Consider the following 56,038-nt stretch of genomic DNA (forward strand, 5'->3'; position numbering starts at 1 on the left):
AGCGGCGGACCGCGTTCAACTCAAGCTCGTCACCGAGCGGGGTCGAGGTGCCGTGCGCGTTGATGTAATCGATGTCGGACAGCTGCAGCCCCGACTTGCGCATCGCCATCTCCATCGAGCGGAACGCGCCCGAGCCTTCGGGATGCGGCGCCGTCACATGGTACGCGTCGCCCGACAGGCCATAGCCGATCACTTCGGCATAGATCTTCGCGCCACGCGCCTTGGCATGCTCATATTCCTCGAGGCAGACGACGCCTGCGCCCTCGCCCATCACGAAGCCGCCGCGATCCTTGTCGTACGGGCGGCTGCCCTTTTCAGGCGTCGCGTTGAAATTGGTCGACAGCGCGCGCGCCTGCGAGAAGCCGGCGATGCCCAGCGGGCAGATCGCGCCCTCGGCGCCGCCTGCCAGCATCACGTCGGCATCGTCCATCGCGATCATCCGCGCGGCGTCGCCGATCGAATGCGCCCCGGTCGAGCAGGCGGTGACGACGGCGTGGTTGGGGCCCATCAGGCCGTATTTGATCTGCACCTGGCCGGTGATGAGGTTGATCAGGCGACCATGGACGAAGTGCGGGCTGACGCGACGCGGGCCCTTTTCGTGCAACACGATCGATTCGCTGGCGATTCCCGGCAGGCCGCCGATCCCCGCGCCGATCGAGCAGCCGGCGCGGTATTTCTGCTCGAGCGTCATGTCGAGCAGCCCGGCATCCTCGAGCGCCTGGCCGGCGGCATCGATGCCGTAGATGATGAAGGGGTCGACCTGGCGCTGGACCTTGTGGTCGACGCGCTTGTTGGGGTCGAAGCCATAGGGATGGTCAGCGGGCTTGACCTCGCACGCGATGGTGCAGGCATAATCGGTCGCGTCGAAGCGCGTGATCGTCCCCGCGCCCGATTTCGCCGCGAGGATATTCGCCCAGGCGGTTTCGACATCGGCGCCAAGCGGCGTCACGAGCCCCAATCCGGTTACGACAACACGCCGCATGGCCATCTCCGTATAAAATCTGGTCTTCGTAAATGGGAACGGCCCCCCACCCCCGGTCATTGCCCTGGGACGGGGAGCCGTTCCTGTAAATCAGCCGTGCGGCCGCGCTAAAAGCGCTGGGCTCAGCTCTTGTGCTCGTCGATGAAGGTGATCGCGTCCTTGACGGTCGTGATCTTCTCGGCGGCATCGTCAGGAATTTCGACTTCGAATTCCTCTTCGAACGCCATCACGAGCTCGACGATGTCGAGGCTGTCCGCGCCCAGATCGTCGATGAAGCTCGCGTCTTCGGTCACCTTGTCGGCTTCGACGCCGAGATGCTCGACGACGATTTTCTTAACGCGGTCTGCGGTCTCGCTCATGTGTATCGTCCCTCTATCGATGGGGGTGTTGGAATTCCTGAACGCACGTAGAACGCGCGTCCCAGGCTTGCAAGTAGGGACGTCAGATCCCCTTTAGATCATGGCCATGCCACCGTTGACGTGCAGCGTCTGCCCCGTAACGTACCCAGCCTCACGACTGGCGAGATAGACGACCGCGGCGCCAATGTCTGCCCCCGCGCCCATTTTTCCCATCGGAATGCGCGCGTTGAGAGCCTCCTTCTGCGCATCGGGCAGCGTTTCGGTCATCGGCGAGGCAATGAATCCGGGCGCGACGCAATTGACGGTGATCCCGCGGCTGGCGAGCTCCTGTGCGAGCGCCTTGGACATCGCGGTCAGCGCGCCCTTCGAGGCGGCATAGTTCGCTTGACCCGGATTTCCGGTCGTCCCGACGACCGACGTGATCGACACGATCCGCCCGAAGCGCGCCTTCATCATCGGCCGAGCCGAGGCACGCGCGAGCCGAAACGCGGCCTCGAGGTTGACGCGGATCACCTGGTCCCACTCGTCGTCCTTCATCCGCATCACGAGATTGTCGCGCGTGATGCCGCCATTGTTGACGAGGATGTCGAGCTTGCCGCCAAGCGCCTCGACTGCGGCCGGCACGAGCGCATCGACCGCGGCACCGTCAGACAGGTCGCACGGCAGCGCGACGTGATCGCCGCCGAGGCTGTCACGAAACGCCTCGAGCTTGGTCACGTTGGACCCCGAAACCGCCAGTCGCGCCCCCTGCGCCGCGAGCGCTTGCGCGATCGCAGAGCCGATACCGCCGGAGGCGCCGGTGACGAGGGCGGTCATGCCTGTAAGGTCGAACATCTCTTAATCTCCAGGTTTGATGGGTTCGCGCAGAGGCGCAGAGGACGCAGAGATGTGGTTGTTCACCAATCTGCGTATTCCCTCCTTGAGCGTATCTCCGCCGAAATTGATAAGCAGCCCAACGGGCTGCTTTGTAAGTCTCAGATAGGTCAGCAGTTGCTTCGCGTGGACAGGCAGCAATCGCTCGATCGATTTGATTTCGACGACCAATCGCTGATCGACCATCAAGTCGATCTTGAAAGCGCCTTCGAACCGCATGCCGTCGAAATCAATGTCGATCGGCTGCTGTCGCGCGACGGCGTATCCCATCTTGGCCAGCCGCCCTGCCATCAACGCCTCGTAGACGCTTTCCATAAGCCCGGGACCGAGATCGCGATGCAAGCGCACCGCAACATCGAGCACATCACCGCTGATCTCGTCGATGTCCCTCACTTCTTCTCCGCGTCCTCCGCGCCTCTGCGCGAACAAACCTTCTCCTAAAGCACCTTAGCCAAAGCCTCGACATCGTCCATCGTCACCACGCTCACCGCCTCGACATCGCCCGCAATACGCTTGACCATCGGCGTCAGCACCTTGCCGCCGAATTCGACGAAGCGTTCGACCCCCGCCGCCTGCAGCGCCAGCACCGATTCGCGCCAGCGCACCATGCCGGTGACCTGCTCTACCAACAGCCGGCGGATCGTGTCGGCATCGCCGACCGCCGCCGCCGTCACATTGGCGAACAGCGGCACCAGCGGCGCGTCGATCCGTGCCTCGGCGAGCGCCTTTTCCATCGCATCGGCGGCAGGCTGCATCAGCGGACAGTGGAATGGCGCGGACACCGGCAGCAGCACCGCGCGCTTGGCGCCCATGTCCTTGGCGACCGCGACCGCACGCTCGATTGCGCCGCGGTGACCCGAGATCACGACTTGCGAAGGATCATTGTCATTGGCGACGGTGCAGATTTCCCCATCGGCCGCCGCCTCGGCGATCGCGCGCGCCTTGTCGACATCCGCGCCGAGCAGCGCGGCCATTGCACCGACGCCGACCGGCACCGCCGCCTGCATCGCCTGGCCGCGCAGCTTGAGCAGCTTGGCGGTTGTCGCCAAGTCGATCGCCCCCGCCGCGCACAGCGCGCTATATTCGCCGAGCGAATGCCCCGCGACATAGTCAGCCTTGTCGGCAAGGCGAACACCGCCCTCCTCTTCGAGCACGCGCAGCGTCGCGATGGCGTTGGCCATGATCGCCGGCTGTGCGTTCTCGGTGAGTTGCAGTTCGTCCTCCGGCCCATCGCACATCAAACGGAAAAGATGCTGGCCGAGCGCGTCGTCAACTTCCTGAAATACCGCGCGCGCAACCGCGCTGGCTGCGGCCAACGCCTGACCCATGCCGACCGACTGACTACCCTGCCCGGGGAAAATGAACGCGCGCATGATGCTACTCCTTTGCCCGGGCGGTTAGGCGCTCGGTCAAACCCTCGTCAAGAACCGCGCCGGGAAGGCCAGGAGCCGCTCCAAGCTGAACGAGGCCGGTCCGGCCGGGACACTTTGCGACCGTTTTGTGTTCTGATCGTCACGGATGCGCGACAAACGCTTCCTAGATTGTGTTCGACGCCGGGAGATAAGGCGCCGTCCGAAACAAGGAGTTTCATCATGAACAAGTTCATTCTCGCAGCGCTCGCTGCATCGTCGGTGCTGAGCCCGCTTGCCGCAACCGGCGCATCGGCCCAGCAGCGCGACGAGCGCCGCACCACGGTGATCCGCGAGCAGCCGAATGGGCGCACGGTCGTCACCGAGCGTCGCGTCGTCCGCCCGCTGGCCGGTCGCCGCTGGGCAAAGGGCCAGCGCTTCGACCGGCGCTACGCCAACAATTACCAGGAAGTCCGCGATTGGCGCCAGTATCGCGGCCGTCGCCTCTACGCCCCGCCGCGCGGCTATCATTGGGTGCGCTCGGGTAACGACGCGGTCCTCGTCGCGCTCAGCGGCGGCCTGATCGGCGCGGTGCTCGGCGGCGCGTTCAACTAAGACTCGCGAACCGGCGCGGGAGGCTTGCCTTCCGCGCCGATTTCGCTATGGCACACCGATCGGGGTGGAGAGCACACGCTTTCCGCCCCGGTTGCTATTGAAGACGATAGCCGGAGGGGCGTCTCGCATGGTGCGGGCGTCAGCGATCGGCCAAGAATGAAAGACGAGACACATGGCTCTATACGAGCACGTGTTCCTTGCGCGCCAGGATCTGGCACAGGCGCAGGTGGACGCTCTGGCGGAAATCGCCACCAAGATCGTAAATGACAACGAAGGCCGGGTCATCAAGACCGAGAGCTGGGGTCTGCGTAGCCTCGCGTACAAGATCGCGAAGAATCGCAAGGCGCATTATGTGATGCTCGAGATCGATGCCCCGGGCAACGTGATCGCCGAGCTGGAGCGCCAGACGCAGATCAACGAAGACATCATCCGCTACATGACCGTCAAGATCGATGCGGCCGAGGAAGGCCCCAGCGTCATGATGCGCAAGTCGGACCGCGACCGTGAGCGTCGTGGTGATCGCGAAGGCGGCCGTGAAGGCCGTGGCGATCGCCCGGACCGTGGTGATCGTGAAGATCGCCCCCGCCGCAGCTTCGACGGCGAATAAGGAAGGTATAGACAATGGCACGCCCATTTTTCCGCCGCCGCAAGTCCTGCCCGTTCTCGGCCAAGGATGCCCCCCGGATCGACTATAAGGACGTCCGGTTGCTCCAGGGCTTCGTGTCCGAGCGTGGCAAGATCGTCCCCAGCCGCATCACTTCGGTGAGCGGCAAGAAGCAGCGTGAGCTCGCCCAGGCGATCAAGCGTTCGCGCCATCTGGGCCTGCTGCCCTACATCGTTAAGTAAGGGGCCCAACAGATGGATATCATCCTGCTGGAACGCGTCGAGAAGCTCGGCAACATCGGCGACGTCGTCAAGGTGAAGGACGGGTTCGCCCGCAACTTCCTGCTGCCGAACAAGAAGGCGCTCCGTTCGAACGAAGCCAATCGCAAGGTCTTCGAGAAGAACCGCGAGAAGATCGTGGCGGACAACGCTGTAAAGCGGACCGAGGCCGAGGTCGAAGCCAAGACGATCGACGGCATCACGCTGACGCTCATCCGTCAGTCGTCGAACACCGGCCAGCTCTACGGTTCGGTCGCGGTGCGCGACCTGATCGACGGGCTCGAGGCCGAAGGCCACAAGGTGCCGAAGTCGGCGATCGTGCTCAACAAGCCAATCAAGGCGATCGGCCTCTATGAGGTCAAGGTTTCGCTGCACCCGGAAGTGTCGGTGACGATCAAGGTCAATATCGCACGTTCGCCGGAAGAGGCGAAGATGCAGGCCGATGGCGTCAACGTCATGGAAGCGATGTTCGAAAAGGACGAGGCCGGTTTCGTCGAGGATTACGATCCCAACGCCGAGCCGGGCGCGACCGCCGAAGTGTCGAACACCTCGGACGAGGCGACTGCAGAGGCGTAAGCTTCACAGCGTCTGTCGACAAAAAAGGCCGCCCGGAGCAATCCGGGCGGCCGTTTTTATGTCTGCGCCTGGGGGGAGACAGGGCTGGAACGGAATGCGTTCAGCCTGTCACCGCGCATGCGCCGACCAGCGCTGCGAACGGGATGAGGGCGAGAAAAACCGGGAGAACCTTGGCCATTGGGTCGATCGCTTTGCTGAACGGTGCTGCGGGGGGTTGCCGATAAAATGCGCGGCCCCGCCAAAGGTTCAGCTTTCCGAAAGCTTTTCTTGCGCTGGCCCGGCCTTCGTCAGGGCGACGGGCTCGATTCCCGAAAGAACCCAGCGCAAGCCCTCGTCATACGTCGAGGTGAAGCGGGTGAACGGCTGGGAGAAGATACGCCGCACCTGCAACCGCGCAAGCATCGTCCCGGTGACGATCGCAATAGCGCGGACGCGCTTCATCCGCGTCAGATGCTGCCCCATCGCCGCGATCATATCCTGCGACTGGACCGGACACTCCGCGATGTCGAGGATCAGCGCATAGCTCTCAAACTTGGCCTCGGCGACCTGCGCGATCAGCTCGGAAACGAGCCGCGCGGCGTCGGCAACGTCGAGCATGGCGCGCATTTTCAGCTTGATCAGTGCGTGGCCGCGATCGACGGTGATCTTGTACATTCTCGCCTCCGTGGGGCTTTGTTGCAAAACTGATGGCGGGGATTCACGCAGGGAATCGAGCGGTATAGATAGGCGTAATGCCCAAACCTGCCGCACCTGTGTATCGTACGACGAACTGGCCTGAGTATAATGCGGCGCTGAAGCGGCGTGGGTCGCTGGAAATATGGTTTGATCCGGAGATGCACTGGCTTTCGAAGCCGTGTGGTCGCCCTGGTCGCCCGATGCGGTTTTCAGACAGCGCGATAGAGCTGTGCCTGACGCTGAAGACGCTGTTCAACCTGCCTTTGCGGCAAGTGACGGGGTTGGTTTCGAGCCTGATCAAAATGGCGGGGCTGGATTGGTCGGTGCCGGATTATACGACGCTGTGCCGACGGCAGAAGACGTTGAAGGTCAACCTCGGCGGGCGGATCAGCTCGGGCGGACTGCACCTGCTGGTCGACAGCACCGGGATCAAAATGACGGGAGAAGGCGAGTGGAAGACGCGCAAACACGGACCGTCCTACCGTCGCCAGTGGCGCAAGGTGCATCTCGGGATTGATGCTGGGACGCTGGATATCCGGGCCATTGAGGTCACGACGAATGCCATTGGTGACGCACCGACGCTGCCCGTTCTCCTGGCGCAAATTCCCGGAGACGAGCGGATACTCAGCGTCGGCGGAGATGGCGCTTATGATACCAGGGACTGCCATGCCGCTATTGCCGGGCGCGGTGCCGATGCGGTCATCCCGGTCCGCCGCAACGGGCAACCATGGGCAGAAGGCGGTCCCGGCGTCGATGCACGCAATGGAGCGCTACGCGCGACAAAGCGGCTTGGTCGCGCAATCTGGAAAAAGTGGAGCGGCTATCATCGCCGCAGTCTGGTCGAGACCAAAATGCACTGCTTCAAACTCCTGGGCCAGCGCGTTGTCGCCCGCACCTTCGATCGTCAGATTACCGAGCTCAAAGTCCGTGCTGCAATTCTCAATCGGTTCTCCGAAATAGGAACGCCGGTGACCGTCCGCATCCAATAACATCTTCAAGTAAAACGTCGGTCATGCTCTCGCGTAATTATGCAACAAAGCCCCTCCGTGGCGAAAAAGGTATCTGGCATGCGTTGAAGAGCCGTTGATGCGCGACGCGTAGAAATCCCTATTTGCGGCCGAACAGCTTCTCGATGTCGCCATGCGCCAGCTTTACCCAGGTCGGCCGGCCGTGATTGCATTGCCCTGAATGCGGCGTGATCTCCATTTCGCGGAGCAGCGCGTTCATCTCCGCGACCGACAGGATCCGCCCGGCGCGAACCGAGCCGTGACACGCCATCGTTGCCGCGACATGGTCGAGCCGTTCCTTCAGCGACAGCGCCTCGTCGAATGCGGCGAGTTCGTCGGCGAGATCGGTGACGAGCCCGGTTACGTCGCTTTGCCCGAGCATCGCGGGCACGCCGCGCACGAGCATCGCGTGCGGACCGAAGCGGTCGAGGTCGAGGCCGAATTCGCTGAGCTCGGCGGCGCGTGCCTCGAGCCGGTCGCAGGCGGGTTCGTCGAGTTCGATCACTTCGGGGAGGAGCAATGCCTGCGAGGAGACGCCGCCGCTCGCCATCGCCTTGCGCATCCGTTCAAGCACGAGCCGTTCGTGTGCGGCGTGCTGGTCGACGAGGATCAGGCCGTCGGGGCTCTCGGCGACGATATAGGTCTTCGCGACCTGACCGCGCGCGACGCCCAGCGGAAAGTCGATCGTCTCGGGAGGTGGGGCGTAAGCGGGTTCGGCACGCGCTTGCGGCGGCGGGGTGAAGAAGGTGCGACGGTCGTTTAGCCCGTACGAGCGCTGATCCAGTGAAAGCCCCTCCCCTTCAGGGGAGGGGTTGGGGTGGGGCCGTGCCAAAAACGCTAGCTCCGACTCGCGGATCGGCCCCACCTCCAACCCCTCCCCTGAAGGGGAGGGGCTTTGTTCCTGCGTCCACGCCGCGAGCGACCTTTCGGGTGCCGATTGGCTGCGATGCCCCGCTTCGTCCAGCGCCCGCCGCAGGCCGCTGACGATCAGCCCGCGGACCATCGCCGGATCGCGAAAACGGACCTCGGTCTTGGCGGGGTGGACGTTGACATCGACAGCATCGGGCGGAACGTCGAGGAACAGCGCCACCACGGCATGGCGATCGCGCGGCATCATCTCGGCATAGGCGCCGCGAATCGCGCCGATCAGCAGCCGGTCCTTCACCGGACGCCCGTTGACGAACAGGTATTGATGGTCCGCTACACCGCGGTTGAAGGTCGGCAGGCCCGCGATCCCGCCGAGCCCGATCCCTTCGCGAACGAAGTCGATTCCCACCCCATTGTCGATCAGCCCGCGGTCGGTCAGCGCCGCCACGCGGTCCGGGAGCGTTTCGCCGCCGCTCACCCCGAGCGAGCGCCGTCCGTCATGCTCGACCGAAAAGCCAATGTCTGGCCGCGCCATCGCGAGCCGCTTGACCACGTCGAGACACGCTGCGAACTCGCTGCGGGCTGAGCGCAGGAACTTGCGTCGCGCCGGCACGCGCTCGAACAGCCCCTCGACCCGCACGCGCGTCCCGGGGGGAATTGCCGCCGGACCTTCCGATACGACGACACCGTTATCGACCACGCGCGCCCATCCCTCGCTCCCGCGCACCCGGCTCTCGAGCGTCATCCGCGCAACGCTCGCGATCGAGGGCAACGCCTCGCCGCGAAAGCCGAGCGTGCTGACGTTTTCGATCGCCTCGTCGGGCAGCTTCGAGGTGGCGTGCCGCTCGAGCGCCAAGGCCATGTCTTCTGGCGTCATGCCGCAGCCGTCGTCGGTCACTTCGACCAGGTCGGTACCCCCGCCGGCAAGGCGTACCGCGATGCGCGTCGCACCCGCATCGACCGCGTTTTCGACCAGCTCCTTCAACGCGCTGGCGGGCCTTTCGACCACTTCACCGGCAGCGATACGATTGACGAGATGTTCGGGCAGGCGGCGTATTGACATGGTGCAGGCTCTAGCCCAATCGCAAGCCTCCCGCGACCCGCATTCCACCACGTATCAGAGCGGTTCCACCGCCGCCCTGAACGCCTTGGTTGTAAGCGACGTCACGATATTGTGCGACCTGTCGGCAGTTCACTAAGTCCGGCGTGAAACGGAACGATCCATGGGCTTTTTCTCGAATCTCTTCCGCTTTTCTTCCCATGACATGGCGATCGATCTGGGGACCGCCAATACGGTGGTCTATCTGCGCGGCAAGGGCATCGTGCTCAACGAACCATCAGTCGTCGCGGTCGAGACGCTCAATGGCGTCAAGCGCGTCAAGGCCGTCGGCGACGACGCCAAATTGATGATGGGCAAGACCCCCGACAGCATCCAGGCGATCCGCCCGTTGCGCGACGGCGTCATCGCCGACATCGATGTCGCCGAGCAGATGATCAAGCACTTCATCCACAAGGTGCATGGTGGCCAACGCCGCTTCATGCGCTGGCCGCAGATCGTGATCTGCGTGCCGTCGGGATCGACCTCGGTCGAGCGCCGCGCGATCCGCGATGCCGCGTCGAACGCCGGTGCCAGCCAGGTCTGGCTGATCGAGGAGCCGATGGCCGCGGCGATCGGCGCCGACATGCCCGTCACCGAGCCGATCGGTTCGATGGTGGTCGACATCGGTGGCGGCACTACCGAAGTCGCGGTGCTCTCGCTGCGCGGTCTCGCCTACACCACGTCGGTGCGCGTTGGCGGTGACAAGATGGACGAGGCGATCGTCTCCTACGTCCGCCGCAATCACAACCTCCTGATCGGCGATGCGACCGCCGAGCGGATCAAGCAGGAAGTCGGCGTCGCCAAGCCGCCGGCGGACGGCATCGGCCTGACGATCCACGTCAAGGGTCGCGATCTCGTCAATGGCGTCCCCAAGGAAATCCAGATCAACCAGGGCCAGATCGCCGAAGCGCTCTCCGAGCCGGTCGGCCAGATCGTCGAGGGCGTCCGGATCGCGCTCGAGAACACGGCGCCCGAACTCGCGGCTGACATCGTCGATCAGGGCATCGTCCTCACCGGCGGCGGCGCACTGCTCAAGGGCATCGACGAGGTGCTGCGCGACGAGACCGGCCTGCCCGTCACGATCGCCGACGACCCCCTCACCTGCGTTGCGCTCGGTACCGGCCGCGCGCTCGAGGATCCAATCTATCGCGGCGTTCTGCACAGCGCGTGACGCGATGAAGCGAGCGTTTGCGCGGTCTGGGTCGAGGGATTGACCCTACTCAGGCCCCAGCGCATCGCGTAAGGCAAATCGTGGTTATTACTGGCCCTCGGGCTTTTTGATGGGGGTATGATGGCGCCGCCTCGCAATCGGCGTCCGGGGTTTTCGCGGCGGGCGCAATACAGCCTTTTTGCAGGATATGTCGTCGCCGTAGCGGGATCGCTCGTCGGGGCGGTGCTGCTTGCCTTGTCGACTTTGGACCCTGTCGCCTTTGCCGCGCTGCGCGCGAGCGTCGCGGAGGTGAGCACGCCGCTGTCGTCGGGGCTTGCGGGCATCGGGCGCGGAATCGGTTCGATTCCCGGCGGGATCGGCAGCTATTTCGCGGTGCACAATCAGAACGCCGCGCTGCGCAAGCAGCTTGCCGCGCAACACGCGCTGTTCCTACGCGCACGGTCGCTCTCCTATGAGAACCGCCGGCTGCTCGCCTTGCTCCAGGTCCGCGAGCGAATCTCCGAGCCCGTCGTCACCGCGCGGCTGGTCAGTTCGTCGGCGTCGAGCACCCGCCGCGTCGCCGTGCTCAACGCTGGATCATGGCAGGGCGTCGCGAGCGGCCAGCCGGTGCGTGGCCCCGAGGGGCTGATCGGCCGCGTGCTCGAAACCGGCCCGAACAGCGCGCGCGTCCTGTTGCTGACCGACCCGGAAAGCGTCGTGCCGGTGCGCCGCACGCGCGACGGCATCCCCGCACTCGCGACCGGCCGCGGCGACGGGCTGATCGATGTGAAATCGGTAGCGCTCACCGCGACCGACTTCGGCCCCGGCGACGTTTTCGTGACGTCGGGCATCGGCGGCATCTACCCGCCAGACGTTCCTGTCGCCCGCGTGCTCCATCGGGGCCGCGACGCATCGATCGCGCGGGCGTTCACCCAAGCCGACACGGTCGACTATGCGCTCGTCCAGCGTGCCTTCATGCCCCCTGCCCCGCCGATCCCGGTCCCGACGCCCGCGCCCAAGCCCGTCGCCGCGCCGCGTCCACCCAAGAAGAAGCCGTGATCACGCGATGAGGCAAGCCCGCGGTCCGTTCGACGAGGTCCCCGACCAGAGTTTCCGGCGCTTCGTGCCGGCGATTACGGTGGTGATCGGCTCGGCACTGACGCTGTGGCCGATGATCGCGAGCTTCCCGGTGCTACCGCCGTTCGGGCTGCTGATGCTGCTCGGCTGGCGGCTGACCAAACCCGAGAGCCTGCGGATCTGGGCGCCGCTGCCGCTCGGCTTTTTCGACGATCTGGTCAGCGGGCAACCGCTCGGCAATGCGATGCTGTTCTGGACGCTGTGCCTCTTCATGATCGACCTGATCGACCAGCGCATCGTCTATCGCGATTTCTGGCAGGACTGGCTGATCGCCTCGGGCGCGATCGCCTTCTGCCTGCTGCTCGGACGCTTCGTCGCCTCGCCGATCAGCGCGCATGTCGATACCGCGCTGATGCTGCAGCTCGCGGTGTCGATCCTGCTGTTCCCGCTGGTCGTGCGGATCTGCACGCTGCTGAGCGACGAGGACGACGACACATGAGCGGCGCGGCGTTCCGGCCGAGCGGCCGCGTCGCGACCGAAGCCGCGCAAAGCTACAGCTTCTCGCGCCGCACGGTCATGCTCGGCGCGGCGCAGGGCGTGTTCGGGCTCGCGCTTGCCGGGCGGATGACATGGCTCGCCGTCGTCGAGAACGAACAATATACGGCCAAGTCCGAAAGCAACCGCGTCAACATGACGCTGGTGCCGCCGCGCCGCGGCTGGATCGTCGACCGCCACGGCGCGCCGATCGCCAACAACCGCACCGATTTCCGCGTCGACATCATCCCCGACCGGCTCGAGAACAAGGACCATGTCCTCGCGCTGCTGCGCGACTTGCTCAAGTTGCCGCCCGAGGAGATGGACCGGCTCGTCGCCGATCTCGAACATGCCGCCGGGTTCCAGCCCGTCCAGGTTGCCGAGAACCTCGACTGGGAGCGCTTCGCCGCCGTCAGCGTGCGGCTGCCCGAATTGCCCGGCGTCGCGCCGACTCGCGGTTTCTCGCGGAGCTACCCGGCAGGCGCCGCGGTCGCGCATCTCACCGGCTATGTCGGTGCCGCCTCGGCCGAACAGTATAAGCAGACGCACGACCAGTTGATGGTCACACCCGGTTTCAAGCTCGGCAAGGACGGGCTCGAGAAGACGCTCGAAAAGCAGTTGCGTGGCGTTGCCGGGCAAAAGCGGGTCGAGGTCACCGCGCGCGGCAAGCTCGTCGCAGAACTCGCCACCAAGCCCGACCAGCCCGGCGCGAACACGCGCCTGACGATCGATGCCGGGCTGCAGGACTATGCCGCGCGGCGGCTGGGCACACAGTCGGGCTCGGTCGTGGTGATCGACTGCCTGACCGGCGAGATGCTCGCGATGGTGTCGATGCCGGCATATGACCCGAACACTTTCTCCGACGGGATCAGCCATCTCGAATGGAAGATGCTGTCGGAAAACGATCACGTCCCCTTGATGAACAAGGTGTTGCAGGGGCTTTATCCGCCGGGCTCGACGGTCAAGCCGATGAACGGGCTCGCCTTGCTCGGTGCGGGCGTGCCCGCGTCGGACCGCGTGGTGTGCTCGGGCGCGCTCCGCGTCGGCACCGGTATCTTCCATTGCCACAAGAAAAGCGGGCACGGCGCGCTGGATCTCAAGAACGCGATCATGCAGAGCTGCGACATCTATTTCTACGAGATGGTCCGCCGGCTCGGCTATGATCATGTCGCGCCGGTCGCGCGCGAACTCGGGCTAGGGCAGAAGTTCGTGCTGCCGTTCAACAGTCAGCGCTACGGCACCGTTCCCGACCCGGCATGGAAGCTGCGCCGCTACAAGCAGCCCTGGACCGTCGCCGACTCGCTCAACGCGTCGATCGGCCAGGGCTATGTGCTGTCCAACCCGCTCCAGCTCGCGGTGATGGCGTCCCGCCTCGCCTCGGGACGCGCGCTCCAGCCGAGCATCCTCGCGGCCGACGTCCACCATGGCGCCCCGCCCTTGTCGTTCCAGCCTGAGCACCTCCAGACCGTCCATGAAGCGATGTGGGGCGTGGTCAATGGCGGCGGCACCGGCGGCGCGGCGCGGATGCTGATCCCGGGCGTTGCGCTCGCCGGCAAGACCGGCACCGCGCAGGTCAGGCGCATTACCATGGCCGAGCGCGCAGGCGGCGTGCTCAAGAACGGGTCGCTTCCGTTCAAGATGCGCGATCACGCGCTGTTCCAGGGCTTCGCGCCGCACGACAAGCCGCGCTACGCGATCGCGGTGGTGCTCGAACATGGCGGCCACACCGTCCGCAACCTCGACACGCCGGCGATCGCCCGCGACGTGATGACCTATCTGTTCGACCGCGAGCGCGCGATGGCCTCGCTCGTCGAGGGCGAGGCGACCTGGGGTGGCGATATCCGCACGCGGATGGCGGCCGAGACCGCTACATACCGCGCCGCCGCCAACGCCCCGCCGATCGCGGTCGGCGCGCAGACCGAATTCAACGCCAGCGCGCCGACCGATGCGCCCGCCGTCCGCGCCGCCGCCGCCGCCGACGTCGCCGCGGCCGAGGAGCTCGCCAATACCGCCGCGCACGGCAACACCGTCGCCGAGGACGGCACCACCGAGCGGGATGTGCCATGAGCGGATTGAGCTTCGTTCCCGCGCCGCTGGCACAGCTGCCGTGGAAGATCCTGCTGCTCGTGCTCGCGATCGGTTGCTTCGACTCGCTCGTGCTCTATTCGGCCGCTGGCGGCAGCATCCGGCCGTGGGCGCTGTCGCAGGGAATCCGCTTCTTCGTTTTCCTGAGTGGCGCGATGGTGCTGTCGCGGATCCCCGAGCGGATCTGGAGCAATATGGCGCTGCCGGCCTATGGCGCGCTGTGCGTCATGCTGGTGCTCGTCGAGCTGGTCGGCGCGGTCCGCGGCGGCGGGCAGCGCTGGCTCGATCTCGGGATCGGCTTCCGGCTCCAGCCATCCGAGCTGATGAAGCCGTGCATCGTGCTGACCTGCGCGAAATTCTACGACATGCTGCCGCCCAACGAGACGCGACGGTTCGGCGCGATCTGGCCGGCGGCGTTGCTGATCCTGGTGCCGGCGGCGCTTGTCATGAAGCAGCCCGATCTGGGCACCGCGCTGATGATCATGATCGGCGGAGTGACGGTGATGTTCCTGGCGGGCGTGCCGTTGCGGCTGTTCATTGGCGGTGCGCTCGCAATGAGCGCGGCGGTGCCGATCGCGGTCAATTTCGTGCTCCACGGCTATCAGCGCAACCGTATCCTCGTCTTCCTTGATCCCGAGAGCGACCCGCTCGGCATCGGCTATCACATCAGCCAGTCGAAGATCGCGATCGGCTCGGGCGGGATCTTCGGCAAGGGCTTCCTCAACGGGACACAGAGCCATCTCGACTATCTGCCCGAAGGGCATACCGACTTCGCGCTGGCGACGATGATGGAGGAATGGGGCCTGGTCGGCGGCGTGCTGCTGATCATCGCCTTCCTGGTGATCGTGCAATGGGGCCTGGCGACCGCGCTGCAGGCGCAATCGCGCTTCGCCAAGCTGACCGCGGCGGGGCTGGCCGCAACGATCTTCTATTACGTGTCGATCAACATGGCGATGGTGATGGGGATGGCGCCGGTCGTCGGCGTGCCGCTGCCGCTGATCAGCAATGGCGGGTCGAGCCAGATGACCTTCATGATTTGCCTCGGTATCCTGATGTCGATCGACCGCACCAACCGCCGTTCGCCGGTCCGCTGGTGATTTTTTTGCCGCTACGCACAAAAAGGGTTTGCATCACGCAGCGACGCTGCTAATCGACCGCCTCCCGCAGCGGCGGCGCCACCAAGCGCCCTTGAAATCGCCGGGACTTTGGACGCATAGCTCAGTTGGTAGAGCAGCTGACTCTTAATCAGCGGGTCCTTGGTTCGAGCCCAAGTGCGTCCACCACATTTCTTCAATTATATCAGTTACTTGTGTCCGTTCCGGCGACGAGTTTGAGCCGAAACGGCGACCCACTGTGACCAATATTGTGACCTTGACAGGGGTTTTCCCCCTCGGGCGAAGTGTGACCAGTTTTAGCCTCAAAAGTCAGCTGGTCTGCGAAAGGCTGCAAATGCTTCACCGACATGTGCGCGTACCGACGCACCATCGTCTCTGATTTCCAGCCCCCCAACTCCTGCAGCACCCAAGTGGGCACGTCATTTTGCCGGAGCCAACTCGCCCAGGTATGTCGCAAGTCGTGCCAGCGAAAATCGGCAATTCCCGCTCGCTTGAGCGCATCTCGCCAATGTTTCGTGTTCACCTGACCAATCGGACGACCGGCATAAGTGAACACAAACTCGCACTGCTTGCCCATCTGCCGTTTCAGAACCGAGATAGCGAGATCGTTAAGCGGAACGCCCAGCGCCTCGTTATTCTTGGTGTCGCCGTGCTCAATCGTGATGATACGACGGGGAAGATCAACCTGCTCCCAGGTCAGCCTTTTTATGTTCCCCTGCCGCAACCCCGTAGCGAGCGCGAACAGCATCAGGTCCTGCTGGTGAGAGGGTAGTTCCTCCAAAAGGCGATCGGCCTGCGCGTGGGTTAGCCAACGCACCCGCGGTGTCGCGTTCCTTGTGTAGGTCCTGAACGCCGGAATGTGCTCGACCCATTCCCATTCGCGTTGCGCCATCCGGAAAATGGCGCGGATCAGCGCCACATAGAGATCCTTCGTACGACTGCTCGAACGGGCGTGATGTCGAGAGATAATCCCGTCGATCATATCCCTGCTCACCTGGTCCAATGTCTTGCCACGAAGATACGTGGTGAACCACCGAATCCGCGACACATCGTCCCTGTAGGACTTCTTGTGACGCTTCTCCTGAAGCCACCGCAAAGCCGCTTCGTCCCATGAACGCTTCGGCTTGCGCTTCAACCTGGCAAGATCCCACAGCTCGGCCTTTAGCTTGTCGTGATATTCCTCGGCCTTTTTCCTGTCGGTGGTCCCAGTAGAGCGTCTAATGAGCGTTCCGTCAGGTGCTGTGAGCTTGACGTAGTATGTGCTTTCACGTTTCCAGAGTGCCATATTGCCTCCTCTTGAAAGGCACTCGGCTGCATTCGTGCGGCCGCAGAATAGCCATCGCGAGTCGCGGCGACAAGGTCGGTCTCGATAAAGCGCCAACCGCGTCCGATCCGTGCTCCGGGGATCCGGCCCTCTTTCACCAGCCTGCGCAGTGTGTTGGGATGCACTTTCAGAACTGCGGCGGCTTCGGCGAGCGTGAGCAGTGCCACGGCTTGGTCAACTTCGGTCGGTCGAGAGTGAACGAAGTGATTTTGCGAATTCACGGTCGCTGTCGAGGAATGCGATAAGCATCGCCGGGATCAATTCCGCGATCGGTTCGGCGCTGCCATACGCTGTGGCATAGGCCCGACCGTAAGCATCGAGGCGGGCATGCAGGTCGGGAAAGACCGCGATTGTCAGCTTGACGGGAGTCCGGTCGGGAAGTTTTGCTAGTTTGAGGTCGGGCATAAAGATTTCCTACGAGTGCCAGGGTGCGAGGATAAGGTCGCGGTGAACGACCAGCCGCACCGATGCACCGGGCCGGATCGTAATGGTCGGCTGAACCTGGAGGTTTTTCGACGTCAGCTGATCGCCAGCGCGGGAGACGTTCTGCTGTGTGGATTCTCTGATCGCCTGTACGAGATCGCTCTCCCCCGTGAACGTCAGGCTCGATCCAACGCCGAGCAGCGTCGATAGGGCTACGCCCTTGAGCAGCGCCCACGTATGGAAATCTACGTTGTCGCTAAGGCCAGCATATCCGGCAGGATCTGTTGCAGGGACATTGTCGATTTGCAGCGAACTGCCATTCGGCAGGATGATCCGCTGCCAGACGACAAGTGCGCGGCTCTGCCCGAAAGCGATGACACTATCGTACGTCCCGATAAGCCGCGCGCCTTGCGGAATCAGCTCAATCTGCCCGGTCGCGGAGTCGAACACCCGTTCGGTGACTTGGGCCGTCACCAATCCCGGCAAATCCGAGCGCAGCCCGGTGATGAGGCTCGCCGAGATCACGCTGCCCGCAGCCAGCGTATAAGGTGATCGGAGCGGGGTAAGAACGTGCGAATCAACTGGTCCGTTTTTGTCCACACCCGACGCGAAGTCGGACTTGCGCACCTGAGCGTTCGGGTCGCGCTCGGGATCGAGGGAGGCCCGAGCGGTGTCGTTCGTCGCAATGGGGGTAGCAGTCGACGACACCGCTGGTTCCCCTGCCACTGTGGTCCGGCCAGCGGATGTCACCAGCAGCCCCGACTCTCGAGCGGCCTTCGCCTGCGCTGCCGCCTGTTCACGCTCGGAATTGATTGTGGATTGCGGAGCGACACCCGGCGGTCCGGCTTCGGTAGCCATCACACGCTGGCGATCGAGGATCGGTCGACCAAGGTCGCCGGGAAGCGGTGCCCCGAGTTTCGGTGCGTCACCGTAACTCGTGGGGAGCGCACTCAACGCGTCTCCCGACACTTTCGTCGCGATCGGCTGATCGTCCGTTTGGCTCACGATGCGAAATGTCGTTGGCTTGAGCGCGATCCAGGCTGTGGCCGCCAAGCCGACGGATGCGGTGGCGACAAGACCGACCACCGCACCGCGCCTGAAGCGAATGGCCTTTGCGGGCCGCGCTCGCAGTGTCAGCGTCTCGGGATCGACCTTCGGCGCTGCTGGCGGTCCATCCTGCGCATTGTCTTCGACATCCACGGCGCTCACCTCGCTTTGCGGTTGGGGTTGGCACTGCCGACGACACGACTAATGCGAACGACGTCCTGCCGTTTCGTGCCGAGCCGCAACTCGGCGGTGTCGAACAGCCGATCGACGATGTAGAAGCGGCCGCGTACGCGGTAATTGACCAATTGGGCTTCGCGCTTGGCATCGACGAGGAAAAGCGGCGGCGCCTCGCCAGTGGCAAGCGCTGCCGGGAACTCGATGAAGGTTTGCCGTCCATCGTCGAATGCTCGCAGCGGACGCCACGTCGGATGATCGCCCATGATGGTGTAGTCGAAGCGGAGGTTATCGACCTCGAGGCCGCTGGCGACCGGCGCAGCAGTTGCAGCCTGTTCCTGCTGCCGTTCCAGCGCGATCAACGCGTCCTGCGGATACGTCCACGATATCGCCGACATTGCCGGGCCGGTCGCGCTCGACAGTGTCAAATGGTAGGTCCGGTGATCGGTGGTGATGATGAGGTTGGTCGTCAGCCCGGCGGTGAACGGCTTCACCAAAACGTGGGTGCGTTTCTCCGTCCCGGAGCCGCTGGTCGTATCGCCGATTACCCAGCGAACGGTATCACCACTGGCGACGGCACCGAGTTGTTCGCTGGGCTGGAGGGCGATGTCGGTCACACGTCCGGGTGCTGTGTAGACGCGGTAGATCGTTCCATCGTTGAACGGGTAAAACTGCGTGGCATTGACGAACGCTGAAGCGGATGGCTCGATCGTCGCGCCGGAATTGGCAGCAGCGACTTGGCGCGTCGCTTTGCTCCGGGTCGCACTCGGTTGCACCCCGCGCTTTCGCGAGGCGGCCTCGGCGGGCGTTGCGATTACCGCGAATGCCACAATGAAGGGGAGAACGACGTGGTTCATGGCTGAATCTCCGTTTGAGGTTTTGCGGGCATTGACGAGCCGAGCGACGGATCGAGCGGCGAGCCGACGGGCACGTTCGTTGGAGTTGAGGGCGCCGCGACCATTGCGGCCGCCAGAGTGGGTGGGAGCGCAGGCTCCAGCTCGCGGCTCCAGTCGATGGCATCGACGTACACACCGAGCGGGTTCTTACGCAGCGTGTCGGCAGACGTCGGGGACTTGGTGACGACGGTGAGAATGCCAGTCCAATGCGCCAGACCGACCTGAGTGCCGCGCTCGTAGGCAGTCTCGGTCCATTTGACCTGGAACGACTTGTCTGACGCTCGCACGACGCTGGTGACCTGCACGGCGACCGATCGCTCGCCGATGCCAGCAAACGGGTTCGCACTGCGGGCGTAGTCCCCCAGAAACGCCGCGCCGCGCTGGGTCGCGAAATCATAGGCGGACAACCAGTCTTTGCGCATCAGTACGGCATCGAGCGAGACCGAGCGGACGTTCTCGACGAACTTCGCAAGATGCCATGCAATCTGCGGATCGGTTGGGCGATAGGTCGCCTCCGCCTCGCTCACCGCGCGCGCCTCACCGAGCCGATCGACCGCGACGACATACGGGACGACGCGGCTTTGGAGTGACTGCCAGATCAGCGCCCCGGACATGCCGCCCGATACGACGAGCATGCCGAACGCGATCATCCGCCAATTGCGGGCCTGCACGCGTGCAGAGCCGATGCGGTCGTCCCACAATTGCCCAGCGCGCTGATACGGCGTTTCTGGCTCTGGAGTGCGTCCGTAGCGCTGGACGCCGCGTTTGAAGATCATGGCTCAATCATCCTTTTCTTTAATGTCGGGAGTGGCGGACGCACCGCCGCGATCGCCGTCGCGGATGGCGTGCATCGCGACCTGGCGGTGGTGACGAGAATCCTGGCGACGTTGCAGCGACTGCGCCCAACCCGGCGCGCCGGCATTCTCTCCGGCGGAGCCAAAGCCGCTGCCCTGCTGCCCACCATTCATGCCGGCCCAAGCCGCATCACGGCCGGATTGCACCGCTTGCGATAGGCCGAGCGCACTCGACGCTTTTTGGCGCATCGCGCCCCCGGCTGCCTGCGCGACACCGCCGAGGCCCGCGGCAACGCTCTTCGAGCCTGATGCTTCCTGGCCAAGCTGATAGGAGGCCTGCGCTGCTGATCCCATCGCAGTGCCGGCACGAACCGCGCCGAGTGCCGCGCCGCCAAGTGCGCGTGCACCGGCGACCGCGCCGCCGCCAGCCAAGGCTGCTATGCCCGCAGCACCGACGGTCGTCCCCAGCGCCGCGCCTGCACCGAGTTGGGGCGCGCCGGACACAAGCCCCGATGCGATGCTCGGGCCGAAGATGCCGAGGCCAAACAAGGTGAGCGACGCGAGCACCAGACTGAGCGCCCGCGCGATGTCTGGTTCACCTTGAGCCGCAGTTGCGAATTCGGTGAAGAAATTGGAACTGATGCCGATGATGACGGCGAGCACCATGACCTTGATCCCGGAGCTGACGACGTTCCCAAGCACCCGCTCGGCGAGAAAGCTGGTCCGGTTCCACAGCGCGAACGGCACGAGCACGAAGCCCGCGAGCGCAGTCAGTTTGAATTCGAGGATGGTGACAAACACCTGCACCGCGAGAATGAAGAAGGTGATGATCGTCAGCGCCCATGCGATGAGCAGCACAGCAATCGTCACGAAGTTGGTGAAGAATCCGACCGGGCCGCTGAGATCGGAAATCTGCTGAAGCAACGGCCATGCGGCCGTAAAGCCGGTGCCGGCAAGCCGGCCGGGCTTTAGAAGATCATCGGCGGAGATCCCCCCGCCCCCAGCCGTGATCCCGGCGCTGGCGAACGAGCGGAATACGATGTCGGCGAGTGTCGAGAAACGATTGATGATGAACGCGAATGCGCCGATGTAGAGGATCTTCTTGATGAAGCGACCGATGACATCCTGTTCGCCGCCGAGTGCCCAGAACAGGCCGGCCAGCGTGATGTCGATGCCAATCAATGTCGTGGTCAAAAAGCCGACATCGCCGCCTAGCAAGCCGAAGCCGCTATCGATGTACCGAATAAAATCGGCAAGAAACCGGTCGATGACGTTGAGATCTTTCATGATGCGTCAGATGTCCAAAATATGAGAATGTCGCGGGGCCCGGTCTGGGGAGCGGGACCGGACCCCGCGACGGCGGCGATGAGCTTGGGGGATGTCACCGCCGCCCGCGCACCGGTTCGTGCCTATTGGCCAGAGGGTGCTGGCGTGTAGGCCGAACCGGAACCGAGAAACTTTTGCGTGGCCGCGCGCGCGTCGGATTCAACTTGAACCCGCCGCGCCTGTTCGAGCGCTTCGGCACGGTATTGCGCCGCCATCATGCTTTGCGTTTGGAATTGCTGTTTTGCGGCCAGCGCGAGCAGCTGGTTGGTCGCCTGCCCAACCGCCAGAGCTCCCTCGGAACTCTGACTGCGCGACACGATGTCGTTGAGCGTGGCCGCGTCGGTCGAGACATTCTCGGCGATTTGCGACTGGACTGACATGGTCTGGCCGAATGCGGCGAGCGACGCATCCAGTCGCGCACGCGCCGCCGCGACCAGCGCGTTCCCGGTCAATGCCGGATTGAAGGTTGACGGGAACATTTGGCTGTATTGCCGGGCGGTCGTGGTCACGTGGAACTGAATGCCGCGTGCCTGGCTCATCAATTGATCAATCTGCTGCAGGCGCTGTGTGATCGCCTGGACTTCAGGAAAATTGATCGTCGTAAGGTTCTTGGCCTGGTTGAGCAGCATCGAGGCTTCGTGCTGAAGCGACTGAATCTGATTGTTGATCTGCTGCAGCGACCGCGCTGCAGTCAGCAGATTCTGCGAATAATTCGTCGGATCGAAGACCGTGAATTGGGCCTGTGCCGGTGAGGTTGCCAGCACAGATCCGAGCGCACCGGTGGCCGCAACTGCGAGCGCCATTGACGTAAATTTGCGTCCGATCGCGGACCGGGCGGCGCGGGATGGTGCAATCATGGCAGTACTCCTTGTTCGGGGGATGGCGTTTCGGGTGGTATGAAATCGGCGAGCAGCGCCGCAGCCCAGTCGAGGCCGGCGTAGTCAAGGAAGCGCTTGGCGAACTCGGGTTCGCCGTGCTCGTGCAACAACCGGTCGATCGCCGCCTGCGACGCCGGATCGGACGTGCCGCACAGCGCGAGTGCGATCGGTCCCAGCCCGAGTTCGAACAGCCGATTTCCTCGGGTCGACTGGAGGTAGTAATGGCGTTTCGGCGTGGCGCGGCTGATCAGTTCGACCTGTCGGTCGTTGAGGCCGAAGCGTTCATAGGCGGCGCGAGATTGCGGCTCGATCGCGCGATCGTTGGGTAACAAAATACGCTGCGGGCAGCTCTCGATGATGGCGGGTGCAATGCTGCTATCAGCGATGTCCGCCAGACTCTGCGTCGCGAACAGCACCGCAACGTTCTTCTTCCGGAGCGTCTTGAGCCACTCGCGGATGCGCGCCGCGAACAGCGGATGATCGAGGAAGATCCAGGCTTCGTCGAGAATGAGCAGCGTCGGTCGACCGTCGAACCGATCTTCCAATCGGTGAAAGAGATAGGTGAGCACTGGCGCAACCACCCCCGCCTGCCCCATCAACGCCTCAGTTTCGAAGCATTGGACGTCGGCGAGTGCGAAGCTTTGTTCGGCTGCATCGAGCAGCCGGCCATACGGGCCTTCGAGCGTATAAGCGGTGAGCGCAGTGCGCAGTGCGTTTGACTGAAGCAACAGCGCCAAACCGGTGAGCGTGCGTTCTTCGGTTGGCGCCGATGCGAGGCTGCCAAGTGCCGACCACACCGATTCCTTGATCTCCGGCGTGACGACGACCTTTTCATGCACGAGCAAAGCGGCGATCCAGTCGAGCGCCCAGGCGCGTTCGGCGGGAATGTCGATGTCGCGCAGCGGCTGGAAGGCCAGCGCTTGGCTCCCGCTCGAGACTGTATCGACGGCGATACCCAGTGCGTGATGTGCGCCGCCCATTGCGAGCACTGCCGCGCGCGCGGAAAAACCCTTGTCGAAGATATAGAGTTGAGAGTTCGGGTAGCGTCGGAATTGCAACGCGATCAGCGCGAGCAGCACCGATTTACCGGCGCCGGTTGGGCCGACCACCAACATGTGGCCGACATCGCCAACATGGGTCGACAATCGGAACGGCGTCGATCCGGCGGTCTGAGCATAGAATAAAGGCGGACCGCCGAGATGCTGGTTGGCGATCGGCCCTGCCCACACCGATGGCAGGGGCATCAGATGTGCAAGGTTCAGCGTGTGGACTAGAGGCTGGCGCACATTGGCATAGGCTTGGCCAGGCAGCGACGAAAGCCAGGCCTCAACCGCATTCACGCCTTCGCGCTTCACCGTGAACCCGAGGCCGTTGACGATCCGCTCGATGGCTCGAACTTTTACTTCGGCGCGGTTGCGATCCGCGTCCGCTACCGTGATCGTCGTCGTCAGATAGCCGAATGCGACATGATCGCCGCCGAGCGCTTGCAGCGCGAGATCGGCGTCCACGACCTTATTGTCAGCATCGCTATCGAGCAGTTGCGTGGGCTGGTTGTAGATCACCTCGCGAAGAAGGGCTGCGACCGACTTGCGCTTGTTAAACCATTGCCGCCGTAAGCTAGTCAACACTTTGGTCGCGTCGGTCTTGTCGAGCGCGATGAAACGCGTCACCCAGCGATACCCGAAATCCTGATGGTTGAGCGCGTCGAGCAGCCCCGGGCGGCTCATGTTGGGGAAGCCGAGCACGGTCAGCGTCCGAAGATGCTGCTCGCCGAGCCGGGGCTCGAGCCCGCCGATCAGCGGCGTGTCGGCGAGTACGCCATCGAGGTACATAGGCGTTTCGGGCACGGTGACCGGATGACGGCGGCTCGAAACGGTGCCGTGCAAATAGGTAAGCGTCTCGGCATCGTCGAGCGCACGGACCTCGGGCATGAACCCGGCGAAGAGATCGAGCACCCGGTTGGTTTCTGCAATGAAGCCCGCCAACGCTGTGCGCCAGTCGCGCCCCTTGGCGTCGTCAGGCCGATCGACCAATGAACGTCCGGCCGCATCGCTACTGTCGGCCGGCGGCAACCATGTCAGCGTGAGATGGAAACGGCTCTCGAAATGCTGGCCTTCGGCTTCGAAGCCTGCGCGACGTTCCTCGTCGACCAGCCAGGACGCTGCCTCGGGAAACGCGCTGACGGGATAGCCCAACGCCTCGCGGCGCTCGGCGTCGAAGAATAGAGCCCAGCCGCTACCGAAGCGGCGCAGCACGTTGTTGGCCCGCGCACAGGTGGAAACGAGCACGGCTTCCGTCGCGCTCTCGAGATCGGGACCGCGAAACCGCAGCGTCCGCTGGAAGCTGCCGTCCTTGTTGAGCACGACCCCGGGCGCGACGAGTGCCGCCCACGGCAGATGGTCGGCGAGGCGGTCCGCGCGGTGTCGGTATTCCGCGAGATTCAGCATCCCAAATATCCTTTTTGCCGCAGGTGTCGGACAAGGACGTTGGCAAAGTCTGGATCGCGGCGCGCGGCAAACACCGCGATGCTGTGACCGACTGCCCAGACAATGAGCCCGATCAGCCACTGTTGGAGCCCGAGACCGATCGCTGCGGCGATCGTCCCGTTGACGATTGCGATGATGCGCGGGGCGCCGCCGAGCAGGATCGGGGATCCGAGGCTGCCATGGATCGGCGCCTCAAATCCGTCGATGTGCCGGCCGGAACCGGAATGGGCCGGCGTCATGCGATCAGTGCCCCGCCGCCAAAGCTGAAGAAGGACAGGAAGAAGGACGAAGCAGCGAACGCGATCGACAAGCCGAAGATGATCTGAATGAGTTTGCGAAAACCGCCTGCGGTCTCGCCGAACGCCAAGGTCAGGCCGGTGGTGATGATGATGATCACCGCGACGATCTTGGCGACAGGGCCCTGAACGGATTCGAGCACTTGCTGGAGCGGCTGCTCCCACGGCATTCCCGACCCGGCCGCCCAAGCTTGCGCCGAGATGGTTGCAGAAAGTCCCAGCGCGAGCGTGACGAAGGCGGGCGAAGTCGAACGAGAAATGTGATGCAGGCGCATGGGGTCAGTCTCCTTGGGGGGTGAAGTGTTGGTCGGGGGTGAGGTCGATGACCGCGTAACCGCCGTCCGGATCGAGACCGGCGACCCGCGCCAAAGTGTCGACACGGCGAGCAAGGCCGCGACCGGAGATGAACACGATCATGTCGATCGCATCCGCGATCAGCCGACGCGGCACGGTGACGACCGCCTCCTGGACAAGCTGCTCGATGCGGTGGAGCGCTGCGACAGCGCCATTGGCATGGACCGTCGCAATCCCGCCGGGATGGCCGGTGTTCCAGGCTTTCAGCATATCGAGCGCTTCGCCGCCGCGAACCTCGCCGACGATGATTCGGTCGGGTCGCAGCCGTAGGGTCGAGCGCACGAGGTCAGCCATGGTGACGGCGTCAGTGCGCGTGCGCAGCGCGACCGTGTCGGCAGCGGGCGATTGCAACTCGCGCGTATCTTCGATCAGGATCACGCGCTCGTTGAGATGCGCCATCTCGGCAAGCAGCGCATTGGCGAGCGTCGTCTTGCCCGAACTGGTCCCGCCAGCGACGAGGATGTTGCGCCGTTCGACGACGGCGAGCGACAGGAGTCGCGCCATGTCGGCGGTCATGATGCCGTCGCTGACGTAATCCATCAGCGTGTAGATCCGCGTGGCGGGCTTGCGGATCGAGAAGCAGGGCGCGAGCGATACGGGAGGCAAGACGCCTTCGAAGCGCTCCCCTGCCCCCTCGCCGTGCGGCGGCAATTCGGCCGAGACGATCGGCGAACCCGCATGGACCTCGGTGTGGGCATGGCTTGCGACGAGTCGGATGATACGTTCGACCTGCGCCAAATCGAACCGCACCAGCGTATCGCTGCGGCCTTCACCCAAACGATCGAGCCGGAGCGCGCCGTCGGGATTGACCATCACCTCGACGACCAGCGGATCGGCAAGCGCGGCGGCGATGGTCGGCCCCATTGCGGTGCGCAGCATAGCACGCCGGCGATCGACCGAGATCGGATCGGTTGCGGTCATGAGGTCTCTCCAGTTTCGCGCCGTTGCCCGAGCGTGCGATCGCCGGACGCGAGCTGGCGCCCGACCTGCGACACGAAAGCTTCGAAGCGTTCGCGCCCGATGGCGCGCGCGGCGGCGTCGGCGTCGGGCAGGGGCGCGGTGACGGTCAGTTGGTAGCGAACGAACAGCGAAAGGCTTTCCAGCACGACCTCGATGTCGCGGCGGATTCGCTCCTGCTCGCGCGACATCCGATCGAGCCGGACCTTGAACAGATCGTCGAGCTTCTTCGAGCCGCGCCGTTCGAGCCAGTCGGCTAACGCATCGTTGACGAGGTGGCTTTTATTGCCACCGGGACGAGAGGCGAGCGCTTCCAGCACATCGCTGATCGCACGATCGATATAGAGGTTCTGCCGGACTTTCATCGCGTCAGATCCCCGGCAGCAGGTCGCGCCCGCTGCTCTGGTTGAGACCATAGCCGCGCGCGGTCGGATTGAGCCCACGCGCCTGGTCCATCGTGCGCTGTTCGGCGGCGAAATCGCCGTCGTCGTCGCCGGCGGTAATCGGCGGAATGTGTTCCAGCTCGACTTGCTTGGTGGGCCGCTCCTCCGGCAATCCCGGATGCCGCTCCTGCTGCATGCCGCCATCCTCGCCTGCGGCAGCCGCATCCACACCGTGCCTGAGGCGGTCGTCGGTGAGCCGCGCGAAGCGGCCCCAGTCGTTCGACCGTGGCTTTGGCCGATCGACGTAGCGTTCCTCGCCAAGCATCGGCGCTGGTGCGACGCGGCTCGCGAAATTGCGGTCCTGGAAATAGCGCAGTTTGGTCGCGCGGATCGGTGCGAGGCCTGAGATTAGCACCAGTTCGTCGGTCGCCGGCAGCTGCATGACCTCGCCTGGCGTGAGCAACGCGCGGGCTGTTTCCTGCCGGCTGACCATGACATGGGCGAGCCAGGGCGCTAGCCGATGACCGGCATAGTTGCGCATCGCGCGCTGCTCGGTTGCAGTGCCGAGCGCATCCGAAATGCGCTTGGCGGTGCGCTCGTCGTTGGTCGCGAACGCGACGCGGACGTGGCAATTGTCTAGGATCGAATTGTGGTCGCCGTATGCCTTTTCGATTTGATTGAGGCTCTGCGCGATGAGGAAGGCGCGGATTCCATAGCCGGCCATGAACGCGAGGCTCGTCTCAAAGAAGTCGAGCCGTCCGAGGCGCCGGGAACTCGTCGAGCATCATCAGCAATTGATGGCGGCGTGGACCATTGGCGGGCTGCTCGAGCCGTTCTGTCAGACGGCGACCGATCTGATTGAGCACGAGGCGGATCAGTGGTTTGGTTCGACTGATGTCCGATGGCGGAATGACGAGGTAGAGCGATAGCGGGCGATCGCCCTCGATCAGGTCAGCGATGCGCCAGTCGCAGCGTGATGTGACCTCGGCGACGGTTGGATCGCGGTACAGACCAAGGAACGACATGGCAGTCGAGAGGACACCAGAGCGCTCATTCTCGCTCTTGTTGAGCAGTTCGCGCGCAGCGGACGCTACAACGGGATGAACACGAGGATGCTCGGTGTCGCCGAGATGATTGGTCGACATCATGTTACTAAGCGTCGAGACGAAGCTGCGCTGCGGGTCGGACAGGAAGGTGGCGACGCGTGAGAGCGTCTTCTCCTCCTCGGCATAAAGGACGTGAAGAATCGCGCCGACGAGCAGAGAATGGCTGGTCTTTTCCCAATGGTTGCGCCGTTCGAGCGCGCCTTCCGGGTCGACCAGGATGTCGGCGATGTTCTGGACGTCGCGTACTTCGTTCGCACCGCGCCGGACTTCGAGCAACGGATTGTATTTCGCCGAGCGCGGGTCGGTCGGATTGAACAGCAGGCAATGCGAGAAGCGCGCGCGCCATCCCGCAGTCAACGTCCAGTTCTCGCCCTTGATGTCGTGAACGACCGTCGAGCCGGTCCACGATAGCAGCGTTGGCACGACGAGGCCGACGCCCTTGCCCGACCGCGTTGGCGCGAACGCCATGACGTGTTCGGGGCCGGAGTGCCGGAGGTAGCGATCGCCGATGCGGCCGAGCAGGACACCGGCGTCGCCGTGCAGCCCCGCCTGATCGATCTCACGGTGCGTCGCCCATCGAGCTGACCCATAAGTCGTGACGTTGTTCGCCTGCCGCGCACGCCATAACGATCCGAAGATCGCGGCGGCGCATCCGACAGAGCCGCTTGCACCAGCGAGCATACCGGCTTTGTCGAAGACCGGCTCGGCATAGGCGCCGAAATGATACCACCATGCGAACAGAGCCCACGGGCGATACAGCGGCACGCCGCCAGCGATTGCCCAGGGGCGGCCTAGCTCAGGCTGATAGGCGAGCATCGCTGCCGCCCACTGCGTCCCACCCCACACGCCTGCGAACACGATCGCGAAGACGATAAGGATCTGACCGATCAGCAATTTGGTGGGCGTCATGTGGTTTCCCCGCCGGACGCGTCGCTTGCTCCGGCTCAGGGAAAATCGCGCAATGACCCTTGGAATCGAAGGGTCCTGTTGGGTGATAAAGCGCTAGGGTGCGCTCGCGGCGTTGTGTCAGCGAAAAATCGGTCAACTATTGCCGTATGAGTAAATCGTTCCTATAATCGTTTTGTAGTGATATCATTCTAGGGAACGGTCATGGCAACGATACTGACGAAAGCTAAGGCGGATGAAAGCCGAGTGATAACGACCGCCGTCGTGAGAGTCGCGACATGTTGGAAGTTGACCAATGAGCAGCTTGGCGCGGTGCTCGGCCTTTCCCCCGCTACGGCCTCACGGTTGCGCACCGGCGGTTTCGAACTCGACCGATCGAGCAAGGCTTTCGAACTCGGCCAGTATCTAGTGCGCCTGTTTCGCAGCCTTGATGCGATGATGGGTAGCGATGACGACGCATCGGTATCATGGCTCCGCACGAGCAACCGTGATCTCGACGGTCGTCCGCTCGATCTGATCCGCTCGATCCGCGGGCTTGGCGCGGTTGCGAACTATGTCGATGATTTCCGCGCCCAGGTCTAAAATGGTCCCGACCACGGCCGACCTCCGACACTATGCTGCGAAAGTGTGGCGCCTTGTAGAGGCACAACACCGCATCTCAACCAACAGACTGGCGGCAAACGTCGACGACCAATCACTGCTCGAGCAACTGATTGACGACGTAAAGCCAGTGATGCCGGTGGCGGCACGCGGGTTGCACTATCTACTCGGGACGCCTTTTCGGTATGGCTATGCCAAGGCATCACGGTTCCGGCGTGCTGGCGAACGTCCTGGTATCTTTTATGCGTCCGAGCATGTCGCCACTGCCGTTGCCGAAACGGCTTATTGGCGGTTGCTCTTTTTCTCGCGATCACCTGGGTTCGTGCCACCGACCACCGTGGTCGAGCATTCGGCGTTCACGGTGCCAGTTGCAGTCGATCGCGCACTGGATCTTTCGGCTCCGCCGCTGAATGCGGAAGCGGACCGATGGACCGATCCGACAGACTATGCGCCCTGCCAGGCGCTCGCTGCGCAGGCTCGCGGGATCGATGCACAGGCTATCCGATATCACTCCGTGCGCGATACCGAGCATCGCACCAATCTGGCATTGCTCGATCCATCCGGTTTCTCGGCATCTGTGCCGACCATCGAGCAGACATGGCATTTCCGATTTGAGGCAGGCAAACTGACGGCGTTCGCACCCTTCCCCTCCAGAGATCTTTATCGGTTCGACTATGCCCTGTTCGGGCTCTCAGCGCCCTAATCAGGACGGTCGGGATGCGCGATCTCTCGCATCTCGTCGAGGCGTTGTTGGCAAACCGCTTCAACCAAATCACGCAACTGCCGGACTGAGCCCAGGATAGCGTCGAGGTCTACGGTGCTGATCGCATACGCCGACGAATAGCGCGCCTCAACGTAAGCGCGTTTGAGCAATTCGAAGCGTCGGCGATCCAAACGCGCATCGCGCGGCCACGCCCCGATCAGCCTAGCTTCACTGTTCTCGGCCAATGACCGCAGAAATTTGATGTTGTGAGAGCGAGGGAAATAGAGCGTTTTCACCAGCAGGAACCAGCAATACGCACGTTCAGTTGCTTGGTGCAGCGTGAAAGCCGCATCTTTCAGCTCACCTTCCGCCATGTAAAAAACAGCTCCCTTGAGAGCGCTCTCGACCTTAGCACGCCAATCCTGATCGTAATCCGACGCCATCTCGTGCCCATCCGCTGCGGTGAGCGGCATGGGCGTCGCAAGCGGATGACATGGTAGGTCGTAAAGCGATATGCCGTCACGGGCGATGTCGACCCAGAAATACTCCCCGCGTTGGAGCGACTGGTTCACCTCATCGAGCGAATGTACGATAATATTCACCGGGCGACCGATCGACGTATCGCGTAGGATTTTATCCTCGGCAACATACCAATAGTGCTCAATATCGGTGAGGTCGCGGTGGCTGACTACGACGAGTATATCAAAATCGGACTGATAACCATTCTCGGGTTCGTCGACCCAGTCGTCACGCGCGTAGCTGCCAAACAGGATAACCTTGTAGATTTTGCCGTTTTTGCGCGGCCCCGAGGTTGCCCGACCGATTGCCTTAGAAAATTCGGCGTGCAGCAACTCGACGACGCGCGCTAGTTCGCCCTGCTGAGTGGCGGGCAGATGATCGACGTTCGTTCTCATAATTTTTGATTCTTCCCGCCAGACGGCGCAATGGCAAGGAGAAAGCCGAATCAAGTCCCTTAGCGCTCATCTTGGCTTGTCGGCGCTCCCGCAACCTGATGGTCGCAAACGTCGATGACAGGCACAAAAAGGCTAAGTTATTTTTAGCCCAAACGGGAGATCAGCGGAGCGATCCAAGCGGCATTAAGGGTGGAAAGCCGCCTGTCCGCTTACGGGCGGCGCTGACGGAAAGCCGCCGTTCATTTAGGAGGCAGACCAGAGAGCTCGAATGCGTGTGAGTGATCGATAGTAGCCTATCCGCTCCTGGACCGCCGAGCGGTAAGCTGTCATTCGTTTCAACCCGAGCCGTTTCGCGTCCAATACGCGTCTGGAATGCGGCAGGTCTTGTAACGCCACGCCGGCGCGGGCATTAATCGCTTCAGGGGAACGAACTGCATGCCCGCCCGAATTCTTGGTTCAACACTGGAAGGAGATCCTGGCGGTCGTCGCTGCGCTCGTTGCGGGCGGCGTGGTCGTCAAGCTGATCTCGATCCGCGTGTCCAGCTCGTCGAACAGGGTCGATCAGCGAGGCGCGATATCGCGCGGCGACATCGTCGGGCGGGACAACAATCGCAACCGCGACCGCCGGGGCTGAGCGCCCTTGGCGGACATGAATGACGTCAATCAGCGGGGTGCGACGGCAGGCGAGAAGATCGTCGGGCGTGACGACAATTCCGTCAACGTCTTACTGCCCGGCGACAGTCAGGTGAGCGTGCTCGTCAAGCAGCTCGATCGCGAGATCCACGCCGACGAGATCCGCGAGCAGTGGATCGATAGCCCCCAGTTTTTCGAGGAGCAGTACGTCCCCGACGGGATCAGGGGATTGGAGGCGAAGCTCGCGAGGTGCGGACGGCCGGACAAGGTGGGGCTGGCGCTTCGACACAAGGAGCTCTTCGTCAAGTTCCTCAACCGCTACTCGCTTTACGGGGCCGCACAGGAGCTGCTCGCCCTCTGCCTTCATCGCATCCACGCGGAGTTTGAGACCCATGTCCATCCCGCGTGCGGCAGCAGCGACGGCGCCGAGATCGACCGGATTGTGTCGGAGAAGGTCGTGCAGGCGGTCGTTACCGAATATGGGCTGGGGACCTTCGCGCTCAACCATGGATTGGTGCTGGGCATGACCTACTGGCTGGCCGATCGCTGTTACGTACGCTGGCACGCGGCATGACGCAGCTCGTCTACCATCCGGCGTTTGACCCGTACAACGCGCTGCTCCGCACATGCCGTCTGCTTGACGAGATGGCGGGCGGGATCGACGTTACCGCCCTGCGCGTGCTCGACTTCCTGCTCCTCTTCCCCGAGCACCTGGCGTCAGTGCGCTTGTCACCGACGCTCAAGTGGGCCGTGCGAAGGCTGAAGGCGCAGCCGCGTTTCCCCTACGACCGCCTGCCGACGCCCCGGGCGTTGTTCAAAAGGATGGCGGCGCCCTACGAGGCCGCCATTCAGACCCTCGTCTCGCGCGGTCTGGTGGACGTCGACGAGACGACGGGGGACATTCGATTGAACGAAGGCGTGGTGCCGCCCTCGCTCATGTCGCTCGCCAAGCTGCGGAACGAGGAAGAGGCCGACCTGATGTCGGTGCTGCAGCAGCTCGGCAGCCAGTATTCGGCCTATGGTTCGGACGGGTTGAAGGACCGCTCCCACCTCGACGAATTTCTGTATGACGCTGTTTAAGCCGACGCTGATCATCCGCGAGGCGGCGGTCTATCGAGGCACGTCCTACGCGTACCGCGAGAGCCTACACGACGGCGTGAACATCATCGCCGGCGAGAACAGTTCCGGCAAGAGCACTATCCTCAGCCTGATCGTCTACGGACTGGGAGCGGACATCTCCAACTGGAGCGAGCAGGCCCAGCTGTGCGACCGGGTCTCGCTGGAGGTGGAGTGCAACGGCAACGTGGCCACCTTCTCGCGTCTGATATCCGCGAAGTCCGGTCAGCCGATGGAGATATTCGCGGGCTCGCTCGAGCAGGCGGAGCAGGCGCCCACGTCCGAATGGATGCGGTTTCCCTATCGAACGTCCGGCGAGCGGGAGAGCTTTTCTCAAGCTGTCTTCAATCTTCTCGACCTGCCAGAATTGCAGACCGACACGTCGGGCAAGCTCACGCTGCATCAGCTGCTGCGCCTCATGTACTCGGATCAGCTGAGCGCGGTGGACCACATCTTCCGTGACGAGAACTTCGACTCACCGCAGCTGCGCGAGGCGATCGGCCGGTTCCTGATGGGTGCCTATGACACCGACATCTATGCGAACCAGTTGCGCATCCGGGAACTCGACAAGGAGCTCGCGGCGGCCGACGCGACCTTGCGGGGGATCTACGCGCTGCTTGCCGACGTCAACCACAGCCTAACCCTGGATTGGGCGGCGGCCGAGCGACGGAACGTCGAGGAGCAGCTGATCCGGCTTGGGGAGGAGGCGTCTCGGTCGGAGGCGGCGCTGTACCAGGACGATGGCGGGGACGTCGTATCGCTGGAACCGCAGCAGCGCGCCTTGGAGGCCGTACGCGCGGCGCAGAAGGAGCTCGCCTCCGTCGATCAGGAGATTGAGGGGCTGCGGCTCGAACGGGCCGATTCTGAAATCTTCCTCGCCACGCTCGGGCGCAAGATTGATGCCCTACGGGACTCGGCGACGGTCGCGGAGGCGATCAGCGAAGTAGAATACAGCTGGTGTCCGGCTTGCTTCGCGACGCTGCCGATACACGACAATCCCCATACCTGCCGCCTGTGCAAGGCGCCGATGGACGAGGAGCGGATGCGCCGCCGGGTCGTTGGACAGCTCAACGAGTTGCTCGTCCAACATAAGCAATCGACGAGCGTGCAGGCGGACCGGGATCACGAGCTGGCGGAGCTGAACGAGCGGCGGGCCGCGACCTTCGCCCGGTGGAAGGACGCCGCGGCGCGGCTGGGCACGGCCACCCGCACGCCGCAAAGCGACGCTAGGCAGAAGCTTGCGTCGCTCAACGAGCAGATGGGCTACCTGCGGCGGGAACTGGAGGAGATCACCAGGCAGGAGCGGCTGATAGCGAGATTGGACGCGCTCTCGACTAGGAAGGCGGACGTCACGGCCGAGCTGACGCGGCTGAAGGATATGAACGAGCGTCTGGCCGCGACCCAGCAGGAGAGGCTTTTGAATGCCTACCGGCGCGTCGAGCGCGAGACGCTTGCCCTGCTGCACCACGACCTGCCTCGGCAGGATTCTTTCGAGAAGGCGGAGAACGTCTCCTTCGACTTCAAGCGGGACGCCATGTCGGTGGATGGCCATACCTATTCGTCGGCATCCTCGACGATCTACCTGAAGAACGCCTTGCTCTCCTCGTTCCTCGCCGCGGCAGCCGAGGATCCTGGCTTCCGGCACTTCCGGCTGCTCATCCTCGACACGATTGAGGACAAGGGGATGGAGCCGGAGCGCAGCCGCAACTTCCAGAGGCTGATCGCCGAGCGGTCGGCCTCGCTGACGGCACGGCACCAGATCATCTTCGCTACGGCGATGATAAGTCCGGAGCTGGATAACACCGATTACGTCATTGGTCGGAAGTCGACGCATGCGGAGCGTACACTCTTGGTCGGCTGAGCCTAGATAACCTTACAGGCCTATATATTGCTTTTTAAGGCGGAGCCGCGTCGTTTCCCGGCAGGCTGATGATCGCTGAATAAACGAACGTCCGCTCCTCGGACGCTTGAACGCGCAGCCGAACCGTCGTTTTTGGGTCGTCGCTGCAGCGGCGGATGTCGACCAGAGCCGGTCATTCAAATCAGCTTCGGTCAACGTCTGGTGCTGACGGAAGCTGCCGATCGGGCTGCGCGGAGCGGCCGGTCGGCAGTCCGCCCGGTAACGCCACTCCCATGTCATATTTGAAGTCCCAGAAGCTGTCGTAGTAAGCGCTCACGGTACTAGCGGATCATCCGCTCAATCAGCTTTGGTCTGTCGCAACCTCGGTCTATGGACGCTGGCGGAGGGCACGCATTTGAGAATTGCGATTGTCGATGAAAGTGCTGCGCGCGCGGCCGTGATCGAGGAAGGTCTGCGCGATGCTGGCCTCAGCGATGTCACGATCTTCGTCGATCGCCGCGGTATAGCCGCACGGCTCGAGTCGTTGTCGCCTGACGTCGTGCTGATCAACCTCGCCAATCCGCACCGCGATGAGCTCGAGGAGCTGTTCGCGTTGTCGAAGGCGATGGCGCGGCCGGTGGCGATGTTCGTCGACCAAAGCGATGTCGCGGGGATCGAGGCGGCGATCGATGCGGGCGTCTCGGCCTATGTCGTCGACGGGCTCAAGAAAGAGCGGATCCGCCCGATCATCGAACTCGCGATCCGCCGCTTCCGCGCCTATTCGCGGCTGCGGACCGAGCTCGACGAAGCACGCGGCGCGCTCGCCGAGCGCAAGGCGATCGACGAGGCCAAGGCGCTGCTGATGAAGAAGCGCGGGATCGACGAGCCTGCGGCCTATGCCGCGCTGCGCAAGGCGGCGATGGATAGCGGGCGGCGGATCGGCGACGTCGCCGACGCGATCGTCACCGCGAACCGGCTGATGGGGGACCTATGACGACCACGCCGTTCCGCATCGGTTTCCTGCCGCTGGTCGACGCCGCCTTGCCGATCCTTGCGCGCGAACTCGGGTTCGCCGAGGCGGAGGGGATCGCGCTCGAGCTCGTGCGCGACATGAGCTGGGCGACCGTCAACGACCGGTTGCTCTATGGCCATAGCGATGCCGCGCACCTGCTCGCGCCGCTGGCGATCGCGACGAGGCTGGGGCTCGGGCGGCCGGCGACGCCGCTATCGGTGCCGTTCGTGCTCGGGCTCAACGGCAATGCGATCACGCTGCGGCCCGATCTCGCAGCGCAGGTCACTGCGGTGGGCGCGCCCGGCGACGTCGCGGCGATCGGGGCACGGCTTGCTATCGTCGCGCAGGCGGCGCGCGCGCGCGGCACGCCGCTGCGTTTCGGCGTGGTGCACCGCTATTCGAGCCACAATTACATGCTGCGCTATTGGCTGATCGGCTGCGGGATCGATCCCGATCGCGACGTATCGATCGTCACGGTCGCGCCGCCCTTCGCCGCCGATGCGCTCGCCGCGGGCGAGATTGACGGGATTTGCGTCGGCGAGCCGTGGAACAGCGTCGCGGTCGACCGCGGCGTCGGCGTGATCGTCGCGGTGACGTCGCAGATCTGGCTGCGCGGGGTCGAGAAGGTGCTGGCTATGCGCACCGCGCGGATGGAGGAGGATCCCGACCTCACGCATCGCCTGCTGCGCGCGCTGTACCGCGCGGGCGTGGCCTTCGTCGATCCGACTCGGCGCGAGGAGATTGCTGCTATCCTCGCGGGGCCGGACTATCTCGATGGGTCGGCTACGCTGATCGGCCACGCCATTTCGGACCGCATCGTGTTTGCGCAAGGCGCCGACCCGATCGACGTCGCCGATTTCATGTTCCAGCATCGCGAGGCGGCCAATTTCCCGTGGGTCAGCCAGGCGGCGTGGCTCTATGCGCAGATGTGCATCGCTGGCCACGCGACACCGAACCCAACCGATTATGACGCGGCGCAACGCGTTTTCCGCCCAGACGTCTATCGCGCCGCGCTGCGACCGCTCGGCGTACCGCTGCCGGGGGCGAGCTCTAAGCTCGAGGGCGGGATCGCCGGATCGCTTGGGGTCGGCACCACACAGGGCCGCTTGATCCTCGGTGCCGACCGATTCTTCGATGCGCGGAGCTTCGATCCGGCCGATCTCACCGGCTATCTTGGCGGATTCGAAGCATAATCGGCCGCGCTGTAGAAAATTGTTGCGTTGCGGCGCGAATCGAGGCAGCTTTAGGTCATCGTCAAGACGCTGCAACGGGGTAGCGTTTTCGGCAACACCAACAATCTGGCAAAGTCGCCGTCGCGTCTCGAATGATCGAGCGCCGCGGCGGCTTTTTTGCGTTTGCTCGAGGGGAATCGGGACGATGACGCAGTTGCAGACAGAGTTTGACGCCGGGCTGGTGGGGACCAGCGCGCGAACCAAAGCGAAACCGAGCGACACCGGCTTCTGGCAGAGCGGGCACCGCCCGACGCTGATCGCCGCCTTCCTCTATTTCGATCTCGCCTTCATGGTGTGGGTGCTGCTCGGTCCGCTCGCGCCGATCATCGCCAAGGAACTGGCGCTGTCGCCCGCCGAGAAGGGCCTGATGGTCGCAGTGCCGACGCTTGCCGGCGCGGTGCTGCGGCTCGTCAACGGCCTGCTGGTAGACAAGATCGGGCCGAAGAAGACCGGTGCGATCGGGCAGATCATCGTCATTGCCGGCCTGTCGATCGGCTGGCTGTTCGGGGTGCACAGCTTCGAGGGCACGCTCGCGCTGGGCGTCGTGCTCGGCTTTGCGGGGGCAAGTTTCGCGGTCGCGCTGCCGTTGGCCTCGCGCTGGTATCCGGCCGAGCATCAGGGCAAGGCGATGGGGATTGCCGGCATGGGCAATTCGGGCACCGTGCTCGCCTCGCTGTTCGCGCCGATGCTCGCCAAGGCGTTCGGGTGGAACGCGGTGCTGGGGCTCGCGGTGATCCCGCTGGCGATCGTGTTCCTGCTCTACATGGCGATGGCGAAGGATTCGCCGAGCCAGCCCGCGCCCAAGCCGTTCGCCGCCTATCTGTCGGTGCTCAAGGAAGCCGACACCTGGTGGTTCATGCTGTTCTACGGCGTTACCTTTGGCGGCTTTGTCGGGCTGGCCGCCAGCCTGCCGGTCTATTTCACTGACCGTTTCGCGCTGACCCCGGTGACGGCGGGCTATTGCACCGCGGCGTGCGTCTTCGCGGGATCGCTGGTGCGGCCGATCGGCGGCGCGGTGGCGGACAGGATCGGCGGGATCAGCACGCTGACCGCGGTCTATCTGCTGGCGGCGCTCGTGCTGGTGGCGATCAGCACCGCGCCTGCCTCGCTGACCGTCTCGCTCGGCCTGTTCCTGCTGGTGATGGCGACGCTCGGTTTCGGCAACGGCGCGGTGTTCCAGCTCGTGCCGCAGCGCTTCCGCAGCGAGATCGGCGTGATGACCGGCCTCGTCGGCTTCGGCGGTGGGATCGGCGGCTTCTACCTCGCCTCCTCACTCGGCTTTGCCAAGCAGTGGACCGGCAGCACTTCGCCCGGCTTCCTGATCTTCGCCGGGCTCGCGGTCGTCGCCTTGCTCGGGATCCTCAAGGTCAAGCGCCACTGGCGCGGCAGCTGGACCGCGGCGAACGGAGCGCGGATCTGATGCGCGCGCTGTCGCTCCTCGCGCTGGGAGGGCTGGTGGCGACACCGGCCCTCGCCGACCCGCTCACCTTCACCCCGTTGATCGATGCGCGGCTGCGCTACGAACATGTCGAGCAGGCGCCGCTTGCGAAGGACGCCGACGCCGTCACGCTCAGGCTCCGCAGCGGGTTCGAGGCGAAGCTCAGCGATTTCAGCTTTCTCGCCGAATCCGAGGCGACGCTCGCGATCAACCCGGCGTACAACAGCGGGGTCAACGGCAAGACGGCGTACCCGATCGTTTCCGATCCGCAGAATATCGAGCTCAACCGGCTGCAGCTGCAATATCGCGGGCTCAAGCAGACCGTCGTCACCATCGGGCGACAGGCGATCAACCTCGACGACCAGCGCTTCGTCGGCGCGGTCGCGTGGCGCGACAATGAACAGACCTTCGATGCGGTGCGCGTCGAATGGTCGGCGATCAAGAACCTCAAAGCCGATGTCACCTACGCGAACACTGTCCGCACGATCTGGGGGATCGACGGTGGCAATCGCTTCGGTCCCGCGCGGCTGGGCGAGATCGGCGGTGACAATGTCTTCGTCAACTTGGCCTACAGGACCAGCCTCGGTACGCTAACGGGCTTTGCCTATCTGGTCGACCAGGACCGGCGGCAAGTGTTCGTCAATTCGAGCCAGAGCTATGGCGGCCGCTTCGCCGGGGCCTATCCGCTCAGCAAGACGCTCAAGGTGGCCTACCTTGCGAGCTTCGCGTCGCAGAGCGACTATCACCGCAACCCCAACCGCTATCACGCGGACTATTATGCGGGCGAACTCGGCATCGCCGTCAGGGCGCTGACGCTGACCGGCGGGTATGAGGTGCTCGGCGCGGACAGGGGTGTCGCGGTCACCAGCTTCCAGACCCCGCTCGCCACGTTGCACAAGTTCAACGGCTGGGCCGACAAGTTTCTCGTCACCCCGCCGAATGGCCTGCGCGATGCCTATGGCTCGGTCGGCTATGGCTGGAAGAAGGTCGCCGGGCTCGATGCGATCGCCCTGGTCGCCGCCTATCACCGCTTCGACAGCGACCGGCTCGGCCAACATTACGGCGATGAGGTCGATGCGCAGCTCAGCGTCAAGCAGGGCCGATACACCGCGCTCCTCAAATATGCCGACTATCGCGCCGATCGCTACGCGACCGACACCAAGAAACTCTGGCTCTCCCTGGATTGGGCTTTCTCATGACCAAACCGCATCTCATCGTCATCGGCAACGGCATGGCGGGCTGCCGCGCGGTCGAGGAAATCCTCGCGCGCGATGCGGAGCGCTATCGCATCACGATCTTCGGCGCCGAGCCGCACGTGAACTACAACCGCATCATGCTCTCGCCGCTGCTCGCCGGCGACAAGGCGTTCGACGACATCGTGATCAACGATCTCGCCTGGTATGCCGACAATGCGATCGAACTGGTGGCGAGCGACCCCGTCGTTGCGATCGACCGCAGGATCCAGACCGTCACGGCGCGTTCGGGCCGGGTCGAGAGCTATGACAAGCTGATCCTCGCGACCGGCTCGGACCCGTTCATCATCCCGGTGCCGGGGCATGATCTGGAGGGTGTCGTCACCTTCCGCGATATGGACGATGTCGGCGCGATGCTGCGCGCGGCCGACGCCGGTGGAGACGCGGTGGTGATCGGCGGTGGGCTGCTCGGGCTCGAAGCCGCGCATGGCCTTTCGCTCCGCGGCATGAAGGTGACCGTGCTCCACATCATGCCGACGCTGATGGAGCGTCAGCTCGACGAAGCGGCGGGCTGGCTGCTGAAGGCAGCGCTCGAGGCGCGCGGCCAGACGATCCTGACTGGCGCCGATACCGCCGAAATCTACGGTCAGGGCAAGGTAGAGGGCGTGCGCCTCAAGACGGGGCACGAGATCCCGGCGTCGCTCGTGGTGATGGCGGTCGGCATCCGCCCCAACGTCAAGCTGGCGCGCGGCGCCGATCTCGCGATCGGGCGCGGCATCCATGTCGACGATCACCTCGTCACCTCGGACGCCAACATCCTCGCGGTCGGCGAATGCGTCGAGCATAATGGCCTGGTTTACGGCCTGGTCGCGCCCTTGTGGGACATGTGCCGCAGCCTCGCCGACGGGCTTGTCGCGACGCCCTCGGGCTATACCGGCTCGGTCACCTCGACCAAGCTGAAGGTCTCAGGGATCGACGTCTTCTCGGCGGGCGATTTCTCGGGCGGCGATGGCTGCGAGGATATCGTCATGCGCGATGCGGCGCGCGGCATCTACAAGCGCGTGGTGGTCAAGGACGACCGCGTGATCGGCGCGGTGCTCTATGGCGATACGCAGGACGGCAATTGGTATTTCGACCTGCTCAGGAAGCAGCAGAACGTCGCCGAAATCCGCGATGCGCTGATCTTCGGCCAGGCCTTCGCCAGTGGAGGAGCGGCATCGGCACACCCTAATGCGGCAGTCGCAGCGATGGCGGACGATGCCGAGATCTGCGGCTGCAACGGCGTCAGCAAGGGCAAGGTGGTCGGCGCGATCACGGACGGTGCGGTGACGCTCGATGCGGTGCGCGCTTGCACCAAGGCATCTGCCTCGTGCGGGTCGTGCACCAATTTGGTCGAAGGCCTGCTCGCGGTCACGCTGGGCGAGGCATTCGACGGCGAGCGCAGCGCGCCGACCGTGTGCAAATGCACCAGCTTCACGCATGAGGACGTCCGCCGATTGATCCTCGAGAAAGAGCTTAAGGCGATCCCGCAGGTGATGCAGGCGCTGCACTGGACGACGCCCGACGGCTGCTCGTCGTGCCGCCCGGCGCTCAATTACTATCTGCTATGTGCATGGCCTGGTGAGTTCATCGACGACAACCAGTCGCGTTTCGTCAACGAGCGAATGCATGCCAATATCCAGAAGGACGGCACATATTCGGTCGTCCCGCGGATGTGGGGCGGGGTCACCAACCCCAAGGAACTGCGCGCAATCGCCGATGTCGCCGAGAAATATGAGGCGCGCATGGTCAAGGTGACCGGCGGCCAGCGGCTCGACATCTTCGGGATCAAGAAGGAGGATTTGCCCGCGGTGTGGGCCGATCTCAACGCCGCCGGCATGGTCAGCGGCCACGCCTATGCGAAGGCGTTGCGCACCGTGAAGACGTGCGTCGGCTCCGAATGGTGCCGCTTCGGCACGCAGGATTCGACCGGGCTCGGAATCAAGACCGAACAGATGACCTGGGGCAGCTTCATGCCGCACAAGTTCAAGATCGCGGTGTCGGGCTGTCCACGCAATTGCGCCGAGGCGACGATCAAGGATTTCGGCGTGATCTGCGTCGACAGCGGGTACGAACTGTCGATTGGCGGCAATGGCGGGATCAAGCTGCGCGGCACCGATTTCCTGTGCAAGGTCGCAACCGAGCAAGAGGCGCTCGATCATTGCGCCGCGTTCATCCAGCTCTACCGAGAGGAAGCGCGCTATCTCGATCGCACCGCGCCGTGGGTCGAGCGCGTCGGGCTCGACTATATCAAGGCGCGGATCGTCGAGGATGTCGAAGGCCGCGTGGCGCTGACTGCCCGCTTCCATTTCTCGCAGCGCTTCATGCAGGACGACCCGTGGGCGAAGCGCGCGGCGGGCGACGACTACAAACTCCACCAGCATCTCGCCGAAATCCGCCCTCTCGCGACGCCTTCGCTGGTGGCCGCGTGAGCGCGGTCGGCGAATGGCTGGACATCGGTCCGGTCGACCAGCTTCCCGCGCTCGGTGCGCGGACGTTGCCGGTACGCGGCGGGCGCGAGATCGCGATCTTCCACACCGCCAATGGCGAGGTCTATGCGCTCGCCAACCAATGCCCGCACAAGCAGGGGCCGCTCAGCCAGGGGATCGTCCACGATACTACGGTGACGTGCCCGCTGCATAACTGGCGGATCTCGCTCGTGACGGGCGAGGCGCTCGGCGAGGACAAGGGGTGCGTGCCGGTGATCCCGGTCAAGATCGATGGTGGCCGCATCCTGATCGGCCGCGCGGCGGCGCTGGAAGGCGTGGCTTGACCACGGTTAAGACCACTTGCGCCTATTGCGGCGTCGGCTGCGGCGTGCTCGCCACGCCCACCGGCGCACGCTCTGCGACGATCGCGGGCGACCCGGCCCATCCGGCGAATTTCGGCAAGCTGTGCTCCAAAGGCACGCATCTCGGCGAGACGATCGGCCTCGAAGGCCGCTTGCTCCACCCGATGATCGGCACCCGCCAGGCCAGCTGGGACGATGCGCTGGACCACGTCGCGCAGAGCTTCGCCGCGACGATCGCCGAATATGGCCCCGATAGCGTCGCGTTCTACGCCTCGGGCCAGATGCTGACCGAGGATTATTACGTCGCCAACAAGCTGATGAAGGGCTTCATCGGTGCCGCCAATATCGACACCAATTCGCGCCTGTGCATGGCGAGCGCGGTGGCGGCGCATGTCCGCGCGTTCGGCGAGGATGTCGTGCCGTGCAGCTATGACGATCTCGATGCCGCCGATCTGATCGTGCTGGTCGGATCGAACACCGCCTGGTGCCATCCCGTGATCTGGCAGCGGATTGAGGCGGCGCGGGCGGCGCGCGGCACCAAACTCGTGGTGATCGACCCGCGCCGCACCGAGACCGCCGAGCGCGCCGACCTCCATCTCGCGATCGCCCCCGATAGCGACGTCGCACTGTTCACCGGACTGCTCGCACACATGCGTTCGACCTGGCGGCTCGACGGCAAGGCGCTGGCGGAGCGCGTGCACGTTCCCGACGGCTTCTGGAAGTCGCTGCCGAAGCCAGATGTCGCGAGAGTCTGCGACATCACCCCCGCCGACCTGCAGGCGTTCTACGATCTGTTCGCGGATCACCCGCGCACGATCACTCTGTTCAGCCAGGGCGTGAACCAGTCGACCAGCGGGACCGACAAGGCGAACGCGATCATCAACCTTCATCTCGCCACCGGCCGTATCGGGAAACCCGGCGCGGGGCCGTTCAGCATCACCGGCCAGCCCAATGCGATGGGCGGTCGCGAGGTCGGCGGACTCGCCTCGACGCTCGCCGCGCATATGGGATTCTCGGATGCCGAGCGCGACCGCGCGCAACGCTTCTGGCACTCGCCGACGATTTGCCCCGGTCCCGGTCTGAAGGCGGTCGACATGTTCGAGGCGATGGCCAAAGGCAAGATCAAGGCGGTGTGGATCATGGCGACCAACCCCGCTGTGTCGATGCCCGATGCGCGCATGGCGCGCGTTGCGCTCGCCAACTGCCCGTTCGTCGTCGTGTCGGACTGCATCACCGAGACCGATACGCTGCGCTTTGCGCAGGTGAAGCTGCCCGCGCTCGGCTGGGGCGAGAAGGACGGTACGGTTACCAATTCCGAGCGCCGCGTGTCGCGCCAGCGCGCGTTCCTGCCCGATCCGGGCGAGGCGCGCGCCGACTGGTGGCAAATCGCCGAGGTTGCGCGGCGCATGGGCTTTGCCGGCTTCGATTTTCCGAGCGCCGCGAGCGTCTTCCGCGAATTTGCCGCGCAGACCGGGTTCGAGAATGATGGCGCGCGGCTGCTCGACATTTCCGGCCAGGCGGCGATCTCCGACGCCGACTATGCCGGCATGGCACCGTTCCAATGGGGCGGCGCCTCGCCTTTCGCCGGGCGCGCTTTCCCGACCCCCGACGGCAAGGCGCGGCTCGTTCCCGTCGTCCACAACCCGCGCGACGATGCCAGCCGCGCCTATCCCTTGCGGCTCAACACCGGCCGCTACCGCGACCAGTGGCATACGATGACGCGCACCGGGCTGTCGCCCAAGCTGTCGCAGCACCGCCGCGAGCCGCTGGTCGAGGTCCATCCCGATACCGCGCAACGTCTCAGCCTTACCGACGGAGCGCTCGCCCGGGTCGAGACGCCGAACGGCGCGAGCATCTTTCGCGTGTCGATCACGCCTGAGCAGCGCCGCCGCGAACTATTCGTGCCGATCCACTGGACCGACCAGACCAGCGCCGGTGGCCGCACCGGATTGCTCCCCGGCAACGATCGCGATCCGATCTCGGGTCAGCCCGGCTTCAAGAACACCCCCGCGCGCGCCGGATCGTACAAGCCCGACTGGACCGGCTTCCTCGTCTCGCGCGAGCGGCCGGGCATCCCGGATTGCACCTATTGGACACGAATCCGCACCGCGAATGGCTGGCTGGTCGAACTGGCGGGCGACGGCGATCCAGCGGCCATGACCGCGTTGATGCCCACGGGCGAGCGCGCCGAGATGATCGATGCGCGCCGCGGCGTAGTGCGCTCGGCGGTGATGGCGGAGGGGCAGTTGCAGGCGGCGTTGTTTGTGTCGCGCAGCGCCGGCCTGCCGCCGCGTGACTGGCTGATCAGGCAGCTCGGCGCGGACGAAGCCTCTTCGTTCGAAGTGCTTGCCGGGCGCCCTGCTACTCCTGCCCCCGATCGCGGCGCGATCGTCTGTGTCTGCTTCGACGTCGGCCTCAATACGCTCTTAGCCGCGATCACCGACCAGCGGCTCGTCAGCGTGGAGGCGGTCGGCACGGCGATCAACGCCGGCACCAATTGCGGCTCGTGCCGCCCCGCCATCGCCAAGCTGCTGCCCGTCCAGGAGAGTGTCCATGTCTGAAGTGATCGCACCCGGCGACGTCTGGCTGGTCGGCGCCGGCCCAGGCGACCCCGATCTGCTCACGCGCAAGGCCGAGCGGCTGATCGGCGCGGCCAGCATCGTCTTCTACGATGCGTTGGTCGGACCGGGAGTACTCGATTTGATCCCTGCGCATGTCACGCGCGTCTCGGTCGGCAAACGCTCGGGCCGCCATTCCAAGACGCAGGGCGCGATCGACGCGCTGTTGGTCGAGGCTGCGCTCGCCGGGGAGCGGGTGGTGCGGCTGAAGGGCGGTGATCCCTCGATCTTCGGCCGCTCGACCGAGGAAATCGACGCGCTTGCCCGCCACGGCCTTCGCGTGCGGATCTGCCCGGGCATCACCGCAGCGAGCGCCGCAGCGGCCGGCGCCGGCGTGTCGCTGACGCTGCGCGGATCGGCGCGTGAACTGCGTTTCGTAACCGCCCACGCGCGTGCTGGCCAGCCGCTGGATCTTGACTGGGCGGCGCTTTCGGATTCCTCCGCTACCCTAGCCTTTTACATGGGCCGCGGTGCGGCGGCAGATATCGCCAGCCAGCTTATTGCAAACGGCCTCGCGCCGGTTACCCCGGTGCTCATCGCGAGCGATGTCAGCCTTCCGTCGGAACGTCTCGTCCATACCCGACTCGATTTGCTGGCGCTGGTGATCGATCGTGCCTCGGGTGCCGGCCCCGCTTTAATCTTGGTCGGCGAAGCAATGCGCGCCCAAACTGCGCCGAAACTTGTCCGGGCTGCGTACGAGGCTAGCGGCAGCGGCACTCTCGCCGTCGGTATGCTCGCGGTGTCGTCAGCAGCGATTTGATCGCTCGATGACTACCGGTCACTCATTTCTTTGCCATGCCGTGGGTTGCATGCAGCTTTGATGTCCGGTGTGGTTTGAAGCTGCCGTTCGCGGAGCAAGCAGGGAATGGCGGCAAAGTCCCAAAGTTCGACATTTCAGCGCCGCTGCAGGGCGATCGCGAACTGATGAATGAGTGTCCGGAGTCGGGAAGCGCAAGGATGGCGCTGAGCGTCCATGATTGTGAAGGAAATCGGATGCCGTGAGGCGTACGATATCCTCCAAAGCAGGAAGCCGCGGGCCACGTGTACTGGCTATGGGGATTTCGAGTTTGGCCCGGCTGTGCGGCGCGTGTGACGGCTGTCGAGGCGCGTATCGGCGGCCGAGATCATGGTCCCGAGGGGCAGTGTCCGGGGTGCATCTTGCCCATGATCGCAGGTTGAAGGTGCCGCTGATGCAGTCGGTGATGTTGCCAGCACGAGCGGCAGCATCGCCGGAACCGCAAGACCTGCGTGGCGGGATGAAGCTGAGCCATGCGGGGTCATGGCGTGGTCGTCCCGGTCGATGCGGTGCTCTGCGGCGGTGCGCGCGGCTGCCGCCAGCGTTCGAAGGTCTCTATGACGACCATGTGCCCGCCGCAGCATGGACATGGCGGTCGAACGTCTTCCGGCCCGGTCGGCGCATCGGTGATGGCCGGCGGTGCAACGCCAAGTAGCTCACGGATCCGCTCGAGCTGCCCCTTGCGGGTGGCACCGGCGAGCAGGCCGTAGTGACGGATGCGGTGGAAGCCTTTTGGCAGGACATGGAGCAGGAAGCGGCGGATGAACTCATCGGCCGCGAGCGTCATGGTCTGCTGGCGGTCGGCTCCGTCTCGGCGGTAATCCTTGTAGCGGAACGTCACGCCGGTCTCGTCGAAGCGCAGCAGCCGGCCGTTCGAGATCGCCACCCGGTGGGTGTAGCGCGACAGATAGGCGAGCACCGCCTCTGGTCCCGCGAACGGTGCTTTGGCGTAGACGACCCAGTTCTTCTTCCGGACCGGCGACAGGTGGCGCAGGAACGCACGCCGGTCGGCGAGATGGCCCATGCTTCCGAAGAAGCCGAGCCGCCCGGTGTCGCGCAGCGCCATCAGTCGGGTGAGGAACAGGCGGCGGAACAGCTTGCCGAGCACGCGCACCGGCAAGAGGAACGCCGGGCGCGACGACACCCAGCGGCTGCCGTCGGGCGACAGCCCGCCGCCCGGCACAATCATGTGGATGTGCGGGTGATGGGTCATCGCCGATCCCCACGTATGAAGGACAGCGGTGATGCCGATGCGTGCGCCAAGATGCTTGGGGTCGGCGGCGATGGTGGTCATCGTCTCGGACGCCGCCTGGAACAGCAGGCCGTATAGCGCGGCCTTGTTCTGGAGGGCGATATCGGCGACCTCGGCCGGCAGCGTGAACACGACATGGAAGTAACCGACCGGGAGCAGGTCGGCCTCACGCTCGGCCAGCCAGGCGCGCGCGGCGGCACCCTGGCACCGCGGGCAGTGTCGGTTGCGGCAGCTGTTATAGGCCACCCGCCAATGCCCGCAGTCGGTGCAGGCTTCGACGTGACCGCCCATGACGGCGGTACGGCAATGTTCGATCGCCGACATGACCTTCAGCTGGTGCAGGCTCAGGTGCCCCGCATGCGCCGTTCGATATGCGGGACCAGCGCCGCGAAAGATGTTGGCGACCTCGAGGGAGGTCCGCACGAGGGCGTCAACCGGGCGGCGTCTTGCCCTCCATGAGCGCCATCAGCCGGTCGAGCGGGCTGGTCACGGCGCGGATCGTGCGCGTTGCGACCTTGGTGTAGAGCGCGGTCGTCTCGAGCTTGCTGTGCCCGAGCAGCACCTGGATCACGCGGATATCGACGTCCTGTTCGAGCAGGTGAGTGGCGAAGCTGTGCCGCAGCGTGTGCGGGCTGACGCGCTTTCGAATCCCCGCCGCCTCGGCCGCCTCGCAGACCGCGCGGTGCAGTTGCCGGGTCGAGATCGGGTCGGTGTAGCTGCGCCCTGGAAAGAGCCAGCCGTGCGGCAGAAGGACACTGCGCCGCTTGCCTTCGCGCCACCACAGCCGCAGCAGCTCGAGCAGCTGCGGCGACAGCATGGCGTTACGATCCTTGCGGCCCTTGCCCTCCTCGATCCGGATCAGCATCCGCTTGCTGTCGATATCGTCGGCCTTGAGGTGCGCGACCTCCGACACGCGCAGGCCAGCGCCATAGGCCACGCCCAGCGCCGCCCGGTACTTGATGCCCGGTGCCGCCTCGAGCAGCCGTCCCACCTCATCGACGCTCAGCACGTCGGGCAGCTTCCTGGGACGACGCGCCAGCACCAGCCGCCGCGACAGGTCGGGTCGCTCGAGCGTCACGTCGAACAGGAAGCGCAGTGCCGATACCGAGCCGTTGATCGTGGACTCTCCGACACCCTGCTCGCGTTGGTGAAGCTGGAAGCGGCGCACATCCTCGGCGGTCGCGGTATCGGGCGAGCGCCCGAGGAAAGCCGCGAAGGCGCGGACGTGGCGGATATAATCATGCTGGGTCCGCGACCGCATCGCGCGCATCGCCATGTCGTCGAGCATCCGCTGACGCAGCGGGGTGACGGGTCGTTCGATCGGTACAATCGCCATGATCAAGTTCCTTTGGTTGAAGGAACTCCATCGTCTGCCGCCGCTGCCGCCGGGCCAAACCTCACCGCAAAGGCGCTACCTCACCACCAACACCAATGCCGCGCAGCGGCTTCGTGCTTTGGGTCCTCGCCCCCAACACGGCTGTTGCAGAAGTCGACCAAAATACGTCGTTCGAAGATTTGGAAGCGGATGGCGGCTCCGCACAAGAGCCGCCGTTCCTTGGCGGGACTGGCCGAACTGACGGCAGGGCTGGCATTTGCGGCGTAACCCTTGTCGGCGAGCAATTCGTCGATGCGCTCATCGAGCATTCGGAACAGCGGACCAAAGCCTTTGACATCGTGCGCCCGTCCCGGTGTTAGGACGAAGCCAAGCGGTCGCCCGTGTCTATCGCAGCGGGCGTGGAGCTTGGTGGTGAAGCCGCCGCGCGACCGGTCAAGCCCCTGGGCCCTTGATCCCCTTTTACCCGACCGCCCAATGATGCACCCGGACCACCGTGCTGTCGATCATGTCGGCGCTGGTGCCGCGCTCCACCATCTCGGCCAGCGTTTCGAGAAGGGCGGCGAATACTCCTATCTCGACCCAGCGCAGATAACGCCGAAACACTCTGTTCGACTTGCCATAGTCGGCAGGCGCCACTGCGCACCTGACCGCGCCATCCACATCATGCCCTCGAAATAACGCCGATTGTAGCCGGCGGGCCGACACCGCGGCCATGTTCGGCCGGCAACAACAGTCCGATCAGCGCTCACGCTTCCTCCGAAACCTCGATGCGCTCCCAAAACCGCCTCAAAAAGCAGGCTTGAATCAACACGAGAGTGTCAGGTCAAGCTTTGTCCACGACGCTTAGCGCGCGCCAGAGGCCGTCATAGCTTCCAGCGCCTTCGCGGAATGGTGTGCGGCCGCGACGTCGCTGCAGATCTTGCGGGCGTGTTCTTCTACCTCGAACAGCGATTGGCTCACGAACCGCTCATCCATTCCCTCCACGATCGCGCCAAAATGCACGTGCCCAGCATCGTGCAACCCGAAAATTCCCATTAAATACCGGTCGAAGGCTTGCCGGATTGAACCGAGCTGGCCTTGTTCGTCGAGCCAGATCGATGTCGTAGCAGAACTCGAGAAGGTCGCGAAAGCCTTGCCGACGAGCACCGAATCAGGCCGGTGATCGCGAATGTCGGCCGGCGTCAGCGCTACGCCCAGCACGCGATCGACATAGCCCTTTATGATCGCCGGCGGCATGCCGAACCAGATCGGATAGACCAGCACGATGACATCGGCTTGCCGCAAGAAACCGAGCTGATGCGCGACATCGGCCGACATGCCGGTGGTGTGGCCGGGCCTGCGTGCGGCGCGCAGGCAGGGGTCGAAGTCGAGCGCATATAGGTCTCGTACGACCGCTTCCTGCCCGTTTTCGCGGACTGTCTGGCAATAGCGTTCGGCGACTTCGTGGTTGAAGCTGCCGGGTGCGGGATGCCCCAGCACGACGACGTGGCGGATCGGCGTGGTCGCCTCAAGAAGTGTGTCGGTCATGCTCGTCCTTTTCGGGAATGCGAACGGAGACCCTAACCTTGGCACGGTGGGGCAGCAGGATCGGGAACTACTTAGCCGACCCCCGGAAGCCCAGATGCCGTGTCGTAATTGCCAAAAGAAGCGATAAGCAGGCGGGCAGCCACAGCGCGGCGATCCCGAACCTCGGATATGCCACCGCGCCGAGGATCGCTCCCGCGACCAGCCCGGTCCATAAAGCGAGGTACGACAGCCACGCGAAGTCGCCACCGCCGAGGAGCAACCCGGCGATTCCCTGCCCGACCTTGGCCAGCGCTCCCGTCATGTAAGTCAGGCCGATGCTTCCCCCGGGCTGTTCGAAGGCGGCATTCTCCGACCCCATGGCAAGCGCGGTCAGCGCGATGGCGACGCCAGGCGCCCCGTTCATGCCGCAAACCGCTGCGCCCGACAGCAGCGCGGCGACCAAGACTAGTACGACCGAGCGTCGGTGGGTGCCCGCCAGCGTTCCGCACAGGGAACCGAGCACGACGCCGGCGACGAATCCACCGATCAGCCCGGCGGCGATCCCGGCACTAGCTGTGCCGTGACTGATCCCAACGGCAAAGCGTGTCGAGTTGCCGCTCATGAACGACACGAAGAATCCGCCGCTCGCGAGAAACCCGACCGCATCGACATAGCCGGCGATCGCCGACAGGCAGGCGGCCAACGCCTGCATCCGTCTATCGAGCCGAGTCAGGCGAGCTCGACCGCGTGCGGCGGATAGGGCGCGCTCGCCCGCTCTTTCGGCAGACCCCCGATCGTGCTCGCGAAACCGTGGTTGACGTCGCGATGATGCGCCTCATCGTCGCGCACGACCAGTACCAGGTCACGCAGCGTCGCATCATCGGCCATCTTCCAGTAATGGCGAGCGATGGCGGGCGCAGGCACGTTGGGCGAGCGGCCTTCGTCGATCTCCTGCAGGTACAGCGTGTAGCTGGTCACTGCCTCCTCCTCGAAATAGCCGACCACGCGGTGCGCGGTCTTCGAAGAGAGCAAGTAGAGCAGCGAAAAGCCGATCAGGAACACGCCCTGAACCAGCAGGATAACGGTGCGCTCGAACCAGGTCGGCTTGGCGATCTCAATGAAGGTCATCAAGTGCATCCGCTCGTTCTCGGCCTCTTCCATCAGGGTACGGATCCAGCCCTCGTCGTCGCGCATCCAGCGCAGGCATTTGAGATGGGTGAACATCGCCCCGACCATGCCGGGCACCGCCGCCACCGTCTCGAGTACGATCGCGCGGTGGCCGTAGCGCTTGGCGAAAAAGGTGTCGGCGCTGAAGCGCAGCAGTTTGGTGAAACCGAGCGCGAAATGGTCGGAAAAGCCGTGCGGTAGGTGGTGCACCACCGGTTGCGCGGCCCGTTCGGTGGCGATCGCGAGCGCGTCGGGCTTGAGGACGGTATTGACCATCGAATGTTCGCTTCCAGCTTGTGTAGCCACCGCTCTAGCGCACAGTTCGAACCCAACGCAGGGTCGGGAACTACGCAAACCCGCGCCTGCGTAGTTCCCGAAGCTGCCCTACGTGCGCTGCGAACTGCATAGCCTTCCGAGCCCAAGCCCCGCCCACAGGATCCCAAAGACCATGTCCATCGTCGTCGTGCTCAGCGATATCGATCGCTACCAGATGGAGTTCAAGCGCTACAGGCTATCCATCGCCGAGCATGGCAACGATACGCCCAAGGTGGCCGACTGGCAGCGGACGCCATGCGCGTCCTGACGCTCAACGGCGGGTCGTCCTCGGTCAAGTTCGGCGTCTATGCGGTCGGCAATACGGTGACGGAGGTCTCGACCGGCGAGGTCGAGCACGCCGATGCCGGCGATGGACTCTTCGATCGGATTGGCCAAGTACGCCCGGACGCGATCGGGCACCGCATCGTTCACGGCGGGATCGATCTTTTCGCGCCGGTGGTGATCGATGACGGCGTGATCGACCGATTACAGTGCGCGACGGCGTTTGCGCCGCTACACGCGCCCGCCGCGCTGGCGATGATCGCGGCAGCGCAAGCGGACTTTCCCGATGTGCCGCAGGTCGCCTGCTTTGACACGGGCTTCCACGCGGACCTGCCCGATCTCGCGGCGGTGCTGCCGATCCCAAGGGCGATGCATGCCGAGGGCGTGCGACGATACGGCTTTCACGGGCTGTCGTGCGAATCGATCCTGACGCAACTGGGCGGCGCCCCGCCCGATCGCCTAATCATCGCGCATCTCGGCAGCGGAGCAAGCGTGACAGCGGTGCGCGCGGGGCGCTCGGTCGATACCAGCATGGGGCTGACGCCGTCGGGCGGGGTGGTGATGGGGACGCGCGCCGGCGATCTCGATCCAGGGCTGTTGCTGTACCTAATACGTGAGCGCGGCATGGATGCCGCGGCGATCGAGGAAATGATCGACCGGCATTCGGGCTTGCTCGGCGTGTCGGGTCTGTCAGCCGATCTGCGGGTGCTGCATGCCAGCGACGACCCAGCCGCCGGTCTTGCGATCCGCAGCTTCTGCCGCTCGGTCGCCAAGCAGATCGCCGGAATGCTCGCGGTGTTGGGTGGTGCTGATCTCATCGTCTTCACTGGCGGCATCGGCGAGCACGACGTGGCGGTGCGCGCGGCAATCTGCGACGATCTCGGCTTTGCCGGGCCGATCGCTGTGCGGACGCTGCCGTCGCAGGAAGGCGCGCAGATCGCGCGGCATGTCGGGCGGCTCTTAGGTTAGCTCAACGCTCGGCGATCGCCGTGCGGATTCCCGCGAGCAATAGGCGGTCGGCTAACCCAGTCGGGACCATCACGGTGAAATGCTGTTCGATTGCTAGCGCCGCCAGCGCGGAAGAAATGACGCCTGCAAGCAGGATCGCAGCGCCATGCCACCCCTTCTCGCGCATCGCCTGCACCAGCGCCACGCCACCCATTCCGGGCATCGTCACCTCCGCTACGATGCAGACACTCGCCAGGGCAAGCGGGTCGGCGAGCAAGGGTGCGGCGCTGGCATAGGCGCGCACGTCGAACCCCTCTCCGCGCAGCATCAACTGGCGCGCGTGGCGTTCCGCCGGCACTCCGCCGATCAAGGCGATGCGTATGCCCGTCACTGCGGAAAACATGTCGTGCGATGTTGATCCATCGGCGCACAATCAACGAATCCAAGGCTGTCGTCTGTACGTAGAAACTGAAGGCCGGCCCGGCGTTTTGGGGTCACACGGCGGGCGAAGCGCCCAGATTGGCGGCGAACGCCAGTCGCAGCACGTCCGAAATCGAACGTACGCCAAGCTTGTGTGTCAAATTGGCGCGGTGCGCCTCGACCGTACGGGTCGAGATGCCGAGCTTGTAGGCTGTTATCTTGTTCGGCTGGCCAGCGACCAATCCTTCGAGCACGTCGCGCTCGCGCGGGGTCAAGGCGGCAAGGCGGATCGTGGCATCGCTCGCGTCGAGCTGCTGCGTCTGCGTCTCGGTCAACCGCTCGAACGCTTCCTCAATCGCGAGCATCAACGTTGCTTTCTCGAAGGGCTTTTCGAGGAAATCGACCGCGCCCGCCTTGATCGCGCGCACCGAAAGTGTGATGTCACCATGCCCAGTCAGCATGATGATCGGAAAGCCGACGCCGCGTTCGCCTAGGGTGCGCTGGACTTCGAGACCGTCAATCCCCTGCATCCGGATGTCGAGCAGGATGCAGCCGGGGGCCGCGAGGCCGACGCTTGCAAGAAACTCGGTGACCGACCCGTAGGTGACAACGTCGAACCCGGACGAGCGCAACAGAAAGCCGGCCGAGCGCCGGATCGCGTCTTCGTCGTCGACCAAATGGACGATCCGCTTATCCGACATCGCCTTGCTCCCGCAGCAACGTGAAGTGGAAGGCAGCCCCACCGCCCGGAGCCGAGTCCGCCCAGATCCGGCCATGATGCGCCTCGACGATCGTGCGGCAAATCGACAGGCCGACGCCCATGCCGTCGGGTTTGGTCGAGGCGAACGCCTGGAACAGGCGATCCGCCGAGTCAGGAGCGACCCCCTCCCCGCTATCGGCGATCGAAACTTGCATGCAATTTTCCGACTCGACCGCCGTCGTGATCGTCAGCACCCGGCGCGGCGACGCCGCCATCGCTTGGAGGGCGTTTCGGATCAAATTGACCAGCACTTGCTGGATCTGGATGCGATCGGCATGAACCAACTCGGCTTCGAGCGCGAAATGCATCACCGTTTCGACGCCCGCCTGCACAGCACCGATCAGGCCAAGGTTCGCTGCCTCGCGAACCAAAGCGTTTAGCGGTTCGGCGCATTGTTCCACATCGCCGCGCGCTACGAACTCGCGCAAGCGTCGGACGATCTGCCCCGCACGGATCGACTGGCCCGCAGCGTCGGCCAATGCCTCGCGCACAAGCGCCACCGTTTCCGCCGACGGATCGACCAGCAAGTCGCGCGTCGTTTCGAGGTAGTTTGCGATCGCGGTCAAGGGTTGATTGAGTTCGTGCGCCATTGTCGAGGCCATCGTTCCCATGGCACTCAACCGCGAGACATGGATCAGCTCCGTTTGAAGCTCGCGCAGTCGAAGTTCGGTCTGCTCGCGTTTGGTGAGGTCGCGAACGAAGCCGGTGAAGATCCGCTGCCCCCCGCTGAGCGTCTCGCCGACCGCCAGCTCGGCAGAAAAGGTTTCGCCGTTCTTGCGCACGCCGGTAACGGCACGGACCGCGCCGATCACCGTGCGCGCACCCCCGGCCAAATAGGCGGCAAGGTAGCCGTCATGCCGCTGCCGGTCGGGCGCGGGCATCAGCAATTCGACGTTGCGGCCAAGCACCTCGTTCTCGGCATAGCCGAAAATGCGTTCCGCCGCCGAGCTGAACGACGCGATCCGCCCGTGTTCGTCGATCACGATCATCGCGTCGGGCACGGTTTCCAGAATCGAGTGCAAATGCTGCTCGCGCCGCATCAGCGCCGTTTCCGCCGCCTTTTGATCTGTAATGTCGCGCACGACCTTGCCGAACCCGCGCAAGGCGCCTGCCTCGTCGTACAAGGCGGTGATCGTCACGCTGGCGAGAAACTCCGACCCGTCCTTGCGCAGCCTCCAGCTGTCCTCCTCCAAGCGACCCTCGGCGCTGGCTCGGGCGAGATCGGCGTGCGGTTTGCCAGCCAGCACATCTTCCGGGATATAGAACATTGCGGAGTCCCGGCCGAGAACTTCGACCTGCGTCCAGCCCTTGATCCGTTCGGCCCCGCGGTTCCAGATCGTCACATGACCTTGTGGATCGAGCATATAGATCGCGTAGTTGGTCGCCCCGTCGATCAGCAGCGCCAACTCTTCGCCGAGCAAACGCGCATCATCTCCGCCCGGTTGCGCGACCGTCATACCAAGTATCGATGCGCGAAGCGGATAGCGACATGTCCCGAGGAAGTTCGAGCCGGCGCTGGACAGGATCGGCCAGCAGACTGGCCCCGATCGTCTATACCTTCGCTACCGTAGGTTTTGCGCAGTGCTTCATGAATTCGTTCGCCGATTACGGCTGCGGAGTTGCACGATCCAGCGCCCTAATGACCCTCCAGGAGCAGTTCACGACATCGCCTCCATCGCCGGACAATCGAGGACGTCCGGCTCGATGCGCATCGAGCTTGGGCTTACAAGCATGCCCTGGACGATACGCTAGACGCGGTGGAGCGCCTCGACTTGCCTGATCCCGTGGCAAATCGCGTGACTACACGGCAGCGGCCTTAACAGACGTAGCTAAACTCATCTTGGCGAGGATTCGGAAAGGGCGGCGCGCCGCTACGGCAGTGACAATGAAACTTCGTCGCGAATGCACCACGCGTGGTGGTGCATCGCGCTCGCTCAGCCGCTCCGCGACTTTCGATCGACCTTTTACCGACCTGCCGGGCCGTCTTTCCGCGTCAGGGCGCTCTCGAAATCGGGACCGCGTCAGCGCGGAATGCCAAGCTTGCCGACAATTCTACGTCCCGGGAGACTTCGCTCAAAGCCGTGTCCCCGGAGTCCAAGCCTAATCCGAGCCCCAAGCCCGCCGTAGTCTCGCCCGTCGATCCGCCGAGGTCGAAGCCCGGCCGATCGAGCGGGCCAGCTGACGAAGACTGGCGGTCGCGCGACGTGCGATCGTTCATCACTCGAACCCGCTGACAAGTCTTGCACAGACTTCACCCGGCGCGCGCCTGTCATCAATTGTCAGGTCGTTCAGCAGGAAAATCACGTCAGGATCGCCGGCTTCCGGTGCGGAGTCGAGCATCGCAGCGTTCAGCCTCGCGAGGTCCGTTCTATACAGATCGGCCAGCCCGAGGTGTGAGGCCCGGGCGCACCCCTCAGTCGCGGCGTCCGCCTGTAACAGCGTCTGGCCGAGACGAGTCTGCGTGTACAGAATTTGGGGTGTCGTGGCGATCATGGGTGTGTCCTACACGGATTGACGCAAGTCTCGACCGCC

General features: G+C 64.3%; 57 protein-coding genes, 1 tRNA gene and 2 pseudogenes (1 of these 60 running past the window's edge). 27 read left to right on the plus strand and 33 right to left on the minus strand.

The annotated features are described in order from the left end of the window. The 5 genes from fabF to fabD form a co-directional block, all read right to left on the minus strand. A protein-coding gene (gene fabF, locus ACVWYO_RS20815; RefSeq protein ID WP_457354097.1) for a beta-ketoacyl-ACP synthase II crosses the window boundary here: on the minus strand, positions 1 to 982 show its 5' portion. The gene continues 278 nt to the left of window position 1, outside the view; only the first 982 of its 1,260 coding nucleotides appear in the window; it begins with the start codon at positions 980 to 982; the stop codon falls past the left edge of the window. Between the two features lie 122 nt (positions 983 to 1,104). Beyond that, positions 1,105 to 1,341 (minus strand): acyl carrier protein, encoded by a 237-nt coding sequence (locus ACVWYO_RS20820; protein ID WP_010186338.1) that lies wholly within the window; start codon positions 1,339 to 1,341, stop codon positions 1,105 to 1,107. A 93-nt stretch (positions 1,342 to 1,434) separates the two neighbouring features. After that, positions 1,435 to 2,175, minus strand: coding sequence for a 3-oxoacyl-[acyl-carrier-protein] reductase (fabG, locus tag ACVWYO_RS20825; RefSeq protein WP_457354100.1), 741 nt, complete (start codon positions 2,173 to 2,175; stop codon positions 1,435 to 1,437). Positions 2,176 to 2,178: 3 nt separating this feature from the next. After that, a complete protein-coding gene (locus ACVWYO_RS20830) occupies positions 2,179 to 2,607 on the minus strand; it encodes a GxxExxY protein (protein WP_457354102.1) in 429 nt (142 codons plus the stop codon). Positions 2,608 to 2,651: 44 nt separating this feature from the next. Continuing rightward, the gene (gene fabD / locus ACVWYO_RS20835; RefSeq protein ID WP_457354104.1) at positions 2,652 to 3,587 is read right to left on the minus strand and encodes an ACP S-malonyltransferase; all 936 of its coding nucleotides are present in this window, start codon (positions 3,585 to 3,587) and stop codon (positions 2,652 to 2,654) included. 219 nt (positions 3,588 to 3,806) lie between these two features. Between fabD and ACVWYO_RS20840 the strand changes: the two genes are divergently transcribed. The 4 genes from ACVWYO_RS20840 to rplI all read left to right on the plus strand — a co-directional run bounded on the left by ACVWYO_RS20840 (position 3,807) and on the right by rplI (position 5,636). After that, positions 3,807 to 4,178 (plus strand): RcnB family protein, encoded by a 372-nt coding sequence (locus tag ACVWYO_RS20840; protein ID WP_457354106.1) that lies wholly within the window; start codon positions 3,807 to 3,809, stop codon positions 4,176 to 4,178. Positions 4,179 to 4,350: 172 nt separating this feature from the next. Beyond that, a complete protein-coding gene (gene rpsF / locus ACVWYO_RS20845; protein WP_010186332.1) occupies positions 4,351 to 4,785 on the plus strand; it encodes a 30S ribosomal protein S6 in 435 nt (144 codons plus the stop codon). 14 nt (positions 4,786 to 4,799) lie between these two features. Then, positions 4,800 to 5,024, plus strand: coding sequence for a 30S ribosomal protein S18 (gene rpsR / locus ACVWYO_RS20850; protein ID WP_010186331.1), 225 nt, complete (start codon positions 4,800 to 4,802; stop codon positions 5,022 to 5,024). A 12-nt stretch (positions 5,025 to 5,036) separates the two neighbouring features. Then, positions 5,037 to 5,636, plus strand: a complete 600-nt coding sequence (gene rplI, locus ACVWYO_RS20855) for a 50S ribosomal protein L9 (protein ID WP_426263768.1) — start codon at positions 5,037 to 5,039, stop codon at positions 5,634 to 5,636. Between the two features lie 246 nt (positions 5,637 to 5,882). Here the strand turns inward: rplI and ACVWYO_RS20860 are convergent, their stop codons facing one another. Beyond that, complete coding sequence (locus tag ACVWYO_RS20860; RefSeq protein WP_457354109.1) at positions 5,883 to 6,290, minus strand: hypothetical protein; 408 nt, start codon at positions 6,288 to 6,290, stop codon at positions 5,883 to 5,885. Between the two features lie 77 nt (positions 6,291 to 6,367). Between ACVWYO_RS20860 and ACVWYO_RS20865 the strand changes: the two genes are divergently transcribed. Beyond that, complete coding sequence (locus ACVWYO_RS20865) at positions 6,368 to 7,300, plus strand: IS5 family transposase (RefSeq protein ID WP_457348219.1); 933 nt, start codon at positions 6,368 to 6,370, stop codon at positions 7,298 to 7,300. A 118-nt stretch (positions 7,301 to 7,418) separates the two neighbouring features. On the opposite strand, the gene mutL is transcribed toward ACVWYO_RS20865, so the two are convergent. Next, a complete protein-coding gene (mutL, locus tag ACVWYO_RS20870) occupies positions 7,419 to 9,248 on the minus strand; it encodes a DNA mismatch repair endonuclease MutL (RefSeq protein ID WP_457354111.1) in 1,830 nt (609 codons plus the stop codon). A gap of 160 nt (positions 9,249 to 9,408) precedes the next feature. On the opposite strand from mutL, the gene ACVWYO_RS20875 reads away from it, so the two are divergent. From ACVWYO_RS20875 to ACVWYO_RS20900, 6 genes are all read left to right on the plus strand, one after another. After that, positions 9,409 to 10,455, plus strand: a complete 1,047-nt coding sequence (locus ACVWYO_RS20875; RefSeq protein WP_140848506.1) for a rod shape-determining protein — start codon at positions 9,409 to 9,411, stop codon at positions 10,453 to 10,455. A 120-nt stretch (positions 10,456 to 10,575) separates the two neighbouring features. Beyond that, the gene (gene mreC / locus ACVWYO_RS20880) at positions 10,576 to 11,493 is read left to right on the plus strand and encodes a rod shape-determining protein MreC (protein ID WP_457354114.1); all 918 of its coding nucleotides are present in this window, start codon (positions 10,576 to 10,578) and stop codon (positions 11,491 to 11,493) included. Between the two features lie 7 nt (positions 11,494 to 11,500). Further along, entirely contained in the window at positions 11,501 to 12,010 is a 510-nt protein-coding gene (gene mreD / locus ACVWYO_RS20885) for a rod shape-determining protein MreD (RefSeq protein WP_457354116.1), read from the plus strand. Then, positions 12,007 to 14,112 (plus strand): penicillin-binding protein 2, encoded by a 2,106-nt coding sequence (gene mrdA / locus ACVWYO_RS20890; RefSeq protein WP_457354118.1) that lies wholly within the window; start codon positions 12,007 to 12,009, stop codon positions 14,110 to 14,112. The genes mreD and mrdA overlap by 4 nt, the downstream gene beginning before the upstream one ends. Then, positions 14,109 to 15,227 carry a rod shape-determining protein RodA gene (rodA, locus tag ACVWYO_RS20895; RefSeq protein WP_457354120.1) on the plus strand — a complete coding sequence of 373 codons (1,119 nt, stop codon included), beginning with the start codon at positions 14,109 to 14,111 and terminating at the stop codon, positions 15,225 to 15,227. The genes mrdA and rodA overlap by 4 nt, the downstream gene beginning before the upstream one ends. A 110-nt stretch (positions 15,228 to 15,337) precedes the next feature. Next, positions 15,338 to 15,413, plus strand: a tRNA-Lys gene (locus ACVWYO_RS20900). A gap of 16 nt (positions 15,414 to 15,429) precedes the next feature. On the opposite strand, the gene ACVWYO_RS20905 is transcribed toward ACVWYO_RS20900, so the two are convergent. From ACVWYO_RS20905 to ACVWYO_RS20970, 14 genes and pseudogenes are all read right to left on the minus strand, one after another. Then, a complete protein-coding gene (locus ACVWYO_RS20905; RefSeq protein WP_457354122.1) occupies positions 15,430 to 16,530 on the minus strand; it encodes a tyrosine-type recombinase/integrase in 1,101 nt (366 codons plus the stop codon). Between the two features lie 77 nt (positions 16,531 to 16,607). Further along, positions 16,608 to 16,790: pseudogene (locus ACVWYO_RS20910) on the minus strand (helix-turn-helix domain-containing protein); the annotation flags it as partial. Continuing rightward, entirely contained in the window at positions 16,744 to 16,974 is a 231-nt protein-coding gene (locus tag ACVWYO_RS20915) for a DUF2274 domain-containing protein (protein ID WP_457354124.1), read from the minus strand. The pseudogene ACVWYO_RS20910 and the gene ACVWYO_RS20915, both read right to left, overlap by 47 nt. A gap of 9 nt (positions 16,975 to 16,983) precedes the next feature. Then, positions 16,984 to 18,192, minus strand: coding sequence for a TrbI/VirB10 family protein (locus ACVWYO_RS20920; RefSeq protein WP_457354126.1), 1,209 nt, complete (start codon positions 18,190 to 18,192; stop codon positions 16,984 to 16,986). A 5-nt stretch (positions 18,193 to 18,197) separates the two neighbouring features. Beyond that, positions 18,198 to 19,070, minus strand: a complete 873-nt coding sequence (trbG, locus tag ACVWYO_RS20925; protein WP_457354128.1) for a P-type conjugative transfer protein TrbG — start codon at positions 19,068 to 19,070, stop codon at positions 18,198 to 18,200. Continuing rightward, positions 19,067 to 19,885 (minus strand): conjugal transfer protein TrbF, encoded by an 819-nt coding sequence (trbF, locus tag ACVWYO_RS20930; protein ID WP_457354130.1) that lies wholly within the window; start codon positions 19,883 to 19,885, stop codon positions 19,067 to 19,069. The genes trbG and trbF overlap by 4 nt, the downstream gene beginning before the upstream one ends. Positions 19,886 to 19,888: 3 nt before the next feature. Further along, complete coding sequence (trbL, locus tag ACVWYO_RS20935) at positions 19,889 to 21,190, minus strand: P-type conjugative transfer protein TrbL (RefSeq protein ID WP_457354132.1); 1,302 nt, start codon at positions 21,188 to 21,190, stop codon at positions 19,889 to 19,891. 122 nt (positions 21,191 to 21,312) lie between these two features. Continuing rightward, entirely contained in the window at positions 21,313 to 22,086 is a 774-nt protein-coding gene (trbJ, locus tag ACVWYO_RS20940) for a P-type conjugative transfer protein TrbJ (RefSeq protein WP_457354134.1), read from the minus strand. Continuing rightward, complete coding sequence (trbE, locus tag ACVWYO_RS20945) at positions 22,083 to 24,554, minus strand: conjugal transfer protein TrbE (RefSeq protein ID WP_457354136.1); 2,472 nt, start codon at positions 24,552 to 24,554, stop codon at positions 22,083 to 22,085. Before trbE ends, trbJ begins: the two co-directional genes overlap by 4 nt. Continuing rightward, positions 24,548 to 24,832 carry a VirB3 family type IV secretion system protein gene (locus ACVWYO_RS20950; protein WP_457354138.1) on the minus strand — a complete coding sequence of 95 codons (285 nt, stop codon included), beginning with the start codon at positions 24,830 to 24,832 and terminating at the stop codon, positions 24,548 to 24,550. The genes trbE and ACVWYO_RS20950 overlap by 7 nt, the downstream gene beginning before the upstream one ends. Then, a complete protein-coding gene (locus ACVWYO_RS20955; protein ID WP_457354140.1) occupies positions 24,829 to 25,164 on the minus strand; it encodes a TrbC/VirB2 family protein in 336 nt (111 codons plus the stop codon). The genes ACVWYO_RS20950 and ACVWYO_RS20955 overlap by 4 nt, the downstream gene beginning before the upstream one ends. A 4-nt stretch (positions 25,165 to 25,168) precedes the next feature. Continuing rightward, positions 25,169 to 26,164, minus strand: coding sequence for a P-type conjugative transfer ATPase TrbB (gene trbB, locus ACVWYO_RS20960; protein ID WP_457354142.1), 996 nt, complete (start codon positions 26,162 to 26,164; stop codon positions 25,169 to 25,171). Beyond that, entirely contained in the window at positions 26,161 to 26,520 is a 360-nt protein-coding gene (locus ACVWYO_RS20965) for a CopG family transcriptional regulator (protein ID WP_457354144.1), read from the minus strand. Before ACVWYO_RS20965 ends, trbB begins: the two co-directional genes overlap by 4 nt. A 49-nt stretch (positions 26,521 to 26,569) precedes the next feature. Continuing rightward, positions 26,570 to 28,598, minus strand: a pseudogene (locus tag ACVWYO_RS20970) (conjugal transfer protein TraG). 201 nt (positions 28,599 to 28,799) lie between these two features. On the opposite strand from ACVWYO_RS20970, the gene ACVWYO_RS20975 reads away from it, so the two are divergent. Continuing rightward, positions 28,800 to 29,177, plus strand: a complete 378-nt coding sequence (locus ACVWYO_RS20975; RefSeq protein ID WP_457354146.1) for an antitoxin Xre/MbcA/ParS toxin-binding domain-containing protein — start codon at positions 28,800 to 28,802, stop codon at positions 29,175 to 29,177. Beyond that, positions 29,149 to 29,898, plus strand: coding sequence for an RES family NAD+ phosphorylase (locus tag ACVWYO_RS20980; RefSeq protein WP_457354148.1), 750 nt, complete (start codon positions 29,149 to 29,151; stop codon positions 29,896 to 29,898). Before ACVWYO_RS20975 ends, ACVWYO_RS20980 begins: the two co-directional genes overlap by 29 nt. Here ACVWYO_RS20980 and ACVWYO_RS20985 read toward each other — a convergent pair. Continuing rightward, positions 29,895 to 30,812 (minus strand): HEPN domain-containing protein, encoded by a 918-nt coding sequence (locus ACVWYO_RS20985; RefSeq protein WP_457354150.1) that lies wholly within the window; start codon positions 30,810 to 30,812, stop codon positions 29,895 to 29,897. The genes ACVWYO_RS20980 and ACVWYO_RS20985 overlap by 4 nt on opposite strands. Before the next feature lie 451 nt (positions 30,813 to 31,263). Here ACVWYO_RS20985 and ACVWYO_RS20990 point away from each other — a divergent pair, with 451 nt between their 5' ends. The 12 genes from ACVWYO_RS20990 (at position 31,264) to cobA (ending at position 45,484) form a co-directional block, all read left to right on the plus strand. Further along, positions 31,264 to 31,446 carry a hypothetical protein gene (locus tag ACVWYO_RS20990; protein WP_457354152.1) on the plus strand — a complete coding sequence of 61 codons (183 nt, stop codon included), beginning with the start codon at positions 31,264 to 31,266 and terminating at the stop codon, positions 31,444 to 31,446. A 15-nt stretch (positions 31,447 to 31,461) separates the two neighbouring features. Further along, positions 31,462 to 32,019 (plus strand): ABC-three component system protein, encoded by a 558-nt coding sequence (locus ACVWYO_RS20995; protein ID WP_457354154.1) that lies wholly within the window; start codon positions 31,462 to 31,464, stop codon positions 32,017 to 32,019. After that, positions 32,016 to 32,525: an ABC-three component system middle component 5 gene (locus ACVWYO_RS21000; RefSeq protein WP_457354156.1), complete on the plus strand. Its 510-nt coding sequence runs from the start codon at positions 32,016 to 32,018 to the stop codon at positions 32,523 to 32,525. The genes ACVWYO_RS20995 and ACVWYO_RS21000 overlap by 4 nt, the downstream gene beginning before the upstream one ends. Continuing rightward, complete coding sequence (locus ACVWYO_RS21005; protein ID WP_457354158.1) at positions 32,512 to 34,422, plus strand: AAA family ATPase; 1,911 nt, start codon at positions 32,512 to 32,514, stop codon at positions 34,420 to 34,422. The genes ACVWYO_RS21000 and ACVWYO_RS21005 overlap by 14 nt, the downstream gene beginning before the upstream one ends. Positions 34,423 to 34,816: 394 nt before the next feature. Further along, a complete protein-coding gene (locus tag ACVWYO_RS21010) occupies positions 34,817 to 35,395 on the plus strand; it encodes an ANTAR domain-containing response regulator (protein ID WP_457354160.1) in 579 nt (192 codons plus the stop codon). Continuing rightward, positions 35,392 to 36,606, plus strand: coding sequence for an ABC transporter substrate-binding protein (locus ACVWYO_RS21015; RefSeq protein WP_457354162.1), 1,215 nt, complete (start codon positions 35,392 to 35,394; stop codon positions 36,604 to 36,606). The genes ACVWYO_RS21010 and ACVWYO_RS21015 overlap by 4 nt, the downstream gene beginning before the upstream one ends. Positions 36,607 to 36,799: 193 nt before the next feature. Then, complete coding sequence (locus ACVWYO_RS21020; protein WP_426265456.1) at positions 36,800 to 38,065, plus strand: nitrate/nitrite transporter; 1,266 nt, start codon at positions 36,800 to 36,802, stop codon at positions 38,063 to 38,065. Beyond that, positions 38,065 to 39,282 carry an alginate export family protein gene (locus ACVWYO_RS21025; RefSeq protein ID WP_457354164.1) on the plus strand — a complete coding sequence of 406 codons (1,218 nt, stop codon included), beginning with the start codon at positions 38,065 to 38,067 and terminating at the stop codon, positions 39,280 to 39,282. Before ACVWYO_RS21020 ends, ACVWYO_RS21025 begins: the two co-directional genes overlap by 1 nt. Further along, complete coding sequence (gene nirB, locus ACVWYO_RS21030) at positions 39,279 to 41,747, plus strand: nitrite reductase large subunit NirB (protein WP_457354166.1); 2,469 nt, start codon at positions 39,279 to 39,281, stop codon at positions 41,745 to 41,747. The genes ACVWYO_RS21025 and nirB overlap by 4 nt, the downstream gene beginning before the upstream one ends. Next, positions 41,744 to 42,088, plus strand: coding sequence for a nitrite reductase small subunit NirD (nirD, locus tag ACVWYO_RS21035; RefSeq protein ID WP_189677566.1), 345 nt, complete (start codon positions 41,744 to 41,746; stop codon positions 42,086 to 42,088). The genes nirB and nirD overlap by 4 nt, the downstream gene beginning before the upstream one ends. Then, positions 42,085 to 44,667: a molybdopterin-dependent oxidoreductase gene (locus ACVWYO_RS21040; protein WP_457354169.1), complete on the plus strand. Its 2,583-nt coding sequence runs from the start codon at positions 42,085 to 42,087 to the stop codon at positions 44,665 to 44,667. Before nirD ends, ACVWYO_RS21040 begins: the two co-directional genes overlap by 4 nt. Further along, on the plus strand, positions 44,660 to 45,484 hold the full coding sequence (gene cobA / locus ACVWYO_RS21045) for a uroporphyrinogen-III C-methyltransferase (protein ID WP_457354171.1): 825 nt from the start codon (positions 44,660 to 44,662) through the stop codon (positions 45,482 to 45,484). The genes ACVWYO_RS21040 and cobA overlap by 8 nt, the downstream gene beginning before the upstream one ends. Positions 45,485 to 46,001: 517 nt before the next feature. Here cobA and ACVWYO_RS21050 read toward each other — a convergent pair. From ACVWYO_RS21050 to ACVWYO_RS21080, 7 genes are all read right to left on the minus strand, one after another. Continuing rightward, positions 46,002 to 47,195: an IS91 family transposase gene (locus ACVWYO_RS21050; RefSeq protein ID WP_457348794.1), complete on the minus strand. Its 1,194-nt coding sequence runs from the start codon at positions 47,193 to 47,195 to the stop codon at positions 46,002 to 46,004. A gap of 7 nt (positions 47,196 to 47,202) precedes the next feature. After that, positions 47,203 to 48,108: a tyrosine-type recombinase/integrase gene (locus ACVWYO_RS21055; RefSeq protein ID WP_457348793.1), complete on the minus strand. Its 906-nt coding sequence runs from the start codon at positions 48,106 to 48,108 to the stop codon at positions 47,203 to 47,205. Positions 48,109 to 48,188: 80 nt separating this feature from the next. Next, the gene (locus tag ACVWYO_RS21060; RefSeq protein WP_457355086.1) at positions 48,189 to 48,587 is read right to left on the minus strand and encodes a transposase; all 399 of its coding nucleotides are present in this window, start codon (positions 48,585 to 48,587) and stop codon (positions 48,189 to 48,191) included. Then, a complete protein-coding gene (locus tag ACVWYO_RS21065; RefSeq protein ID WP_457354173.1) occupies positions 48,568 to 48,711 on the minus strand; it encodes a hypothetical protein in 144 nt (47 codons plus the stop codon). The genes ACVWYO_RS21060 and ACVWYO_RS21065 overlap by 20 nt, the downstream gene beginning before the upstream one ends. A 240-nt stretch (positions 48,712 to 48,951) precedes the next feature. Beyond that, positions 48,952 to 49,587, minus strand: coding sequence for an NAD(P)H-dependent oxidoreductase (locus ACVWYO_RS21070; protein WP_457354175.1), 636 nt, complete (start codon positions 49,585 to 49,587; stop codon positions 48,952 to 48,954). 115 nt (positions 49,588 to 49,702) lie between these two features. Beyond that, on the minus strand, positions 49,703 to 50,326 hold the full coding sequence (locus ACVWYO_RS21075; protein WP_457354177.1) for a YoaK family protein: 624 nt from the start codon (positions 50,324 to 50,326) through the stop codon (positions 49,703 to 49,705). Positions 50,327 to 50,343: 17 nt separating this feature from the next. After that, complete coding sequence (locus ACVWYO_RS21080) at positions 50,344 to 51,057, minus strand: alternative oxidase (protein ID WP_457354179.1); 714 nt, start codon at positions 51,055 to 51,057, stop codon at positions 50,344 to 50,346. A 172-nt stretch (positions 51,058 to 51,229) separates the two neighbouring features. Here ACVWYO_RS21080 and ACVWYO_RS21085 point away from each other — a divergent pair, with 172 nt between their 5' ends. Next, on the plus strand, positions 51,230 to 51,364 hold the full coding sequence (locus ACVWYO_RS21085) for a hypothetical protein (RefSeq protein ID WP_457354181.1): 135 nt from the start codon (positions 51,230 to 51,232) through the stop codon (positions 51,362 to 51,364). Beyond that, positions 51,352 to 52,347, plus strand: a complete 996-nt coding sequence (locus ACVWYO_RS21090) for an acetate/propionate family kinase (protein ID WP_457354183.1) — start codon at positions 51,352 to 51,354, stop codon at positions 52,345 to 52,347. The genes ACVWYO_RS21085 and ACVWYO_RS21090 overlap by 13 nt, the downstream gene beginning before the upstream one ends. A 1-nt stretch (position 52,348) precedes the next feature. Here ACVWYO_RS21090 and ACVWYO_RS21095 read toward each other — a convergent pair whose 3' ends face one another. The 4 genes from ACVWYO_RS21095 to ACVWYO_RS21110 all read right to left on the minus strand — a co-directional run bounded on the left by ACVWYO_RS21095 (position 52,349) and on the right by ACVWYO_RS21110 (position 55,999). Then, positions 52,349 to 52,717: a histidine kinase gene (locus ACVWYO_RS21095; RefSeq protein ID WP_457354185.1), complete on the minus strand. Its 369-nt coding sequence runs from the start codon at positions 52,715 to 52,717 to the stop codon at positions 52,349 to 52,351. A 103-nt stretch (positions 52,718 to 52,820) separates the two neighbouring features. Next, positions 52,821 to 53,447, minus strand: coding sequence for a response regulator transcription factor (locus ACVWYO_RS21100; protein WP_457354187.1), 627 nt, complete (start codon positions 53,445 to 53,447; stop codon positions 52,821 to 52,823). Then, a complete protein-coding gene (locus ACVWYO_RS21105) occupies positions 53,437 to 54,963 on the minus strand; it encodes a PAS domain-containing sensor histidine kinase (protein WP_457354189.1) in 1,527 nt (508 codons plus the stop codon). The genes ACVWYO_RS21100 and ACVWYO_RS21105 overlap by 11 nt, the downstream gene beginning before the upstream one ends. A 760-nt stretch (positions 54,964 to 55,723) precedes the next feature. After that, positions 55,724 to 55,999 carry a hypothetical protein gene (locus tag ACVWYO_RS21110; protein WP_457354191.1) on the minus strand — a complete coding sequence of 92 codons (276 nt, stop codon included), beginning with the start codon at positions 55,997 to 55,999 and terminating at the stop codon, positions 55,724 to 55,726. Between the last annotated feature and the right edge of the window lie 39 nt (positions 56,000 to 56,038).

It is taken from the genome of Sphingomonas sp. UYP23 (assembly GCF_054059235.1).

Bases quoted from the DNA above. Each gene is read 5' to 3' on its own strand.
- mreC (WP_457354114.1), top strand. From the start codon at position 10,576: ATGGCGCCGCCTCGCAATCGGCGTCCGGGGTTTTCGCGGCGGGCGCAA.
- ACVWYO_RS20955 (WP_457354140.1), bottom strand. From the start codon at position 25,164: ATGCGCCTGCATCACATTTCTCGTTCGACTTCGCCCGCCTTCGTCACG.
- ACVWYO_RS20860 (WP_457354109.1), bottom strand. From the start codon at position 6,290: ATGTACAAGATCACCGTCGATCGCGGCCACGCACTGATCAAGCTGAAA.
- ACVWYO_RS21000 (WP_457354156.1), top strand. From the start codon at position 32,016: ATGACGCAGCTCGTCTACCATCCGGCGTTTGACCCGTACAACGCGCTG.
- ACVWYO_RS20840 (WP_457354106.1), top strand. From the start codon at position 3,807: ATGAACAAGTTCATTCTCGCAGCGCTCGCTGCATCGTCGGTGCTGAGC.
- mutL (WP_457354111.1), bottom strand. From the start codon at position 9,248: ATGTCAATACGCCGCCTGCCCGAACATCTCGTCAATCGTATCGCTGCC.
- ACVWYO_RS21075 (WP_457354177.1), bottom strand. From the start codon at position 50,326: ATGCAGGCGTTGGCCGCCTGCCTGTCGGCGATCGCCGGCTATGTCGAT.
- ACVWYO_RS21105 (WP_457354189.1), bottom strand. From the start codon at position 54,963: ATGACGGTCGCGCAACCGGGCGGAGATGATGCGCGTTTGCTCGGCGAA.
- ACVWYO_RS21025 (WP_457354164.1), top strand. From the start codon at position 38,065: ATGCGCGCGCTGTCGCTCCTCGCGCTGGGAGGGCTGGTGGCGACACCG.
- nirB (WP_457354166.1), top strand. From the start codon at position 39,279: ATGACCAAACCGCATCTCATCGTCATCGGCAACGGCATGGCGGGCTGC.
- trbL (WP_457354132.1), bottom strand. From the start codon at position 21,190: ATGAAAGATCTCAACGTCATCGACCGGTTTCTTGCCGATTTTATTCGG.
- trbE (WP_457354136.1), bottom strand. From the start codon at position 24,554: ATGCTGAATCTCGCGGAATACCGACACCGCGCGGACCGCCTCGCCGAC.
- rodA (WP_457354120.1), top strand. From the start codon at position 14,109: ATGAGCGGATTGAGCTTCGTTCCCGCGCCGCTGGCACAGCTGCCGTGG.
- fabG (WP_457354100.1), bottom strand. From the start codon at position 2,175: ATGTTCGACCTTACAGGCATGACCGCCCTCGTCACCGGCGCCTCCGGC.
- ACVWYO_RS20905 (WP_457354122.1), bottom strand. From the start codon at position 16,530: ATGGCACTCTGGAAACGTGAAAGCACATACTACGTCAAGCTCACAGCA.
- ACVWYO_RS20975 (WP_457354146.1), top strand. From the start codon at position 28,800: ATGGCAACGATACTGACGAAAGCTAAGGCGGATGAAAGCCGAGTGATA.
- cobA (WP_457354171.1), top strand. From the start codon at position 44,660: ATGTCTGAAGTGATCGCACCCGGCGACGTCTGGCTGGTCGGCGCCGGC.
- ACVWYO_RS21110 (WP_457354191.1), bottom strand. From the start codon at position 55,999: ATGATCGCCACGACACCCCAAATTCTGTACACGCAGACTCGTCTCGGC.
- ACVWYO_RS20875 (WP_140848506.1), top strand. From the start codon at position 9,409: ATGGGCTTTTTCTCGAATCTCTTCCGCTTTTCTTCCCATGACATGGCG.
- ACVWYO_RS20950 (WP_457354138.1), bottom strand. From the start codon at position 24,832: ATGACGCCGGCCCATTCCGGTTCCGGCCGGCACATCGACGGATTTGAG.
- ACVWYO_RS20865 (WP_457348219.1), top strand. From the start codon at position 6,368: ATGCCCAAACCTGCCGCACCTGTGTATCGTACGACGAACTGGCCTGAG.
- ACVWYO_RS21055 (WP_457348793.1), bottom strand. From the start codon at position 48,108: ATGGCGATTGTACCGATCGAACGACCCGTCACCCCGCTGCGTCAGCGG.
- ACVWYO_RS21100 (WP_457354187.1), bottom strand. From the start codon at position 53,447: ATGTCGGATAAGCGGATCGTCCATTTGGTCGACGACGAAGACGCGATC.
- ACVWYO_RS21080 (WP_457354179.1), bottom strand. From the start codon at position 51,057: ATGGTCAATACCGTCCTCAAGCCCGACGCGCTCGCGATCGCCACCGAA.
- trbJ (WP_457354134.1), bottom strand. From the start codon at position 22,086: ATGATTGCACCATCCCGCGCCGCCCGGTCCGCGATCGGACGCAAATTT.
- rplI (WP_426263768.1), top strand. From the start codon at position 5,037: ATGGATATCATCCTGCTGGAACGCGTCGAGAAGCTCGGCAACATCGGC.
- ACVWYO_RS20995 (WP_457354154.1), top strand. From the start codon at position 31,462: ATGAATGACGTCAATCAGCGGGGTGCGACGGCAGGCGAGAAGATCGTC.
- trbB (WP_457354142.1), bottom strand. From the start codon at position 26,164: ATGACCGCAACCGATCCGATCTCGGTCGATCGCCGGCGTGCTATGCTG.
- ACVWYO_RS21085 (WP_457354181.1), top strand. From the start codon at position 51,230: ATGTCCATCGTCGTCGTGCTCAGCGATATCGATCGCTACCAGATGGAG.
- ACVWYO_RS21015 (WP_457354162.1), top strand. From the start codon at position 35,392: ATGACGACCACGCCGTTCCGCATCGGTTTCCTGCCGCTGGTCGACGCC.
- ACVWYO_RS20820 (WP_010186338.1), bottom strand. From the start codon at position 1,341: ATGAGCGAGACCGCAGACCGCGTTAAGAAAATCGTCGTCGAGCATCTC.
- ACVWYO_RS20915 (WP_457354124.1), bottom strand. From the start codon at position 16,974: ATGCCCGACCTCAAACTAGCAAAACTTCCCGACCGGACTCCCGTCAAG.
- trbF (WP_457354130.1), bottom strand. From the start codon at position 19,885: ATGATCTTCAAACGCGGCGTCCAGCGCTACGGACGCACTCCAGAGCCA.
- mrdA (WP_457354118.1), top strand. From the start codon at position 12,007: ATGAGCGGCGCGGCGTTCCGGCCGAGCGGCCGCGTCGCGACCGAAGCC.
- ACVWYO_RS20985 (WP_457354150.1), bottom strand. From the start codon at position 30,812: ATGAGAACGAACGTCGATCATCTGCCCGCCACTCAGCAGGGCGAACTA.
- ACVWYO_RS21090 (WP_457354183.1), top strand. From the start codon at position 51,352: ATGCGCGTCCTGACGCTCAACGGCGGGTCGTCCTCGGTCAAGTTCGGC.
- ACVWYO_RS20980 (WP_457354148.1), top strand. From the start codon at position 29,149: ATGTCGATGATTTCCGCGCCCAGGTCTAAAATGGTCCCGACCACGGCC.
- rpsR (WP_010186331.1), top strand. From the start codon at position 4,800: ATGGCACGCCCATTTTTCCGCCGCCGCAAGTCCTGCCCGTTCTCGGCC.
- mreD (WP_457354116.1), top strand. From the start codon at position 11,501: ATGAGGCAAGCCCGCGGTCCGTTCGACGAGGTCCCCGACCAGAGTTTC.
- trbG (WP_457354128.1), bottom strand. From the start codon at position 19,070: ATGAACCACGTCGTTCTCCCCTTCATTGTGGCATTCGCGGTAATCGCA.
- ACVWYO_RS21005 (WP_457354158.1), top strand. From the start codon at position 32,512: ATGACGCTGTTTAAGCCGACGCTGATCATCCGCGAGGCGGCGGTCTAT.
- rpsF (WP_010186332.1), top strand. From the start codon at position 4,351: ATGGCTCTATACGAGCACGTGTTCCTTGCGCGCCAGGATCTGGCACAG.
- fabD (WP_457354104.1), bottom strand. From the start codon at position 3,587: ATGCGCGCGTTCATTTTCCCCGGGCAGGGTAGTCAGTCGGTCGGCATG.